Consider the following 56,398-nt stretch of genomic DNA (forward strand, 5'->3'; position numbering starts at 1 on the left):
GCTACGACCAGCTGGAGGGGTGGCGCTTCCGTCACACCGTGCAGTTCGAGCGGTGGCGGCCCGACCGCGACCCGCGCTCGTGCACGTTCGAGCAGCTCGAGGCGGTCTCCGCCTACGACCTCGCCGATGTGCTCGAGGAGCCGCCCGCCGGCAGCTAGCTCCGCGCGCTCACCGCGCAACCCTGCGCCGCGTCCCCTGCGGTGCGGCTACGGTCGACACATGGGTCTGTTCAACCGATCACCGCGCACCGTCCACCTCGACGCGCCCCTGCGGCTCGACGGCGAATCGTCGGTGCATCTGGCGGCCGGGCAGGCGCCGTGGAGTCTGTGGGCCGACGGTTTGGGAAAGCTCGCCATCCGCGCACTGCAGCTGATCCTCGTCGTCGTGGTCGCCGCGGCCATCGTCCTCGGCATCCAGCAGGTCACGGTCGTGACGATCCCGCTCGTGCTCGCCCTCATCCTCGCGTCGGCGTTCGCGCCGGTGATGCGCTGGATGCGCCACCGCGGTGTGCCGGCGGTGCTGGCGACCATCATCACGCTCCTGGCGATCGTCGTGATCCTCGGCGCGCTCGGCTGGCTCATCGTGTGGGCGGTCCGCGATCAGTGGGACGAGCTGTACTCGCAGGCCGAGGCCGGCTTCCAGGACGTGATGGCCTGGGTCTCGACCCTCAACCTCGACATCGACCAGGCCCAGATCGACGAGTGGATCGGCAGCGTCACCGACTTCGTCACGAGCGCCCAGTTCGGCTCGGGAGCCCTCGCCGGCGTCGGCGCGGTCGCCAACTTCCTCACCGGGTTCGTGCTGCTGGTGACCATGCTGTTCTTCTTCCTCAAGGACGGCCCGCAGATGTGGGCGTTCCTGCTGCGTCCCTTCCGCGGCGAGAACTACGAGCGCGCGGTGCGCATCGGCGACAAGACGGTCTCGACGCTGGGTTCCTACATCCGCGGCACCGCCGCCGTCGCTGCGGTGGATGCCATCGGCATCCTGATCGGGCTGCTCATCCTGCAGGTGCCGTTGGCGTTCCCACTGGCGGTGCTGGTGTTCGTGCTCGCGTTCATCCCGATCGTGGGCGCCACCGTCGCCGGCATCCTCGCGGCGCTCGTCGCCCTCGTCGCCAACGGCTGGGTCGTGGCGCTCATCGTGGTCGGTGTCGTGGTGCTCGTGAACCAGCTGGAGGGCAACTTCCTGCAGCCGGTGCTCATGGGCCGGTCGATGAAGCTGCACGCGTTCGTCGTGCTGATCGCGTTGACGGTGGGCACCGTGCTCAGCGGCATCGTCGGCGCCATTCTCGCCGTGCCGATCACGGCGGTGGCCTGGGGCGCAGTGCAGGTGTGGGACGGCCCGCACACCGCGGCGCGCTGGGCGCGCCCCAAGCACGCCGAGGACGTCGCAGCACCCGCGGCGCGCGCGGTCACCCGCCCCGTCGCGTAGCGGCGGCGGCGGGCGTCGTCAGGCGTCGTCAGGCGCCGTCAGGCGGCGTCAGTCGTCAGTCGCTGTCGGGCTGACGCGCGCGGCTCGGCTGCACGCGGGGCGGCTCCCCCGGCATCTTGGGGAAGTCCGGCGGGAACGGCAGCTCGCCGAGCCCCTCGGCCAGGTCCCGCTCCCACCATCCCAGCAGCGTGTCGATGCGCCCCGGCTCCGCCTGGAGGTCCGCCCACGGGTCTCCCACGTCGGCGAGCCGGGCGGGCACCGTGCGGATCGTGAACGCCGCGGGGTCGACCCCCGCCGCCAGCTCCTCCCACGTGATGGGGGTCGCCACGGTCGCCCCGGGCAGCGCCCGCGGACTGTAGGCGCCTGCCATCGTGCGATCGCGGTTGGCCTGGTTGAAGTCGATGAAGATGCGCTCTCCGCGCTCTTCCTTCCACCAGTTCATCGTCACCTTGTCCGGCATCCGCCGCTCGAGTTCGCGGCCCGCCGCGATGACCGCGTGCCGGACGTCGAGGAACTCGTGGGTGGGTTGGATGGGGCAGAAGACGTGGATGCCGCGGTTTCCGCTGGTCTTGAGGAACGCCGTCAGCCCCGCTTCGGCGAGCACGTCCCGTAGCGCCGGGGCGACCGCGGCCGCATCAGCGAAGTCGGTGCCCGGTTGCGGGTCGAGGTCGATGCGCAGCTCGACGGGGTCGTCGGTGTCGCCGGCGAGCGAGGCCCACGGGTGGAAGACGACGGTGTTCATCTGCACGGCCCACACGATCGCGGCGGCCTCGCGCAGCACGACCTGCGGATGCCGTCGCCCGCTGTTGTAGGTGCACATCACCTCGTCGACGTAGTCGGGGGCGCCGCGCGGGGGGTTCTTGGAGAAGAAACGCTCGCCGTCGACGCCGTCGGGAAAGCGCTCCAGCGACACGGGCCGGTCGCCGTTGGCGGCGAGGAACGGGCCCGCAACGGCGACCATGTACTCCGCCAGCTCGCGCTTGGTGATGCCGAGCTCGGGCCACAGCACCCGGTTGGGGCTGGAAAGCCCCACCTCCCGTTCGGCGCCGTCAGGACCGGGGACGGTGAGGGTGATGCGCTCCGAGGCCATGCCTCGACCCTAGGGCGAGGCACCGGGCCGGTCGAGGGCGGGCGTCCGATGCCCGACGCGGTGCCCGGGAGTTGTGCCCTAGACGGACAGCGCGAGGACGGGGGCGAGCTGGGCGCGGTCGAGCTGGATCCACGGTCCCGCGGGGTCGACCACGACGCCGGTGAGTCCCTCATCGGCCGCAAGGGCCTTGGCAAGCTGCTCGGGTGTGAGCGGCACCGCGCGGTCGCTGCGACCCAGCACCGCGACTTCGAGGGGGTGCGTGAACACCTCGAGGTAACGCGAGCCGTCGGCGGCGCGCACTTCGGACACGCCCAGGCGCTTCTCGTCGCCGGCGACCTTGCCCGCCGCGACCCAGACCCGGGTCGTGACCAGGGCAGCGGCGATCTTGGCGGCGATCTGATCGGTGCGCGGCTGCACGAGGAGGTTCTTGATGGTGGCCGCCGGGTCGGCATCGGTCAGCGTCTTCTCGATGAGCGCCTTCGGCAGGATGGCGCGGCGGCCGGGGCTGGCGTGGTCGATGATGACGCCCGCGTACGGTCCCGCCACGACGTTGCGCAGGATCGCGAGGGCGGGCTGGCCCATCGCGGAGGTCTGGGTGTCGCCGTCGGAGCTGACGCTGGCCTGCAGGGCGTCGCCGCCGGTGAACGCGAGCAGGTAGCGGTCCTCCCCCATGGCCGAGACGGCCATCGTGAGGTCCTTGCCCTCGGCCAGGAGGGCCCGGGCATCGCCGCGTACGCGCACGAACAGGTGGCCCTGCAGCAACTGCCGCATGAGTGCGACCACGTCGGCCGGCTCGAGCTGCTCGGGGAGGGCGGCGAGCGCCTCACGCACGACCACGTTGTCGGGAAGGCCCGGCACGCTCTCGGTCTGCTCCGGAGCCTCGGCCGGTCCCCGCGCGGTGCGGCGCGTTCCCGGGGGCGTGGCCGGGGCGGGTGCCGGCGCGGCTTTGCCGAAGGTCGACACCGAGATGTTCACCTGCGGCACGATCTCCTCAGCAGGGGCGGCATCCGAGCCCGCTTCGGGAGCCGGCACGGTGCTGTCGGCGTCGACCGTCGGTTCCGCCGCGCGCACGGCGTCGTCGGCCTCGTTCCGGTCGGGGGTCGAGGGATTCTTGTCGCGCCGCGAGAACAGAGCCATCATCCGAGCCTAACGCCCGCCCCACGCCGGCGCAGTCGCCGGCCCGTCTCGCCCGCGCCGCCGCCTCGCGGCTGCCGCCGCCGTTCAGTCGTCACGTACGTCCCCTCGTTCCCGCGCGAACGGGGCGAATGCGACGACCGAACCCCGCGCCCGCGCCCGCTCCTCCTCGGAATCCCGCGTTCCGTCGTCACGAAACACCCAGTACCCCGCGCCAGCAGTCCGAATGCGACCACCGAACCCGGCCCTGCCCGCGGCATCCCGCGTGGGTCGTCACGAACGCGCCCGGAACCCGCGCCAGCGGGACGAATGCGCCCACCCAACCCGGCCTCCCCGCGGCATCCACCCTTCAGTCGTCACGAACGCGCCCAAACCCCGCGCCGGCGGCACGGATGCGACGACCGAGCGAGCCGGCCGCGCGCGGGTCACAGCTTGGTGATCGGCGCGACCTTGATGAGCAGCTTCTTGGCGCCGGCGGTGTCGAACCGCACGTGGGCGATGCGCTTCGCGCCCTCGCCGGTCACGGTGTCCACGCGCCCCTCGCCGAAGTCATCGTGGCGGATGCGGTCGCCCGCGGCGAGCTCGAGGTCACCGTTGTCGCGCATCTTGGCCGTGACCCGGTTGGGGAAGCGGCTGGGGTCGGTCACGCGCTGCGACCGGCCGAGGGGGACGAGGTCGTCGCCGTAGCGGTTGCCGCCGCCGAAGCCACCCGAACCACCCGATCCACCCGATCCGCCGCCGGGACGCCGGGCGTTGAGCGCCCGCGACTGCGTGCCGCCGCGTCCGTTGACGTCTCCCGGCGACTGCCGCCAGTGCACGAGGTCGGCGGGGATCTCCTGCAGGAACCGGCTGGGCATGGCCGCCGAGACCTCGCCGAACTGGGCGCGGGTCATCGCCAGCGACAGGTACAGCCGCTGACGAGCACGGGTGATACCGACGTAGAACAGCCGTCGCTCCTCCTGCGGGCCGCCCGGCTCCCCCGCCGAGATGCGGTGCGGGATGAGGTCTTCTTCGACACCGGTGATGAACACGGCGTCGAACTCGAGACCCTTCGCCGTGTGCAGGGTCATGAGCGAGACCGACCCGGTTCCGTCGTCGAGGTCGTCGGCGTCGGAGACGAGGGCGACGTCGGTGAGGAAGTCGAGGATCGTCCCGTCGGGGTTGTTGCGGGCGAATTCACGCGCCACCGCGACGAACTCGTCGAGGTTCTCCACGCGCGCCTCGTCCTGCGGGTCCTTGCTGCGTCGCAGCGAGTCGAGGTAGCCGCTCTTGTTGAGCAGGAGCGTGAGGCCCTCCGGCACGGAGCTGGCCGGGGCGACCTCGCCGGAAGCCGGGAGCATGAGTTCGGATGCCTCGGCCAGCACGGCATCCAACTGCGCGATCGCCGTCTGGATCTTCGGCCCGACCCCGAGCGCGGAGGCGTTGGCCAGAGCGTCGCGGAAGGTGATCTGCTGCTCGTCGGCGTAGCGGGCGATGGCAGTCTCGGTGACATCGCCGATGCCGCGCCGCGGGCGGTTGAGGATGCGGCGCACAGCCATCTCGTCGGCGGGGTTCGCCACCGCGGTGAGGTAGGCGAGGGCGTCCTTGATCTCGGCGCGCTCGTAGAACTTCGTGCCGCCCATGATCTTGTACGGCACCGCCGAGCGGATGAAGATCTCTTCTAGCGCACGGGATTGCGAGTTGGTGCGGTAGAACACTGCGATGTCGGAATAGCCGACGCCGTCGCGGCGCAGCCGGTCGATCTCGTCGGCGACGAACTGGGCCTCGTCGTGCTGCGAGTAGCCGGTGAACCCGACGATCTGCTCGCCCGCACCGACGTCGGTCCACAGCTTCTTGTCCTTGCGGTCGAAGTTGTTGCCGATGACGGCGTTGGCCGCGGAGAGGATGTTCTGGGTCGACCGGTAGTTCTGCTCGAGCAGCACCACCTCGGCGCCCGGGAAGTCGCGCTCGAACTCGCTGATGTTGCGGATATCGGCGCCGCGGAAGGCGTAGATCGACTGGTCGGAGTCACCGACCACGGTGAGCGATGCCCCCTCGAGCTCCGGGCCGCTCGCCGACGGCTCGGGCTCGAAGATCATCATGCCGCCGGAGGAATACGGCTCGGCCGCGCTCGCGCCCGACACCGGCCGGGTGAGTTCGCGGATGAGCGAGTACTGCGCGTGGTTGGTGTCCTGGTACTCGTCGACGAGGATGTGCCGGAAACGCCTGCGGTAGACGTCGGCGACGTGCGGGAACGCGCGGAAGAGGTACACCGTCTGGGCGATGAGGTCGTCGAAGTCGAACGCGTTCGACTTGCGCAGCGCCCGCTCGTAGGCGCCGAACAGCTCGACGAAGATGCGCTCGGCGGGGTCGTTCATGTTCGCCTGGCGCGCGTACGACTCGGCATCGGCCAGCTCGTTCTTCAGCTTGGAGATGCGGCTCTGCACCGCCGCCGGGGTGAGCCCGAACGCGTCGGCCTCGTGCTCCTTCACGAGCCGCTTGATGAGTGCGCGGGAGTCGCCGGAGTCGTAGATCGTGAACGAGTTCTTGAACCCGAACTGCTCCGCCTCGCGGCGGAGGATGCGCACGCACGCGGAGTGGAACGTGGAGATCCACATGCCGCGCGCCGATTCGCCGACCAGCTGCGCCACGCGCTCGCGCATCTCGCCCGCGGCCTTGTTCGTGAACGTGATCGCGAGGATCTGGCTGGGCCAGGCCTCGCGCTTGCGCAGCAGCAGGGCGATGCGGTGCGTCAGCACGCGCGTCTTGCCGGAGCCGGCGCCTGCCACGATGAGCAGCGCGGGGCCGCGGTAGGTCACGGCCCGTCGCTGCGGCTCGTTGAGGCCGCGCAGCAGGTCGTCATCCTCGTCGCGCGGTCCGGCGTCGCCGACGACGATCACAGGTACGGATGCCGCATCTCGCGCGGTCGGAGCAGGGTCGGTCATGTCCCATCAAGTCTAGGCGCGACGGCCGACACCCTCCTGGGCGAGTCCCCAGCGATGGGGTGGCACAATCGAGGCGTGCGCACCCTGTTGAACATCATCTGGCTGGTCCTGGCCGGATTCTGGCTGTTCCTCGGCTATCTGGCCGCCGGCGTCGTGCTGTGCGTGCTCATCGTGACGATCCCGTGGGGCATCGCCTCGTTCCGGATCGGACTGTATGCGCTGTGGCCGTTCGGCCGCACCGTCGTCGCCAAGCCCACCGCCGGCACGTGGTCGTTCCTCGGCAACGTCATCTGGGTGATCGTCGCGGGCATCTGGCTCGCTCTCGGCCACATCCTGTCGGGCATCGCGCTGTGCATCACGATCGTCGGCATTCCGCTGGGCATCGCCGACTTCAAGATGGTGCCGGTCTCCCTCGCCCCGTTGGGCAAGGAGATCGTGCCGACCACCCAGGGCGCCTTCGACCGCGCCGCCGCGCGCTGACGCGACGCCCGGGTCAGACGCCGTAGTACTGGTTGCCGAGCGCCTTGCTCTTGAGGGCGTCGAACTCGCCCTGCGTGATGGTGCCGGCCTCGAGCAGCGCCTTCGCACCAGCGATGTCGTCGGCGGCGCTGGTGGATGGCGCGGGACGGTAGTCGTCCGCCTCAGGGATGACCCGGTCGCGGGCGGACTGCGCCCGCTCGGCCATGCCCTTGCCACGCGCGATGAGGTAGATGAGCCCCGTGAGGAACGGGACGAACACCAAGCCGATGATCCACGCCGCCCGCGTCCACCCGTTGAGCGCGTCATCGCGGAACAGGTCGGTGATGATCAGGATCACCACGTACAGGTAGGCGACGAACCAGAAGCTCCACATCAGGAACCAGAGCAGGTCGGTGAACGGCATCGTGCGTCCCTTCGTCGGGTCGGTGCGCTCACGCTAGACCCGCGTCCGCGAGCGCCCCTCACCCGCCAGGGGTGAACCGCGTGCCGCTTCAGGCCGCCGCGCGGTCCCCCATCGCCACGGTCGCGTCGAGCAGGTCCACCAGCTGCCGGTGCGCGACCGCCGGGTGCTCGGGATGCCACTGCACCCCCACGAGCGGCGCGGCGCGGTGCACGACGGCCTCCACCGTGCCGTCGGCCGCGCGCGCGACGACCTGCAGACCGTCACCGAGCGAACGCACCGCCTGATGGTGGGTGCAGCGCGCCGCTCCCCCGACGTCGAAGGCCGCAGCCACCCCGGGCTCGACGTGCAGCTGCGTGGCGACGAAGGCGTCCTCGCCCGTCGCGCGATGTCCGTGCATGTGCTCGACGAGGGTGCCGCCGAGCGCCACGTTGAGCAGCTGATGCCCGCGGCATACGCCGAGCAGCGGCGTCTGGCGCCGCAGCGACTGGTGGACGACGGCGATCATCGCCCTGTCGGCGGCCGTCTCGTGCTTGCCGCTGCCCGGATACACGCTCGCGCCGCCGTACAGCCGCGGGTCGACGTCTTCGCCGCCCATGAGCACGACGGCATCCGCAGTGCGCGCGCGGGCGAGCACGTCCGCCTGCCGTGTCTCGGCGGTCGCTACCAGCTCCGGATGCCACCCGGCGGTGGAGAACGCGGTCATCGCCGCGGTATTCAGTTCGTCGAGCAGCGCTTGATAGCGCGGCGCGTGCGGCCTTTCGCGCCGAATGTGCAGCACCAGCAGATCGCGCCCGGTCATCATGCAGGACAGGTTTCCACAGCAGGACGGCGGCGCGGTGTCCCCCATGTTTCGTCGCTGTTTCCCACCCCCGCGGCCGCGACCGCCGGTCCGGGCGTCACGCGCCGTCACACGTCGCCACCGACCGCAACAGGGGTCGCCGCTGTCCGCGCGCACGGTTAGCGTGAGGTCATCGCGGCGATCCGGGTGGTCCCGGGCACCGGTTCATACCCGGGTGCGTTGCGGGTTCGACTCCCGCCGTCGCGTCCACGTCTCGGGCACGTGCGTCAGCGCGCGAACTCCGCCATCCACGGGAAGCGGGGCTCGGCCACCGCGCCGATGCTCGACGCCGCGGGTGCCGACACCGTCTCGATCCCCCGCGGCAGCACGGGCGGGATGAACGCCTCGATCACACCGGGCTGCGCATGACGCGGCCCGACCAGCTCCCACTGCTCGTTGAGCCGCGCGACGGCGAGCGGATGCCCCTCGGAGATCGCGATCCCCGCCTCCACCTGAAGCGAGGCCAGCAGCGCGGCGAGCGTGACCTGCACCTCCGCCTCCGATGCCTCACGGGAGCGGAGCACGGCATGCGGCGAGCGCAGTTCGTTGCGACTGGACTCCCGCAGGAGCGCACGCAGGTTCGTCCGCAGCGCCACGATCGCAGCCTCCGGGTCGGCGTGGTGCTCCGCCAAGGCGATCGCCACCGGCGCGAGACGCGGATCTGCGGCGATGAACGGCCCGACGCTCTCACGCAGTCGCTTGCGCTCACCCTGGAACAGGCGACGCACGCCCCGCGCATGGCGCAGTGCCGGATGAGCAGCGGCCAGGTCCTCGACGAGCGCGACGGCTTCCTCGATGGGACTGCGGGCGGCTGGGGTCTCCGCGGTGATCTCGATGTCCACGACGAGGTTGTCGTAGCCGAAGTCGCCGTCTCGCGTGTAGAGGAAGACGTCGGCCGCGACACGTCCCGACGACCGCGGCGGGACCACGAGGTCGATGGTGCCGGCCGCCGGCCGGGTGGTGGTGATCGCACGGCTGCTGCCGGTGTTGCTCACGGCGGTCACGCGGGCCTGGGCGCTGGAGGTGCGGTAGGGCACGGAGGGCACGGCGAGGTCGACCGGGGGGCCCAGGCGCAGGTCGGCGCGGGCGCCGACGAGGTCCGCGAACGTCTCCGCGCTCAGGTCGACGCCCCTCGGCCGGGCGTTGATCGCGTCGGGCGAGGAGAACCCGGCCGCGCGGGCGCGACGCCAGAGGTCGTGCATCGCGGTGCGGTGACGGTGCGGTTCCAGCATCCGTTCGAGCATCCACAGCAGCCGTCCAGTACCGCGCTCGGGGTGCGGGGACAGGTGCCACCACGTCAGCCTGCGCGCCAGGTCGCCGGCGACAGCGGGAGCCCAGGTCGAGGCATCCGCATACCCGAGCGCCGCGACCCACGCGAGGTAGCGCGGCATGTCCTCCGCCGCGCGGCGGAACTCCGCCATCGACACCCCCGGCGGAGGATTCTCCCGCATTCGGGCCGGCGCGCGCAGCGCGAGTTGCGCCGCCGCCATGCACACCTGCGCGCCGAACCGATCGGCCGCACGGGCGGTCACCCGCGGCGACCATCCCGCGAGCAGCCCACCGACGTAATCGGAGTAGGTGCGCTCGTTGACGGGGCGGTCGCGCAGCGAGGCGGCCGCGGTGGCGACCGTCTGCACGACGAGCTCTTCGGCTTCGTCCGCGTTCGCGGGAACCGGGAGTTCGGCGAGCATCCGGCGCATCGCACACGCCGAGTCGACGTCGATCATGAGGCGGGAGGTGAGCAGGCCGACCTCCGTCGGGGCGAGGCGTCCGTCGACCTCCGACGCGAAGCCGCGCTTCAGGAGGTTGTCGATGGCGCCGTCCAGGTCGACCGTCGCGCGGTTCTGCGCGGACGCGAGCGTCTGCTCGAACCAGGCACGCGCACTCGTGCGGTCGACGACGGATCCGAGGAGAAGCTCCGCGAGGATGGCGTCGCCGAGCTGCCCCGTGAGGCGACTGGTCGCCGCGTAGCCGTCGCTGAATCGCCCCTTCCAGTCGGATTCCTCGGCTCGCGGGACCAGCATGAAACCGAATCCCTCGGACTCCTGCCCCGCTCTGCCGGCACGCCCGAACATCTGCTGCGCCTGGCTGACCTCCAGCGGGGTCATGCCGAGTTCGAGGTCACGGATGACGACGAACTTGGCGGGCGTGTTCACCCCCGTCGACAGCCCCGACGTCGCCACCAGCACGCGCAGGTCGCGCGCGCGGAAGGCGTCCAGCGCGCGGCTGGCCCGCGGCGCATCGCGGAAATGGATGCCGACGCCTCGCCGGAAGCACGACTCGACCACCGTCTCGAGGTCGACGCCCCGATAGGGCACCCCCGCGGCGCGGGCGGCGGTGCGCACGACACCCGCCTTGCTCCCGCAGAACACCACGGCGCTGGACGACTCCGCCGCGGCTGCGCGTGGAGAAGCGCTGCCCAGGTCCTCGCCGACGAGGCTTCGCAGCAGCGGCAGGACCACGTCGTCCTTCGCGGCCTCGTAGTCCTCCCGCTTGCCCTGCGTCGGGACGTCGTACGGGATGAGCCGGCTGGTGAGCTGCGTGGGACGCCACGCGGAGCGCACGAGGTCCGCGTGGAACCAGGCCGCCAGCTCGCTCGCGTTCGAGACCGTCGCCGACAGGGCGACGATGCGCGTGCGCCCCTCTGCGACGCGCAGCCGGGCGATGAGCGACTCGAGCGTCGCGCCGCGGGCAGGGTCACCCACCAGGTGGACTTCATCGATGATGAGGCATCCGATGCCGCCGATGACGTCCTTCAGCGACGCGCGCCGGTACAGCGCCTCGAACTTCTCGGTGGTGGCCACCCAGAGCTGCGCTCGGCGCACGGCATCGCTGGACATGTTCGTCTCACCGGTCAGCTCGACGGTGCGGATGCCGTGCGCACTCCATCGCCGCGCGATCTGGGCCACTTCCGCCGCCAGGGCGCGAGCGGGAAGGAGCCACACGGCGGGCTTGCCGTCCGACACGATCGAGCGCAGCGCGGCGGCCTCGCCGATGAGGGTCTTGCCCGAGCTGGTTGGCGCGACGACCATCACGTGCCCGGTCGTGGACAGCACGACGGGCAGAGCCTTCGACTGCAGCGGGTTGAGGCGGTCGAAGGAGTCGAGGTACTTCCGCAGCTCCGGAGGTATGAGCTCCGAGGCCGGAGTCCACGATGCTTCGCCCTCCGTCGCCGGGTCGTTCGACACCCGTCGAGGTTCCCCAGCCAGACTCACGGACGCCCCTTACCCCCGAACGAGCGTACAAGCCACGGCGGACACCGCCGAACGCGGGCGCTGCAGCTACCCCGCCCGGCCGGCCGGACCGCGCCGCCGGGCGACCGCACGCCACGACGGGACCGCGATCCACGCGAGGAGCGCCGCGACGCTCACGGCGAACAGCGGCATCGCCAGCGGCGAGGCATCCGCCCCACTGATCATGTAGGTGTCGGCGAGCGCCATGCCGGCACCGAAGCTCGCGAAGAAGTACGCGGCCGGGCCGAGCACCAGCAGCGCGAGGATGCCGTGCGCGATCGGCCACGGGTCGGGTGGCCAACCGAACACCGCAGCGGCGAGCAGCCCCAGCGCGACGACGGGGCCGACGGCCATGATCCCCACCGCCGCGGCAACGTTGAGCGACTCCCCCGCGGCGGCGAGGTCGGCCATGATCTGCGGGTAGGTGCGACCGGATGCCGCCGCCAGCGGATTCCACCACAGGATCTGCGCGACGGCCCACACCGCGTAAAGGAGCACCGCGACGAACCCGCCGGCCGCGACGGACAAGGCGGCGGAGCGCGAGGCCGAATTCACAGGGGTCACCGTCGAAGCATCACACGCTCACGCCGGCCACCGGTAGTGTCGTGACCCACTCCCGCGCCGCAGGCGGGATCATCGCGACCACTGCCCGGTACAGCCCCCAGGCGAGCAGACCGGTCACCGCCTCGAGCAGCAGCGCGACGACGAAGGCGGCCCAGCGCCGCCCGATGCCGGCCGCGATCGCCGTGACGGCGAGCACGACGGCGACGGCGACGAGCCCCCAGAAGATCGACACCTGTTCGCCGATGTCGTCCGTCGCGTTCAGCGCCCGCCCGAGACCGACCGCGAACAGACTGGCGCCGAGCATCGCGACCGCGACCGTGCAGCCGATGATCGCGAGCCAGCACAGGGGGCCCACGATCGCCCGCGCGCGCGCTCCGGGCGCAGGCGCACCGCCGTCGAAGGCGTCATCACCGGATGCCGGAACACGCGTCGTCATCATCGTCGGAGTCTAGAGAGGTCCCCGCCCGGCGACGGGCTGCGCCACGGCGACGAAGCCGCAGGTGCGCGCGACATTCGTGCGGCGATAAGGTGTTCTTCCGCCTTCCGACGCCCGCGCCCGTCACCGCGCTGCGACGTCGTCATCACCGGCGAACCTCCCTAGGAAACGACATGGTCTCGCTCGGCGAACTGATCGCGCCTCGGCGCCTGGGCCGCGACTTCCGCTGGCTGCTGGCGTCGTCGTGGACGAGCAACATCGGCGACGGCATCGCCCTGTCGGCGGCGCCGCTGCTGCTGGCATCCCTGACGTCGTCGCCGCTGCTCGTGGCATCCGGCGCGATGATGCAGTACCTGCCGTGGCTGCTGTTCGGGCTGCTGGCCGGCTCCATCGCCGACCACCACGACCGGCGACGGCTCGTGATGCTCGCCAACGGCTCCCGCGCCGTGATCGTGCTGGGCCTGGTGATCTTCCTCGCGACCGGACAGGTGACCGTCTGGATCGTGCTCGCCGCGGCATTCCTCTACGGCACCGCGGAGGTGTTCGCCGACACCGCAGGCAGCACCCTCATGCCCATGCTGGTGCGCCCCGGCGACCTCGGCATCGGCAACGCGCGCCTGCAGGCCGGCTACCTCGTCGGCAACCAGCTGGCAGGGCCTCCGCTGGGCGCCTTCCTGTTCGCGGTCGGCTCGTTCTGGCCGTTCCTCGCGCAGATCGTGTGCGTGAGCCTGGCGGTCGTGCTCATCTCGCGCATCGCGCAGACCCCGGTGCCACCGAAGGACGATCCGTCGCCGGGCGGGGTGAAGGTGCATCCGATCCGCGAGGGGCTGCAGTGGCTGCGCGACCACCCGCCGGTGCGCACGCTCGTGGTCATCATCCTGGTGTTCAACGTGACGTGGGCGGCCCCCTGGAGCATCCTCGTCCTGTACGCCACCGAGCACCTCGACATGGGCGCGGTGGGCTTCGGTGCGCTGACGACCGCCTCTGCCATCGGCGGCCTGGTGGGTACGGCGTGCTTCGGCTGGCTCGAACGCCACGTCTCCTTCGCGACGCTCATGCGGGTGTGCCTCTCACTCGAAGTGCTCATGCACCTCGCGTTCGCCCTCACGACGATCCCCGCCGTCGCCTTCGTGATCATGTTCGGCTTCGGCGCCTACGCCTTCATCTGGGGCACCATCTCCACCACCGTGCGTCAACGTCTCGTGCCGCTGCACCTGCAGGGACGCATCGCCTCGGTGAACATGGTGGGCGTCTTCGGCGGGCTCGTGATCGGCCAGCTGCTCGGCGGCCTCATCGCGCAGGCGTGGGGTCTGACGGCGCCCTGGTGGTTCGCGTTCGGGGGGTCGGCCATCACGCTCCTGCTGGTGTGGCGATCGATCTCGCACATCGCGGCCGCACCCCCCGCGCTCCCGGCCCCGTCCGCCGACGCCCCCCTCAAGCCGTGAGACCACAGCTGGCGGCCGAGACCATGGGAAGTGACCGTTGTCTCGGCCGCCGGCTGTAGTTTCAGCGATCGAGGGCGGCGTGGGCGGGCAACTCACCTTGTGCGGGTGATGCGGGGGGTGGCGGGACCGGTTTAGTGTGCGCCAGGATCACGAGAGGACGACCGACATGGGCGTATGGGATTTCTTGATGTGGGCGTTCATGTTCTACATCTGGCTCGCCTGCATCTGGGTTGTCGTCACCGTGCTCGTCGATGTGTTCCGCGATCACGAGCTGAGCGGCGGCGCGAAGGCGCTGTGGGTCATCTTCGTCGTGTTCCTGCCGCTCCTGGGCGCGCTGGTCTACATCATCGCGCGCCCGCACCGCCTCGGCGAGCGCCGCAGCGGCGTGCAGGCGCAGGAGAGCAGAACGGATGCCGACGCGTACATCCGCGATACCACGGGCCGCTCCCCCGCCGCCGACATCGCGGCGGCGAAGAAGCTGCTGGATTCCGGGGCGATCTCGCAGGCCGAGTTCGACGCGCTGAAGAGCCGCGCACTCACCGTCGCCTGACCACGTCATGAGCGCCCTCGCCTCCGTGGGACCCGGCGCCGGGTTCGCCACCCGACGTGAGGCGGGGCGCGCCGCCCGCGCCCAGACGCCGCGTCGCAGCCACGCCCGATGGGAGACCCCGCCTGCCCGGACCGATCCACTGGAGCTGCTGGAGGAACAGGCGCGCTCGCGGGTGCCCGAGCTCGTCCCCGTGAGGTACGAGCGCATGCGGACCTCGCCCTTCGCCTTCTACCGGGGCGGGGCACTGCTGATGGCGTCGGATCTGGCCGGCACGCCGCAGAGCGGCCTCATCGTGCAGCTGTGCGGTGACGCGCACCTGTCGAACTTCGGTCTGTTCGGCTCGGCCGAGCGCCGGTTGGTGTTCGACATCAACGACTTCGACGAGACCCTGCCCGGCCCGTTCGAGTGGGACGTGAAGCGCCTCGCCACGAGCTTCGAGATCGCCGGGCGCCACCGCGGGTTCAGCGATGCCGAACGACGGGAGGTGGTCTCCGCTGCGGCGGCGGGCTACCGGGAGCGCATGTCGGCGGCAGCGCGCGCCTCGGTGCTGGATGCCTGGTACGACACGCTCGACGCCGAGAGCGTGCAGACGTGGCTGCGGCACGAACGCGACGAGGAACGGGCGACCAAGCGCCAGATGAAGACGTTCGACTCGGTGGTGGCGAAGGCGCGAACGAAAGACCGCATGCGCGCGTTCGCCAAGCTCGTCTCCACCCGGGACGGGCGCCTGCGCATCGCCGCCGACCCGCCGTTGATCGTGCCCGTCGAGGACATCGTCGGCGAGCGCGAGGATGCCGCGGGCACCGAGGCCCGCATGAAGGCCGTGCTGACCTCGTACCGCGCGACGCTCGGCACCCAGCGGCATCCGCTGTCGGAGTACACCTACGTGCACATGGCGCGCAAGGTCGTCGGGGTGGGAAGCGTCGGCACACGGGCGTGGGTGCTGCTGCTGGTGGGGCGCGACGATGCCGACCCGCTCTTCCTGCAGGCGAAGGAGGCGGAGGCATCCGTGCTCGAGCGGTTCCTCGGCCCCTCGGATGCCGCCAGTCACGGTGAGCGCGTCGTGCGGGGCCAGCGGATGATGCAGGCCTCGAGCGACATCTTCCTCGGCTGGCAGCCGGGGTTCGCCGGCGACGGCAGCGGACTGGAGCGCGACTACTACATCCGCCAGCTGCACGATTGGAAGGGCGCCCTCGACGCCGAGCAGATGGTGCCGCAGGGCGCCGTGCTCTACGCCCGCATCTGCGGGGAGACCCTCGCACGCGCCCACGCGCGATCCGGCGACCGGGTGCAGATCGCGACGTACCTCGGCGAATCGCGCACGTTCGACGAGGCCATGACCGACTTCGCCGCCGCGTACGCCGACCAGAACGAGACCGACTACCGCGCGTTCGTGGCCGCCCTCGATGCGGGTCGCCTGGGCGCCGCGCCAGCGGGTTCCGGTGGGTCATGAGCGCACCGGCCCCGGTCACGGGCACCTTCAACGGCAAGCTCGCCTTGCTGCTGGCCATGGCGATGTTCGTGCTCGTCGTGGACACATCGATCATGAACGTGTCCATCTCGGCGGTCGTGGCCGACATCGACACGACCGTCAGCGGCGTGCAGTCGGCCATCGCCCTGGAGGCGCTCGTCTCGGCGGCGTTCATCCTCATCGGCAGCAAGACGGGTGACCTCATCGGGCGTAAACGCGCCTACGTGATCGGGCTGCTCTGCTACGCCACGGGGGCGGTGGCGATGACCCTCGCGCAGACGCTCGTGCCGATCATCCTGTTCTGGGCGGTGCTCGGCGGCCTCGGCGCCTCGCTCCTGCTCCCCGCCATGCAGTCGCTCATCCACGGCAACTTCGAGGGCGCCGCACAGAAGCGCGTGTACGCCCTCGTCGGCGGGTCGGCGGCAATCGCCGCGGCGGTCGGCCCGCTGCTGGGAGGCTTCATCACCACCTTCCTGTCGTGGCGCGTCGCCTTCCTGCTCGAAGCCGTGGTCATCGGCGTCGTGCTGCTCGGCATCCGCCTCGTCCGGGACGTCCCCTACACCGGCTCACGCCGGATCGACGTCGTGGGCTCGATCCTCTCGGTGTTCGGCATGGGTGGCGTGGTGATCGGAATCCTGGTGTGGCAGGAGGGCGAGGGCCCGGTGATCGCCATCATCTCCAGCGGCCTGCTGTGCCTGGTCGGCCTGGGGTTCTGGCTCGTGCGCCGCCGGAAGCATGAGCGGGCGGCGCTGCTGGACCCCGACCTGTTCCGCTCGAAGCCCTTCCGCATCGGCGTCACCCAGCAGATGCTGCAGCAGATCGCGCTCGGCGGCTCCATGATCGTGCTGCCCCTCTACCTGCAGATGGTGCTCGGGTACAACGCGCTCCAGGCCGGCCTCTCGCTCGCGCCGCTGTCGCTGAGCATGTTCGCCGTCGCGATGATCGCCGGCAGGATGCGGCGGCCGATCCGCCCGGCGAACCTCGTGCTGACCGGCTTCCTGCTGCTGCTCGTGGGGCTCCTGGCCCTCATCCTCGTCGTGCCGCGCGCGACGAGCGGCTGGCTGCTGCTCGCGCCGCTGCTGGTCTGCGGGTGCGGCCTGGGACTGCTGGTGTCGCAGCTGAACAACTACACCCTCTCGCCGATCTCAGACGAGCGGGTCAGCGAGGCCGCCGGCGTCAACTCCGCGGCGGGCTCGTTCGGGCTGTCGTTCGGGCTCGCCTTCGCCGGCGCCATCATGCTCGCCGCCCTCGCCTTCGCCTTCACGGCGATGTCGGACGCGAGCACCGTCCTCCCCGACGACGAGAAGCCCCGCGTCGCGCAGGTGCTCGAGGAGGATGCCCAGTTCCTGTCGGATGCCGCCCTCGCCGAGCTCCTGGTCGCCCAGCCGCCGCCCGTGGCGGAGGAGATCCTCCGCATCAACAGCGAGGCGCGCCCGATCGCGCTGCAGGTGGCGCTGCTCATCCCGGCCCTCACGGCCGTCGCGGGCATCGTCAACGCGTTCCGGATGCGACGCCTCCCCGACCCGGTGGCGTCCGGCTCCGGCGGCCACACCCTCCTGGACTGACCCGCGCCCGTTGACACCGCGCAGCCCCGCGCCGAGACTGACGGCGAGCGAAGGGGATGCCATGCACACGCGCACACTCGGCCGAGGGCTCCGCGTCTCGGCGATCGGCCTCGGCTGCATGGGCATGTCCCAGAGCTACGGCCCGAACCCGGGCACACGGGAGGAGATGGTGCGGGTCCTGCGCTCGGCCGTCGACCTCGGCGTCGACTTCTTCGACACCGCCGAGGTGTACGGACCATACGTCAACGAGGAGCTCGTCGGCGAGGCCCTCGCGCCTGTCCGGGACCGCGTCGTGATCGCGACGAAGTTCGGCTGGAAGATCCGCGACGGCGCCAGCGTCGGCCTCGACAGCAGGCCCGAGCAGATCCGCGCGGTGGCCGATGCCTCGCTCCGCCGGCTGCGCACGGACGTGATCGACCTGTTCTACCAGCACCGGGTCGACCCGGAGGTGCCGATCGAAGACGTCGCCGGCACGGTCGGCGAACTCGTGGCGGCGGGCAAGGTGCGCCACTTCGGGCTCTCCGAGCCCGCGGCATCCACCATTCGCCGTGCGCACGCCGTGTTCCCGGTGACGGCGGTGCAGAGCGAGTACTCGCTGTGGACCCGCGATCCCGAGGCCGAGGTGCTGCCCACGCTCGCCGAGCTCGGCATCGGCTTCGTCCCGTTCAGCCCGCTCGGCAAGGGATTCCTCACCGGCACCGTCGACACCTCGACCACGTTCGCCGACGATGACATCCGCCGCCGGGTGCCGCGGTTCGAGGCCGACAACCTCGCGGCGAACGCCGCCCTCGTCGACCACGTCCGCATGCTCGCCACCGGCAAGGGCGTCACCCCGGGCCAGATCGCCCTGGCGTGGCTCCTCGCCCAGCATCCGTGGGTCGTTCCCATCCCCGGGACCCGGCGCACCCCGCGCATCCGCGAGAACGCCGATGCGACGACCGTCCCCCTGTCCGCCGACGAGCGCGCCGACCTCGACGCACTCGCGCAGCGCATCGGGGTGCACGGCGACCGCTACAACGCGCAGCACATGGGCTACGTCAACCGGTAGCGCCGATGCCCGTGCTCAGGCGGCCCGGTACGACCCGACGAAGTCGCGCAGCGCGTGCTCATCGGGCAGTTCCACCCACAGCCGGCTGCTGCCGGCGGTCGAGCCGAGCCCGTTGACCACGGCGGCACCGCCCAGGTCGTCCAGCAAAGGCGCGATGCCGAGCGCATGCGCGTCGGAGACGTACCCGACGCCGCGACCGCGTGCGTAGACGGCGATGGACGAGGCGTCACGGCTGTTGCGGGGCTCGCGGCGGAGCACGTACATGCGGTCGCCGTTATGTGAACGCTCGTGGTCGTCCGCGAGGAAGTGGGTGCGCTCCACCCGGGCACGCCGGGATTCGAGCCCGCGCAGGTCCGGGAGCGTGGCGTGCTCGTGGGCGCGCAGAGAAAGCAGAGAGCGGACGTGTTCCCACCAGACAGACATTCCCACCAGGTTATCTAGTTGCCCCTGGGAAACCGCCGGTGTGGCCGACGCCGCGGTCTACTCCTGCGCGTCGGGGGCGGCGGGCGACGTCGTGAAACCGATCAGCTTGTGCGTGCCGTCGCACCACGGCTTGATCGCCGACACCCCGCACCGGCACAGCGCCGCCGTGCGCCGGGGCTGGCGGATCTCCTCCCCCGCCTCATTCCGGAAGACGACGTCGCCGCGCACGATCAGCGGCCCGTCGGGGTAGGGGGTGATGGTGGTCTCGGTACTCATGCTCTCCTCCTCAGAAGGTGCAACGGGGTCGCCGCACGCCGAATGCGGGTGTCGCGGTAGCGCACGCCGCCGCGCAGTCGCAGGGCGACCGCGATCCAGACGGTCACTGCGCGCTCCAGCATCCAGGGCAGTGCCCACAGACAGTCGGTGGGCCGGAACTGCGCGCGCCCGCCCGCCCTCGCCCGGCCCACCGCGGCGAGCGCGACGACGCCGACCGCGACGGCGGCCAGGCTCGCCCCGCGCCGGGCGCCCACGAGCACGCCGATCATCGGCAGCAGCGCCAACTCCCGCGCGAGCCGCAACGGCTGGGCGAAATCGTCGTAGGCCTGCCGCACCCGCTGCTCGGCGAACCGTCGCACCTCGGGTGGGCGGCGAACGACATAGACATCGGATGCCACGTCGACACGGCCCCCGCGAGCGCGCACCGTGCGCTCCAGCTCGAGATTCTCGAACAGGACGTCGGTGTCGTAGCCCGCCTCCCCCAGTGCCGCCGCGCGCAGCGCGACGGTACCCGAGAAGTCGCCGCCCAGCGCCCGGTTCACCAGCGTCCGACCCGTGTCCCAGCGGGCATGCCACGGAGTGGGTACGAAGACGTTCTGCGGTCGCACGAGCGCTGCCCGGTCGAGCCGGTCGAGCACATCGGCCAGCTGCCGCCGCTCGTAGCGCACGTCGTCGTCGGCGATGACGACCTTGTCATGGCGCGCCAGCCGGATGCCGGTCATCGCGCCACGCGCCTTGCCGTTGCGCCCGGTGACGGCCGGCGGCACGTGACGCACGAACGGCCAAGCGGCCCGGTGGGCGGCGAACCGTTCGGCCGGCGAGCCGTCGACGACCGTCACATCGATCCACCCCGACAGTCGCGCGAGGTAGTGGGCGAGCTCCGGCAGTCCCGCATCGTCGTCCCAACGCAGCGGCAGCACGTACTCGCCGGCCAGGCGCGGAGCGGGGTCAGGAGGCGCCACCGTGCGCCGCCCCGCCCGAGCGGAGGGCGCTGCGACCCTCCTGCCAGGCGTGCAGGATGTGATCGCCCGCCCACCCGTCCACGGTGAGGCAGGCCGCGGCGCCGAAGAGGATGTCGGGGAGCAGGTCGGGCTCGTCCTCGGCGAGCGCCCCGGCGAGATCGCGCCCCGCGATCTGCTCGTGCACGGCATCCGCCTCGACGTGCTCGTCGAAGTACCAGGTGACGTCCGAGTCGAAGCCGACCCGGCGGAATCCGTCACCGTACTGTTTGTTGGGGATCGAGGAGGTCATCTCGAAGGCCGCGAGGTGGCCGACGATCGCGCCGCGCAGCCGCCGGTTGAGGCCGAACATCGACATCATGTTCAGCGACGCGAGCGTGACCGCCGGCACGACATCGAGGTACGCGCCGTACGTGTCGTCGAGCCCCGCGCCGCGCATCGTCTGCGCGAAGATCCCGGCGTGCGCTCGGCCCGCGTCGCCGCTGCCGTACTCATCGAACTGGATTTCCACGAGCGCCGCCTTCGGCCGACCGGTGAGACGGGGGATCGCCCACGAGTGCGGGTCGGCCTCGCGGAGCGTGTAGATGCTGCGATGCATGAGGAACTCGCGCAGCTGCTCCACGGATGCCGTCTTGGCGACGTAGCGGGCAAGGCTCGGTCCCGGCGACGGCGCCGTCATGGAGAAGAGCAGGCGGGCGACCGCGTCGGCGGTCGGCTCGGGAGCGTCGGGAATCTCGATCTCGGCGCGCAGCTGCGCCTCGAAGGCCGATTCCAGTACGTGGCGCGCGCCGAGCAGATCGAGGTCCCACTCGCGCGCGACCGGCAAGTCGGCGAGCGATCCGTAGTGCAGTGCGTACAGAAGGAACAGGCTCACCTGCACGTCGTCGTCCCGTGCGATGTCCTCAGCACGGTCGACGACGTCGGCGGCCCGGTCGGCGAGACCGGCGGCATCCTGCGTGTCATCCGCCAGCAGCTCGAGGATCTCGGCGCTGAGCGGCCCGCGCGGCGCCGGTCGGGTGCGCGTGTCGGGCTTCGCGGGGGCGTGGATGGTCATGGTGCGTCCTGTCTGTGTGCGGTGCCCCCTCAGACTCGCAAGAAGCCTGATCTGCGCGCAGGGACTTGACGACGCCGACGCCCGTCGCTACCGCGGAGTACTCCCGCGGCGGTCGCGCGTCAATCCCTTCACGCTCGGCGCGCGAGGTCGTTACCGTCGAGCCGAACACGCTCGAGCAGGAGGACAGCCATGGACACCGACAACGGTCACCCCAGCCAGGCCGAGGGAGAGGACCCGGACCGTCCCACGGAAGGCTCGGACGACGGCGCGACCGGCCACCCCTCGCAGGCCGAGGGCGAGGACGCCGCCGACACCGACGACGCCGGGTGAACGGAGGGGCCGGGCAATCCCCCGGCCCTTCCTCCCCCGCTCACTGCGGGGGACGACACAGCTGCACGAGCCGACCCAGGTAGCCGGCCACGGCGAGTTCGGGCGAGAACGCGGGGGCGTTCTGCGCGCCGGCGGCGACCAGCTGCGCATAGCGCGTGACGGCGGCGGATGCCTCGTCGAGCCGTGCGGCGGCCTCCGGCTCCGACTCGGGTGTCGACATCAGCACCCCGCAGGCGCGCATCGCCTCGGTCAAGGCCGCCGTCGAGCGACCCGAGGAGTGCAGGGCGAGGTCGGGATGCTGGAGCAGCACTTCCATGAGTTCGCGCACCAGCAGGACCGACCGTTCCAGCGCCGACCACGCCCGCCGGTTCTGCTCCTGCTCCGCCGCGCGATGTCGTCCGCGCGGATTACCGCGGGCGCTGCGCCCCGCCTCGTGCACCCCGTCTGCCACGCTCGCCGACAACGCCGCGAGGTCGTCGGCGCCACGGCTGAGGCGATCGGCATCCACGTCGCCCTCGTCGATGAGGTCGGCGGTCTGCTGCAGACTCTGGGCGATGCGATCGCGCAGCATCGCCAACTGCGCTCCCGCTTCGCGCAGATACAGCGGCGGCAGCAGCAGGTAGTTCGCCGCAACGCCGACGAGCACCCCGAACGCCATCGTGACGATGTACGAGGTCGAGAACTCGTCCGCGTCGCCCCCGCCCAGCACCAGCACGAACAGCCCCGCCAGCGCGATCCAGTCGCGCCCCGCTCCGAGCCCGCGGATGCCACCGAGCGCAACCCCCACCCCGATGACGAGGGCGATCGCCACGATCCCCGGCGCGCCCGCCATCACGGCGGCGAGTCCGCCGAGTCCGAGGAGGATGCCGAGCCCCAGGCCGACGATCGCCTGGAAGCCGGCGCGGGCGGAGTCCGCGACCGTCGGATACATGCTCACGAGCACCCCCATGGGGGCGTAGTAGGAGTACTCGGCGCTGGCGAACGGCACGTACGGCGCGAGATACCAGGCCACCGCGGCGGCGACCGCGGTCTTCGCCGCGAGCACGAGCCGGGAGAGCGCGACGACCTCGCTCCCGGCCGAGCGGAGCGTGGCGACCATCGCGGGCGGGCGGAGCCCGGCGCGAGGCGATGGACTCACCGCGCCGCCACGCGACGGGGACGTCCTGCCGCCACGGATGCGCTCACTCGTCGTCCTGATCGGTGCCGGGTCCCCCGATCACGTTTCCTTCGTCGTCCAGGGGTACCGGGCGCTCCTCATCGGGCACCGGCTCCTGAGGCAGCCCCGTGTCCGGATCGATCGGGCGCTCCTCATCGGGCACATTCATGCTCATCGCGTGCTCCTTTCGTGGCTTCCTCAGCATCGATCCCCCCGGCACGGACCGCATCCGGTTGACGATGACCGGAGAGGGGGCTACGCGCGCGCTCGGAGGCTCTGTCCAGGTTCACCGTGACAAGATCGTTACTCCAAAGCGTTGCGGGTCGCACCCGGATCTGCAACACCGAACACCCGCCGCCGACCCGACGGCGCCGATCCGAGGGGCCAGTCGAGCCCAGAGGAACCGTTTGACCGAGCAGAATTCCGCCATGCCCGCCGCCACGCGCCGCGCCGCCCGCGCCGCCGCCGCGCGAGCCGTGGCCCCCCGCGTCACCGCGCGCAGCGCCCTCGCGATCGCCGTCGTGGTGGGTCTGGCCGGCACCGCCGCGGTGCCCGCCGTCGCGTACACCGGCCCCGAGACCGAGGGCACGACCACGGCGGCGCAGCCCGTCGTGCCTGGCACCGCAACGGAGGCCGCAGCAGCAGCCCCCACGGCCGAGACCCGTGAGACGCAGTCGCTCGTCGTGGCATCCGAGACCGACGGCGTGACCTTCGACCGCCTGTCCTACATGGCCACGACCCCCGAAGAGATCGCCCGCATCGAGCAGGCCCAGGCCGAGCTCGAGCGCGCACGCCTGGCCGCGGCCATCACCAACGGCCAGCTCTCGTCGATCTCCTCGGCGCTGCCCGTCGTCGGCGCCGGCGGCGTGCGACGCCCCCTCCCCTACTTCAACAACTTCGGCACCCCCTACGCGGGGCACAAGGGCGTGGACTACATGGTCGGCGCCGGCACCCCCATCTCCGCCATCGCCGACGGCGTCGTGATCGAGTCGTCCGAGAGCGGTCCGGGCTGGGGCGTGTACGTCAAGATCGCCCACAACATCAACGGCACGAGCGTGACGACCCTCTACGCCCACATGACCTACGGCACCCGCACCGTGCAGGTCGGCGACCGCGTCACCGCCGGGCAGGTCATCGGTCAGGTCGGTGCGACCGGTCGCGCCTTTGGCACGCACCTGCACCTGGAGGTCCAGGTCAACAACAGCTATGTCAACGGCGAGAGCTGGCTGGTCTCCAACGGACTCTGAGCGCGTGCCGCTGCCGGCGGCATCTGCGCCGCCGGCAGCAGGTCCGATCAGCTCGATCGGCGCATCGCCCGCACCCCCACCAGCAGCCCGACGGCGGCGACGGCGAGGGCGGCGACCCACCCCCACAGCACCGCGGTCGCGGCGAAGTCGCCCGACAGCAGCGCGCGCTCGGCCTGCACGACCCAGTTGACGGGGTTCACCGCGGCGACCGCCCGCATCCACGCGGGGCCGTCGTCCAAGGGCAGCAGCATGCCCGAGAGGATCAGGAGCGGAAAGATCAGCGACTGCTGCACACCCCAGAACAGCCATTCCCGGTCCTTCGTCGCCAACGCCAGCGAGTACGACAGCGCCCCGAGACCCACCCCGAACACGGCCAGCAGCACGAGCCCCACCACGAGCCCGCCGATGTCGACGCGGAATCCGAACGGCCAGGCGATCAGCACGATGACGATCGACTGCACCACGATGGGTGCGACTTCCTTCAGCGCCCTGCCCACCAGCAGCGCCGACCGTGACAGCGGTGCGACGAGCGTGCGCTCGTGGGAGCCCGTCATCATCTCGTACTGCAGGTTCGATCCGGTCGCACCGGTGCCGAACAGCACGATCATGACGAGCACGCCCGGCACGAACCAGCGCAGCGTCCCGGCGACGTCCCCGCCGGCGGCTCCCGCCAGCAGTGGCGCGAACAGCCCCAGGAACACCAGCGGCTGCAGCAGGCTGAAGATGAGGGAGAACGGGTCGCGCACCACGGGACGCAGCTCCCGCGTGAGGACGTTCCAGGTGTCGCGCGCCGGGTTGGCGCGCACGAACTCGCGTGTCGTGGTCATCGGACTGCTCCCGTCTGCTGTGCCGTCGCTGCGGCATCCATCTCCGCCTCGGACTCCCCGTCCGCCTTGTCCCCCTCGCCCGCTTCCCGCAGGGTGCGCCCCGTGAGCGCGAGGAAGACGTCGTCGAGGGTGGGCGGCACGCCCGTGGCCTGCCGCACGATGACGCCCGCGGCATCCAGCGCGCGCACCGCCCCCGGCAGCAGCCGTTCGCCGTCGGGAGCGGTGAGGGCGAGGGATGCCGCACCCTCGCGGCGCACCGGGCGATCGGTCAGCGCCTGCACGACATCGACGGCGCGGTCGGCATCGGCCGGCTCCGCGAATCCGAGCGTGATGACGTCGCCGGCCAGCGTCGCCTTCAGCGCGGTCGCGGTGTCGTCGGCGATGACCCGGCCGCGGTCCATGACCATGACCCGCTCGGCGTAGCGGTCGGCTTCTTCGAGGTAGTGGGTCGTCAGGAACACCGTCGTGCCGTGCTGGGCGCGCAGATCCAGGATGTGCTGCCACAGGTTGGCGCGGCTCTGCGGATCCAGGCCCGTCGAGGGTTCGTCGAGGAACAGCAGCGGCGGCGCGTGCATCAACCCGAGGGCGATGTCCAGCCGGCGTTTCTGTCCGCCGCTGAGCTGCTGCACCGAGCGCGTCGCGAACGAGGCGAGATCGAGCGACTCGATCAGCTCCGCCGCGCGGGCGCGGGCGGCCGCGCGCGACATCCCGTAGAACGCGCCCTGGCTGATCAGCTCGTCACGCACCCGCTGCGCGAAGCTGCCACTGGTGAGCTGCCCGACGTAGCCGATGCGGGCGCGCACCGCGCCCGGGCTGCGAGCGATGTCGTGCCCGACGACGCGGGCTGCCCCCGCCGTCGGCGGCAACAGGGTGGTGAGCATGCGCAGGCTCGTCGACTTGCCCGCGCCGTTGGGACCGAGGAACGCCACCAGCTCCCCCTCGGTCACCCGGAAGGTGAGGTCGGTGACCGCCGCGACGGTCTTCTTCTTGACGGTGAATCTCTTGGTGAGCCCCACGGCGTCGATGATCGGTTCGTCCATGCCGGAACGGTAGGGCGCGATGCGGACACATGCTGTCCGCGATGCGCGCGAGAATCGGGGTATGTCCGACACCACCACCCGCGCACTGTCGCTGCTCAATCTGCTGCAGACCCACCGCCACTGGCCGGGGACCGAGCTGGCCAGCCGCCTGGGCGTCACCGAGCGCACGGTGCGCCGCGACGTCGACCGGCTGCGGGAGCTGGGGTACCGCATCGAGTCGTCGCCGGGGGCGGCGGGCGGGTACCGGCTGGAGGCGGGGTCGGCCGTGCCTCCGCTGCTCCTCAACGACGACGAGGCCGTGGCCATGGCGGTGGGGTTGCGGGTCGCCGCCGAACAGCGACTCGTGGGCGGCCCGGAGACGACGCTCACCGCGCTCGCCAAGCTCGAGCAGGTGCTGCCGGCGGAGTTGCGCCGCCGGGTGGGAGCGCTGGCGGCCGCCGTGCAGGCGGGCGCGGTGCGCTCGGGCGCGGCGGTGTCGACCGAGGTGCTGAGCGAGCTGGCGCTGGCCTGCCGCGACCACGAGCGACTGCGGTTCGACTACACCTCGGTGTCGGGCGCACAGGGCGAGCGCCGCGTGGAGCCGCACCTGCTGGCACCGGCCAACCGCAACTGGTACCTGCTGGGGTGGGACCTCGACCGCGATGACTGGCGCACCTTCCGCATCGACCGCATCGAGCGCGTGCAGCACACCCGGGTGCTGTTCACGCCCCGTGAGCTGGGCGACGACGAGGCGGCCGAGATGGTCTTCGTCGCGACGTCGTGGTCGCCGCAGAAAGTGGAGGCCCAGGTGGTCATGGATCTGCCGCTCGAGCGGATGCGGGAGCTGTTCGGCGCGTGGTCGCAGGGCGCCACCGCCGAGGACGGCGATCGCACCCGCTGGGGCATCGGCGGTCCCGACTGGCGCGACGCGCTCTACGGCTTGCTGTGGATCCCCGCCGGCGTCGAGTACCGCACCGACTTCCCCGAGCCCGAGCGCTCCCACCTGCGCGAGGCGCTCGAGCGGGCGCTGCGCGCCCTCTCCTCCCCACCGCCCGCCGCTCCCGCCGCTCCCGCCGCGAACCCCCACCCCCGCTGAGACGACAGCCGGCGGCCGAGACCGTGGGAAATGACCATTGTCTCGGCCGCCAACTGTGGCCTCACTGCCACGGGCGGGCGGCGCGGGCGGCGCGGGGGCGCGGGGGCGCGGGGCGGGTCAGGCGATGCGCGTGCCGGGCGGGAGGGTGCGGGCGGGGGTGCGCGTGCGGACGTAGGCCCACCACATCAGGCCGGCGGCGAGCGCGATCTGCACGCCGAGCCCGACGAACCAGCTGGGCGTGGTCGAGGCGACGACCTCCTCCGCGGTCTGCGACTGGGGCACCTGCGGGGCGCACTCGTCGTAGACCTCCTCCGCTGCGGGGGCGATTTGCGTCGAGCGCACGCCGAGCTTGATCTGGCCGAACAGATCCACGGGCCAGCCCCCCTGCCCGAACTGCGTCGGCGTGGCATCCGCCAGGATCACGAAGGGGTTGCTGGCGAGCACCCACCAGACGGTGTCGAAACGGGGCTGCTCCCGCGTGGACGTCTCCCACTCGTCGGTGCACACGACCGTGTCGCCGGAGTAGTCCGCGACCCGGTAGGACGACGTGACCTCGGTGCGGATGCTCGATCCCACGAGCAGGAAGACGATGAGGGTCCCGATCGTGAGGGCCGAGACGACGAGGTAGGTCGTGGCCACCGAGAACAGCGGACGGGCCAGGATGCCGCTGAGCGCGACACCGATGGCGGAGATGACCCCGATCTCGACGATCAGCACGACGAGCGAGACGACCACGGTCCACGGACTCACCCCGCCGCCGAGGGTGGCGATCGCCAGGAACGGCAGGGCGACGACGGCGAAGGCGAGTCCCGTCGCCCAGGCGGCGAGGAACTTGCCCACGAGGATCTCGCCCGTGGAGGCGAGGGTCACCTGCACCGGCGCCAGAGTCGCGGCATCCCTGTCGCCGTTGATCGAGTTGCCGCTGAAGGTCGGCGAGACGAGCACCGCCAGCAGCAGCGTGATGAACACGACCGTGGAGTAGACGCCCGCGCCGAAGCTCTGCGCCGCTGCGAACACGGTGAACGCCAGCGCGGTGACGCCCAGCAGCAGCACGGCGAAGATGCCGAGCAGCACGTACCAGGCGACCGACCGCACCCGCTGGAGGAGTTCGAGCCGCACGATCGTGCCGAGCCGCTGCAGGTTCATGCGGTGCCTCCCCTGGCGGGTCCCTCGCGCAGATCGAGGAAGGTGTGCTCGAGCATGCTGGTGGCCGCGGAGAACTCCGCCACCGGGAGCCCCGCGCCGATGAGCGCCGCGAGCGCCTGCGCGGCGTCGGCATCGGAGGCGAACCCCACGAGCACGTCGCGGCGGTCGGTCGGCAGCACGCCGGCATCCAGCCCCAGGGTGCGCGCCACCGGCAGCACGGCCGCCGTCGCGTCGCGATCGGCCAGGCGGATGCGCCAGGTGCGCACGCGGGATGCCGCCGCGGCGACCCGATCGGAGCTGACCGTCTCGCCCGCCACGAGGAAGACGGCGTCGTCGATGACCTCCTCGAGCTCGGACAGCACGTGGCTGGAGATGAGCACCGTGCGCCCCTCGGCGGCGAACCGGCGCAGCAGCACGCGCAGGTCGATGCGCGCCTGCGGGTCCAGACCCGACGCCGGTTCGTCCAGCAGCAGCACGCGCGGGTTGTGCACGAGCGCGCGGGCGAGACCCAGCTTCTGCTTCTGCCCGCGCGAGAGCACCCGCGCCGGGGAGTCGGCGAGCGACTCGAGCCCGAGCTCGGCGAGCAGCTGCGCGGCGCGCCCACGCGCCCGCTCGCGGCTCATGCCGTACAGCTCTCCGGTGACGGTGATCGTCTCTCGCGCGGTCAGGGCGGGCCAGGCGCCGAGCGCATCCGGCATCCAGCCGAGGATGCCCCGCGCGAGCGCGGGCTCCGCGATGGGGTCGACGCCACCGATGCGCAGGTCACCGGCATCGGGGGCCAGGAGCGAGGCCAGCATCAGCATGAGCGTCGTCTTGCCCGAGCCGTTGGGGCCGACCAGCCCTGTGACCGCCCCCTCCCGCGCTTCGAGGGTCACATTGCGCACCGCGTGCACGTCGCCGAACGACCTGCGAACGCCGTGGGCCACTATTCCGGGTGTGGTCACGAGCGCCACCATAGCGGATTCACAGGATTATGCGGCCCGATCAGCAGAATCGGCGTCAGCGGTCGCGGAAGACCTCGACGCCCAGATCGGGGTGGTCGACGAAGACCCCGTCGACCCCGGCATCCAGCAGCATCTGCCACTCGGCCTCGTAGTCCCCGAACGCGGCCTTGCCGCCGGGACCACGGAACTGGCGCACGAGGAACGCGTTCTCGGGACGCGCCGTCCAGGTGAACACGCGCAGGCCGCGCGCGTGGGCGTCGGCGGTGACCGGCGACGGCCCGTGCGCGTGGCCGAGCTTGTCCGGCGCGAGGATGAGTCGCTTGTCCACGCTGATCCCGTCGACGGCGCCCACGAGCGCGTCCAGGCCCGCAGGGCTCGCCGTCTGCCGGTACGTCGGCGCGGCGGCGCCGTGGGCGGCGAGGAGGTCGAAGGGCCTGCCCGCAGCCTCGAGCAGGTAGATGTAGGAGCCCCGGATGCCGCGACGGCGGAGGTCCGCCAACACGGTCGACTCGAACGACTCCACGATGAGCGGCAAGCGTCCGTCGGCCCATCCGGCGGCGCGCAGCTCGGCGTCGATGATCGCGGCCATGTCCCAGCCGAGCGAGGCGAAGTAGGTGGGGTGCTTGATCTCCAGCACCACCGCGATCTCGCGGCCCTGCGCGAGGGACGCGTCCCCCACGAGGTCGAGCACATCACGCAGGCGCAGCACCGGCTGCTGGTCGTCGAACCCCGCGCTGGCGGGGCGGAGCCGCGGCAGGCGCTCCCGGCACCGCAGTCCGGAGAGCTCCTCCCAGGTGAAGTCCTCGGTGAACCAGCCGGTCAGCTCCACACCGTCGATCGTCTTGGTCGTGCGCCGGTCGGCGTACTCCGGGCGGTCGGCGACATCGGTGGTGGTGGAGATCTCGTTCTCGTGCCGCACCACCAGCACCCCGTCGGCGGAGAGCACGACGTCGGGTTCCACCCCGTCCACCCCGAGCGCGAGCGCGAGCTCGTACGACGACCGGCTGTGCTCCGGGCGGTACCCGGGCGCACCGCGGTGGCCGATGACGAGCGGGCGGGGACGGGGCACTGATCCAGGCTACGCGGCGGGCCCGCCGGGGCGCGGCATCGGGATTTCATTGCTCGCTCTCAGCGATATAGCTCTCCTCACCGCATTTCGGTCGGATACTGTGGAGTGCACACAGCATGGCGCTGTGTCACCAACCCCGACTTTGGAGTGTGAGAGCACGTGGCCCTCAACAATCCCGCATTCGCCAACCCGGCGTTCCAGGAGCAGCGTCCCGGTCTGACGCCGCCCAGCGCGCCGGCTGCGCAGACCTCGTACGCGACCGCCCAGCACCAGGGCGTCGACGTCGCCGCCCAGGCCAACCTGGAAGGCATGTACGCCGCACCGCCCGCCGGCGCGATCGAGACCGACCGCATGACCGTCGAGGACACCGTCCTCAAGACCATCGGCCTGTTCGCGATCCTCCTGGTCACGGCCGTCGTCGGCTGGATCTGGACGCTGTCGACCGTCACGGTCGCCAACCCCACGCCCACTATGATGCCGTGGATCATCGGTGGCCTCGGTGGCTTCGCGCTGTCGATGGCCATCATCTTCGGCTCGCGCAAGAAGATCCGCCCGGGCCTCATCTTCGCCTACGCGGCCTTCGAGGGCCTGTTCGTCGGTGGCATCTCGGCGTTCTTCGAGTTCATCTTCCCCGGCATCGTCATGCAGGCGACGCTGGCGACGCTCGCCGTGGTCGGTGTGACCCTCGCCCTCTTCGCCAGCGGCAAGGTGCGCGCGTCGAAGAAGGCCACCAAGATCTTCATGATCGCGATGGTCGGCTACCTCGTCTTCTCGCTGCTGAACGTCGTGCTGATGCTCGTGGGCGTCATCCCCGGCGACATGATGTTCGGCCTGCACAGCGCCAAGATCGCCGGCATCCCGCTCGGCGTCATCATCGGTCTGCTCGTGGTCGTCATGGCCGCCTACTCGCTGGTGCTGGACTTCGACCAGGTGCAGCAGGGCGTGCGCAACGGCGCTCCCCGCAAGTTCGGCTGGATGGGTGCCTTCGGCATCATGGTCACGGTCGTCTGGCTGTACGTCGAGATCCTGCGCATCCTCGCGATCCTGCGCGGCAGCGAGTAACACCGCGCATTCGTCGGAAAGGGCCGCCCCTCGGGGCGGCCCTTTCCCGTTCCCGCCCCGTCCCCGCCGCGCCGCCGCCGCCGGGCGATGAGACTACAGCGGACGGCCGAGACAATGGGAACTTCCCGATGTCTCGGCCGTCACCTGTGGTCTCACGGGGTGGTGGGGGCGGCGCGACCGGGGCGGGGGGAGGGAGAGGCGAGCGCGGCGGTGACGGCCGCGGCGAGGGAGCGCATCGAGGCGGCGGGGGTCATCGCGGCGGCGGCGGCGCGGGCGGCATCCGACAGCCACGCGCGCACCCCCGGACCGGTCAGCACCGCCGTGAGCGCCCCGGCGAGGGCCTCGACGTCGCCGTCGGGTACGAGCATGCCGCCGCCACGGGCGAGGGTGTCGCGCGGCCCGTAGGGCATGTCGTACGACACCACCGGCACACCGTGGCCGAGGGCCTCGAGCACGACGAGCGGCTGCCCTTCGTTGGTGCTCGTGAGCGCGAACAGGTCCGCCGTCGACCACGCCGCCTCGGGGTCGGAGGTGTGCCCGTGGAGCACCACCGCGTCCCCGATGCCGAGCGATGCCGCCAGCGCCTCCAGCGCGGCGCGTTCTGGCCCGTCGCCGTAGACGTGCAGCTCGGCATGCGGCACCGACGCCCGTACGCGCGCCAGCGCCCGCACGGCGTCGTCCACGCGCTTACGCGTGCTCAGCGTGTTGAGCATGACGATGCGACCGGGCACCGGCTCGTTCGCCAGTCCCGACGGCGCCGGATGCGGCACGACGAACGAGCGGATGCCGCCCCCCACGCGGCGCTGCACGTCAGCCTGCTGGCTGGCGGTGAGCCACAGCACGCCGTCGAACCGATCGGCGACGTCGAGCCACCGCGACCACGCGGCATCCATCGGGGCATCCCACGTATACGGCGCTTGCACGTGGCAGGCGTGAGTGGTGTGCAGCAGTCGGATGTCGGCGTCCAGCGGCGGCGGCGCGTCGGCCACCAGCACCTCACCCACCTGCCGGGCTTCGCAGACCACGACGACGGGCCCCTCGGATGCCGCGGCGAGGGCGTTCAGCCATGCACGGTAGAGCCCGCCGAACCCGGGCAGCCAGCCCGCAGGCGCGGTGCCGTCCGCGCTCCAGACCACCACCGGGGCCTCGCTCAGGTGCCACGCGGGGTCGCCGGCGATCACGGGGAGCTCCAGCACGGTGCGCCCTTCCGCGTCGCGGATGGCGCGGGTGCCGCCTTCGAACGGCGGCGCGGGGAGCGGCAGCGCGGCCGCGCGCAGCCAGGCGGCGTCTGACCGCGCATCGTCGAAGAGGTTGCGGAGGTCGCCGGGGGCCGCCAGCAGCCCCCGGCGCACCCACTCCGCGCGATGCGCGTCGTGGTCGGCCTGGTCGCCGGGATCGACCGTCAGCAGCCGTACCCGCGCGCCCGCGGCACGCATGTCCTGCGCGCGGCGCAGCACCGAAATGGTGAAGCCGCCGTCGCGGTCGGGGATCAGCCGGCTCGCCAGAACCAGGTGCTCGGCGTCGGGAAGGGCGCGATCGGTCATCACTCCATCCTCCCCCACGCCGCCGGGTGTCCCCCGATACCCCGTCGGAATTCAGGCTCACGCGCGCCCGACACCCGGCCCGCGCCTCGCCCGCCCCCGACAGCCTGAATTCCGACAGCCCGAGCCCGCGACCCGCCGGCTGGGTCGCGCGCCCGGGCGGGGCGGCGCCCCGGAAGCGGGGCGGCGCCCACCGAGCGGCGGCGGCCCGGCGCGGAGCGGCGCCCACCCCGACGCCGGGCCCCGTCGGAATTCAGGCTCACCGGCGTCGAAACCCCGCTGTCGCGGCCCGGCGCCGCCCACAGCCTGAATTCCGACAGCGCCGCCCCCGCAAACGACGGATGCCGCGACCCTCAGGCCGCGGCATCCGTCACCGGTTCACTCCCACTCGATGGTCCCCGGGGGCTTGGACGTGACATCCAGCACCACCCGGTTGACCTCGCGCACCTCGTTGGTGATGCGGTTGGAGATCTTCGACAGCACGTCGTACGGCAGGCGCGTCCAGTCCGCCGTCATGGCGTCTTCGCTCGAGACGGGGCGCAGCACGATCGGGTGCCCGTAGGTACGCCCGTCGCCCTGCACGCCCACCGAGCGCACGTCGGCCAGCAGCACGACGGGGCACTGCCAGATCTCGTCGTCCAGGCCCGCCTTGGTCAGCTCTTCGCGGGCGATGGCGTCGGCGTCACGCAGAATCTCGAGACGGTCAGCGGTGACCTCACCGACGATGCGGATGCCGAGACCGGGCCCCGGAAACGGCTGGCGGCCGACGATGACCTCGGGAAGCCCCAGCTCCCGCCCGATCGCGCGCACCTCGTCCTTGAAGAGGGTGCGCAGCGGCTCGACGAGCTCGAACTGCAGATCCTCGGGGAGTCCGCCCACGTTGTGGTGGCTCTTGATGTTGGCGGTGCCGGTGCCGCCACCGGACTCCACCACGTCGGGGTAGAGCGTGCCCTGCACGAGGAAGCGGATCGGCTCGCCGTCGGCCTCGGCCTCGGCGACCAGCGCCGCCTCGGCCTGCTCGAACGAGCGGATGAACTCGCGTCCGATGATCTTGCGCTTCTGCTCGGGGTCGCTGACGCCGGCGAGAGCCGTGAGGAACTGCTCCCGCGCGTCGACGGTGACCAGGCGCACCCCGGTGGAGGCGACGTAATCCTGCTCGACCTGCTCCCGCTCGCCCTTACGCAGCAGACCGTGGTCGACGAAGATGCAGACGAGCTGGTCGCCCACCGCCTCGTGCACGATGGCCGCAGCGACCGCCGAGTCGACGCCGCCGGAGAGCCCGCAGATGACGCGGGAGTCGCCCACCTGGGCGCGGATCTTCGCGACCTGCTCGGCGATGACGTTGCCGCTGTTCCAGTCGGCGGGCAGTCCCGCGGCCTTGTGCAGGAAGTTCTCCAGCACGTCCTGGCCGTGGTCGGAGTGCTTGACCTCGGGATGCCACTGCACGCCGTACATGCGGCGCTCGTCGCTGCCGAACGCGGCCACCGGGGTGGCGGCGGTGGAGGCGAGCACGTCGAAGCCGGCCGGGGCGGCGGCGACCTGGTCGCCGTGGCTCATCCACACGTTCTGCGCCGCGGGCTGGCCGCCCAGCAGCACACCGCCATCGCCCGCGAGCGTGGCATCCGTCGCGCCGTACTCGCGCAGCCCGGTGTTGGCGACCTCGCCGCCGAGGGCCTGCGCCATCACCTGGAATCCGTAGCAGATGCCGAGGGTCGGCACGCCGAGGTCGAAGACCGCGGGGTCCAGCGACGGGGCGCCCGGCTCGTACACCGACGAGGGGCCGCCGGAGAGGATGATCCCCACCGGCTCCTTCTCGGCGATCTCCGCCGCCGTGGCGGTGTGCGGGACGATCTCGCTGTAGACGCCGGCTTCGCGGACGCGGCGGGCGATCAGCTGCGCGTACTGCGCGCCGAAGTCGACGACCAGGACGGGGCGCTGGGACGAGTCGGTCTGCGTGGTCAACGGGTGCCTTCCGTGGCGGGGATGGAATCGGATGCCGTGGCGTCACGCTCGCGCTGGGCGAGGTAGGCCTTCACGTCGCGGGCGACGCGGGTCTCCATGAAGAACGACAGCAGCGGGACGATGCCGCCGCACGCCAGCAGCAGGAATCGCCAGAACGGCCACCGCATGAGGCTCCAGATGCGGAAGCAGGCGAACAGGTACACGACGTAGAACCAGCCGTGGACGATGAGGATCCCCAGCGACAGGTTGAGGCCGTCGCCGGTGGACAGCAGCTCCCCTTCGGGGCCGGGGACGACGGGGGCGAGCCACAGCAGACCGCCGGATCCGCCCGCGAACACCTCGACCGCCAGCGGCGTGTACTTGAGGATCATCTCGGCGCACAGCAGCAGCAGACCCACACCGGTGATGACGGAAGCGATCTGGTAGAAACGCAGGGCCCCGCGGATCGCCGGAAACGAGGCGAGTTTGGGCTGAGGCATGGCCTCTATCCTACCGTCGCCGTACCTGTGCCATCCCCGCGCTCCGGGGTGCCCGCGGCTTCCTCCTCGAGGGCCTCGACCTCCTTCTCCCAGGCGTCGCGACCGAGGCGGTACCACATGTAGAACGCGAAGCCCGCGAACACCGCCCACTCCGCGGCGTAGAAGATGTTCAGCCAGTTGACCGTCGATCCCTCGTCGGGGGCGGGCGAGTGGATCTTCTCCAGCCCGCCGAGCGGCTCGGCGGAGGTGAGGTAGGCCCGGTACACGTCGAGGCCGTCGGTGTCATGCCACTGCCCGAGCAGTGCCGCGGGGGACATGCGGGTCATCGTCTGCGGGTCGGCACCGGCGGGCGGCAGGCCCGGGCCCTCGTCGGAGATGAGCCGGCCGGTGAGGGCGACCGTGGCATCCGGATCGGCGGCGACCGCGGCTTCGAGCTCGTCGACGGCGGCGACGGCTGCGGTGCGCGTCGGGGTCCAGCCCACCGCGACCGCGAGGGACGCCGGCTGGTCGGTGCCGGTGGTGGCGGTGTCCAGCCGCAGCTGGCCGGTCACCCAGTAGCCCTCGTCGCCGTCGTTGAACCGGGATGCCACGATGAGGAAGTCACCGGGGATCCAGCGCCCCGACGCCTGGACCATCTGACCGACGAGCGGCTCGGCGAGGTAGTCGCCGGGCGAGGTGACCTCGGCGAGCGGACGCACCTGCTCGTTCATGCCGGGCGGCGGTGGGTCGGTGTCGATGGCGCTTCCCAGCTGCCACTGCCCCAACCAGGCGAACACGCCCGCGATCACGAGGGCGAGGCCCAGCATGCCGAGCCACCACGGACGCAGCAGGACTTCGCGCAGCGTCGGCGGGAACACCTCGGTCGGCGCGGCGGCCACGGTCACGCCGGCGCCGGAGGGGCTGTGCTCGTTCATCCGCCGGAGTAGGGCGCGACGACGACCTCGACGCGCTGGAACTCCTTGAGGTCCGAGTAGCCGGTGGTCGCCATGGACTTCTTCAGCGCGCCGATGAGGTTCGCGGAGCCGTCGGCGACGGGCGCCGGGCCGTAGAGGACGGACTCGAGGTTGACCTTCTGCTCGACGTGGATGCGGCTCCCGCGCGGGAGCTTGGCGTGGTGCGCCTCGGGACCCCAGTGATAGCCGCGGCCGGGGGCGTCGGTCGCGCGCGCCAGTGCGACGCCGAGCATGACGGCATCCGCCCCCATCGCGAGCGCCTTGACGATGTCGCCGGAGGTGCCGACGCCGCCGTCGGCGATGACGTGCACGTACCGCCCGCCCGACTCGTCGAGGTAGTCGCGGCGTGCGCCGGCGACGTCCGCGACGGCGGTGGCCATGGGTGCGTGGATGCCGAGGGTGGCGCGGGTGGTGGATGCCGCTCCCCCGCCGAACCCGACGAGCACGCCGGCGGCGCCCGTGCGCATGAGGTGCAGGGCCGCGGTGTAGGTGGACGCGCCGCCGACGATGACGGGCACGTCGAGGTCGTAGATGAACTTCTTGAGGTTCAGGGGGGCCTCGACGCTGGACACGTGCTCGGCTGAGACGGTGGTGCCGCGGATGACGAAGAGGTCGACGCCGGCGGCGACGACGGTCTCGTACAGCTGCTGCGTGCGCTGCGGGGTGAGGGCGCCGGCGACGGTGACTCCGGCGGCGCGGATCTCGGCGAGCCGGTCGCGGACGAGTTCGGGCTTGATCGGCTCGGAGTACAGCTCCTGCATGCGCGCCGTGGCTTCGGCGGAGGGCAGCGTCGCGATCTCGGCCAGCAGCGGGTCCGGGTCGTCGTAGCGGGTCCACAGACCCTCGAGGTCGAGCACGCCGAGGCCGCCGAGCTGCCCCAGCATGATGGCCGTCTGCGGGCTCACGACCGAGTCCATCGGAGCGCCGAGCACCGGGATGTCGAACTGGAACGCGTCGATCGTCCAGGCGGTGGACACGTCCTCGGGGTTACGGGTGCGCCGCGACGGCACGACCGCGATGTCGTCGAACGCGTAGGCGCGGCGAGCGCGCTTGGCGCGGCCGATCTCGATCTCCATGCTCACGCCCCCAGCCTACCCGCCCCTCGTTTCCCCGCCGCCGAGTGAGCATTCAGGCCGCCGAGTGAGTATTCGTCGCGCCGAGTGAGCAATCACGCCGTAGGCGCGGCATCCGCTTCTCTCAGCTTCCGCCTCCGGAGGACAAGCGTGAACGGACCGTCGAGGACGAACAGCACAAACGCCCACGAGCCGACCCACGGCGCGAGGACGACGACGACCGCGCTGATCAGCAGCGCGCTGAGCGAGCCGCCACCGAATGCCGCGGCTTGCGCCGGGGAGAGGCTGGGCAGCATCACCTCCGCGCGCCGTGCCATCCACTGCCACTGGATCCAGCTGCACAGGATCGCGAAGAAGAAGCACAGGGGCATGGCCAGCCGGCCCGCGACGAAGTCCGAGTACTCGGTGGTGAGGCTCGTCGCGAACGGCACGAGAACGACGAACAGCAGGCGGCCGTTGTTGAGCCAGATCGCGACGGTGTCCACTCGCTCGATGTACTCGAACTGGCGCACGTGCACGAGCCAGAGCACGCACAGCAGCACGAAGCTGAGGGCGAAGTTCAGGAACAGCGGCGCCATGTCCGACAGCGCCGCCCACATCTGCGCATCGGACCCCATGCCGCCCAGCGAGTGATCGGTGAGGTCGAGCACGAGGAGGGTGGCCGCGATGGCGAACACCCCGTCGGTGAACGCCTCCAGCCGGCGGGTGGACAGCGTCGAGAAAGGTCGGCTACGCCTCACGGGGCCAGGCTAGTGACGCCGTCGCCGGGCTGTAAGAGCCGCCACGCCCGCCGGCATCCGCAAAGCCTGGCGCGTTCAGTGCGCGCTGAGGCTCAGCACCTCGGGCGCCGCGACGCCGTCACCGAGCGCGGTGCGCTGGTAGTACACCTCGCGCCCGCGACGGAAGGAGCGCAGCAGCCCCGCACCGGTGAGCACCCGCAGGTGCTCGCTCGCGGTCGCGGGCGCCACCGTCAACTGCGCCGCCAGATGCGTCGTGGTCATCGGCACGTCGAGCTGGCGCAGCACGTTCGCGCGCGTCGCGCCCATCAGCTGGGACAGCGCCGATTCCTCGCTGTCGTCCCGGCGCTCCCACAGCGCGCCGACACCCCGCGGCGCGTAGGTGAGCGTCGGCATGAACGGCGGCCGGTTGAGGACGAGGGTCCCCGGCCAGGCGAAGACGCACGGCACCAGGATGAGTCCCTGACCCCGCAGCCCGTTCCCGAGCTCGCAGCATTTGCCTGCGATGTCCAGCCCCTCGTCGGTGCGCGTCACCTGCGGGTGCAGCGTGCGCAGCATCTCGTCGAGTCCGCCATGGGAGATGAGCCGTGTGCGGTGCTCGATGTCGGCGATCTGCAGTGCGTGGATCCGACCCCACGCGGGTTGCACCGCGGCGGTCCAGAACCACTCGAGGGCGTCGAGGATGCGTCGTACGCCCGCGGCGGGATCGGCTTCGAACGCGTCGAGCACCGCGATGGATGCCGGGCGTTCGGCGCGTTCGCGCAGCATCACGAGGTCGTCGGTCCACAGTGCGAGGTCCTGCTCCGCGACCCGCGCGCGGGCCACCGCGATCGTCTCGTCCGTCTCGGCCGCCGGGGTGAGAGTGTCGGCGATGAGGCCCGATCGCAGGATGAACGCGCGCAACTGGTCCCATTGGGCGGGGGCTGCGGCATCCTCTCTCATCGCGCGCAGCGTGCGCCGCGCCCACGACCGGTGCAGGGGCGTCTCCCGGATGATCGCACCGACCGCCGCCACCGTCTCCCACCACGGGGACACCACGAAGCGGACCCTCGAGAGGTCAGCCGGCGTGAGCGGAAGCAGCATGCGGCCAGCGTAGACAGGGGATGCGACATCCCCCACGATTCGGCCCACGACGAACCATGGCGCCGCCGACACAGCGCGGGGCGAGATCGAGCCCGATTCGGAGACGGCCGAATCGAGGCGCGGACAGGGCGGCCGGATCACGCTGGTGCCATGTTCCACACACCCCGCCCTCCCCGCTCGGCGACCCCGCCGCGAGACGTCACCGCCGAAGAACCTCGCGGTCATGTGCTGCGCGAGGATCCGATGGCGCGAATGCGCCGTGAACGCGATGAGTTCGCGGCGCGACACAGCCTGGGACCGTTCGGCTGACCGCCGACGCTGGACCTGGCACTCGCGGCACCCCGAGTACTCGCTCGGCGCGACGAATACTCACTCGGCGTGACGGATACTCACTCGCGGGCACGAATACTCACTCGCGGGCACGAATGCTCACTCGGCGGCGGGCAAGGCGCGGGGGAGGCGGCTACTTGCGGTAGTTGGGGGCCTCCACGACGATCTGCACGTCGTGGGGGTGCGACTCCTTAAGCCCGGCGGGGGTGATGCGCACGAACTTGCCGCGCGCTTTGAGTTCCTCGATCGTGCGCGCGCCGACGTAGAACATCGCCTGACGCAGTCCGCCGACCAGCTGGTAGGCCACCGCCGACACCGGACCGCGGTAGGCGACCTGACCCTCGATGCCCTCGGGGATGAGCTTGTCGTCGCTGGGCACGTCGGCCTGGAAGTAGCGGTCCTTCGAGTACGACGTCTTCTTGCCGCGCGTCTGCAGCGCACCGAGCGACCCCATGCCGCGGTACTGCTTGAACTGCTTGCCGCCGACGAAGACGATCTCGCCCGGCGACTCGTCGGTGCCGGCGAACAGCGACCCGATCATGACGCTGTCGGCCCCGGCGACGAGCGCCTTGGCGATGTCACCGGAGTACTGCAGCCCGCCGTCGGCGATCACCGGCACACCGGCCTCGCGGGCGGCGAGGGATGCCTCGTACACCGCGGTCACCTGCGGCACGCCGACGCCGGCCACGACGCGGGTGGTGCAGATCGAGCCCGGTCCGACGCCGACCTTGACGGCATCCACGCCCGCGTCCACGAGCGCCTGGGCACCCTCGCGGGTCGCGACGTTGCCGCCGATGACGTCGATGTGAGCGAACGACGGGTCGGCCTTGATGCGGCGCACCATGTCGATGACGCCCGCGGACTGGCCGTTGGCGGTGTCGACGACGACGACGTCCACGCCCGCGTCCCGCAGCGCCTCGGCGCGCTCCCACGCGTCGCCGAAGAAGCCGATGGCCGCCCCGACGCGCAGGCGCCCCTGGTCGTCCTTGGTCGCGAGCGGGTACTTCTCGCTCTTGTCGAAGTCCTTGATCGTGATGAGACCGGCGAGCTTGCCCTCGTCGTCGATGAGCGGCAGCTTCTCGACGCGGTGGTGGGCGAACAGCGCAATGACGTCCGCGGCGCCGATGCCCACCTTGCCGGTGATGAGCCCCTCACTCGTCATGACGTCGCGCACCTTGGTGGTCAGCCGGTCGCTGCCGGTGACGAAGCGCATGTCGCGGTTGGTGATGATGCCCACCAGGCGCCCGTCGGCGTCGACGACGGGAAGCCCCGAGATGCGGTACTGCGCGCACATCGCGTCGACTTCCTCGATCGTGGCATCCGGAGTCGTCGTGATCGGATCGGTGATCATCCCCGACTCGCTGCGCTTGACGCGATCGACCATCGCGGCCTGATCGGCGATGGAGAGGTTGCGGTGGATGATGCCGAGGCCGCCTTCGCGGGCGATGGCGATCGCCATGCGCGCTTCGGTGACGGTGTCCATCGCCGCGGCGATCAGCGGCGTCGCGACCGTGATGCGGCGCGTCACGCGCGAGGACGTGTCGGCCTCACTGGGGATGACGTCGGTGTGCCCGGGCAGCAGCAGGACGTCGTCATAGGTCAGTCCGACGAAGCCGAAGGGGTCGTTGTGCTCCATAGATGTGTCTCCTGCGCGCGCGGCGCGTACTCGAGTGACGACGACGGCCGGCGCAGTGCGGCGCCTCTTGACGATTCTAAGCGCCCGCGCGCGCCGTTCATTCCCGCGCGCGTACCGCATGCGCCGACGCGCCGGGTTCCGCCGCGCCGCGAAGAAGGGGACGCAAACGTACGGTAGGCGAAACAGAACCGACACATTACGCTCATACCGTCGTACATCGAGGCTGATGTCGAACCCGCGCTTTGGCCTCTCGTACTCGAAGCGGAGGTTCCGTGAGTCCCACGACCACGACGCAGCGGCGCAGCACCGGATGGGTGGGCGTTCTCGTCGGTCTCTTCCTTGCTGCCGCCATGGTCCTGCTGGTCGCGCCCACCGGCGCACATGCAGCATCGACTGCCCCGGACACCCCGGGTGCCGATCAAGAGGAGACCGACTACTACTTCGGCGGCGTCATCACCTTCGATGACGAAGCGGTACCCGATGTGACCATCGGAATCGAGGGCGGCGGCTTCGAAGCCGAGACCATCACCGGTGCCGACGGCCGCTGGCGCCTGTACGTCCCTGAGAAGGACACGTACACGCTGGTGATCGACGAGTCCACCCTCCCCGAGGGCGTCATCGTCGATCCCGAGCTGCTGCCGGACGGCATGGTCCCCGTCAGCGGCGCGACGGCGTCCTTCGAGGTCGAGTTCGGCCTCACCGGGTCGAAGATCGTCAACCTCTTCCTCGGCGAAGGCGTACGCCAGACGACGTCCTTCATCGACCAGCTCGCCTCGCGACTGGTGAACGGCCTGAACTTCGGCCTGCTGCTGGCCCTGGCCGCGATGGGCGCCGCGCTCATCTTCGGCACGACGGGGCTGTCGAACTTCGCGCACGGCGAGATGGTCACGTGGGGCGCACTGGTGGCGATGGTCGTCAGCACCATGTGGCAGCTGCCGCTGTGGGTCGGACTGATCTCCGCGGTCCTCGCCGGCGCCGCACTCGGACTCGCCTCGGATGCCGCACTGTGGCGACCATTGCGAAGAAGGGGCCTCGGCGTCGTCCAGCTCATGATCGTGAGCATCGGACTGTCGTTGGCGCTGCGCTACACCTTCCAGTACCTCATCGGCGGGTCCACACGGCAGCTGCCGGGCGCGAGCCCCACGCCGATCCAGTTCGGTCCGATCACGCTGAGCTACATCGACCTCATCAGCATGGGGGTCAGCATCGTCGTGATCATCGCCGTGGCGTACTTCCTGCTGGGCACCCGCATCGGCAAGGCGACCCGCGCGATCTCCGACAACCCGCAGCTCGCTGCGGCGTCGGGCATCAACGTCGACCGGGTCGTGCGCATCGTGTGGATCCTGGCGGGCACCCTCGCCGCCCTCTCGGGCGTGCTGTGGGCGTACTTCCGCCCCGGCGTGCGCTGGGACATGGGAACGCAGATGCTGCTGCTCATCTTCGCCGCGATCACCCTCGGCGGCCTCGGCACGGCGTTCGGCGCCCTGCTGGGTGCACTGATCGTGGGAATCGTGGTGGAGACCTCCACCCTCTGGATCCCGTCGGACCTCAAGTACGCGGGCGCTCTGGTCGTGCTCATCCTCATCCTGCTGGTGAGGCCACAGGGCCTCCTCGGTCGCAAAGAAAGATTGGGGTAACCCGATATGGATTGGGGTGCCATCCTCGGAAACACGCTCAGCTACCTGCTGAGCCCTGTCACGATCGCGTATGCGCTGGCGGCGACGGGCCTGGCCGTGCACTTCGGCTTCGCGGGCCTGCTCAACTTCGGCATGGCGGGGTTCATGGCCCTGGGCGGCTACGGCTACGCCATCTCGGTGCTGAGCTTCAACCTCCCCTGGTGGATGGGCATGATCGTCGGCCTGCTGCTGGCGGCGCTGTTCGCGGTGCTGCTGGGTGTGCCGACCCTGCGCCTGCGCGCCGACTACCTCGCGATCGTCACGATCGCGGCGGCCGAGATCATCCGCCTGCTGTTCACCACGCAGGTGTTCGACGAGTGGACCAACTCCGCCGACGGCCTGGGGAACTATCACGGCGGATTCCGCGACGCGAACCCGTTCCCCGACGGCGAGTACGGCTTCGGCCCGTGGACGTTCAACCAGGACGGCCTGTGGGTGCGGGTGTTCGGCCTGTTCCTGCTGGCACTGGCGATCTTCGTGGTGTGGTCCCTCATGCGCAGCCCGTGGGGCCGCGTGCTCAAGGGCATCCGCGAGGACGAGGATGCCGTGCGGGCACTGGGCAAGAACGTCTTCGCCTACAAGATGCAGGCCCTCGTCGTCGGCGGCATGATCGGCGCCATGGGCGGCATCGTGTACGTCCTCCCCTCGGCGGTGGTCCCCTCCAGCTACACGACCTCGCTCACGTTCTTCCTGTGGACGATCCTGCTCCTCGGTGGCGCGTCGACCATCTTCGGCCCGTCGCTGGGCGCCGTGCTGTTCTGGATGGTGATGGCGCTGCTGGGCAACCTCCTGCCGCAGCTCGCGGCCGAAGGCATCCTTCCCATGTCCGACATCCAGGCGGGCACGCTGCGCTACATCCTCGTGGGTGTCTCGCTCATGCTGCTCGTGATCTTCCGTCCGCAGGGCATCCTCGGCGACAAGAGGGAGATGACCTTTGTCAAGTGACCAGACCAATACGCCCGAGGAGCCGCAGGCTCCGCAGGTGCCACCGGTGACCGGCAGCGTGCCGCGTCCGAAGACCTCGGGCCTGGCCAAGGGCGAGGCCGTTCCCGGCGTCGCCAAGGTCGACCCGATCATGGTGATCGACGGCGTCACGCGTCGCTTCGGCGGTCTCACCGCCGTGGATGTCGAGCACCTCGAGATCCCGCGCAACGCCATCACGGCGCTCATCGGTCCCAACGGCGCCGGCAAGACGACGCTGTTCAACCTGCTGTGCGGTTTCGACAAGCCCAACAGCGGCTCGTGGTCGTACGACGGCAAGAACCTCGCCGGCATCCCCGCGTTCAAGGTGGCGCGTATGGGGCAGGTGCGCACGTTCCAGCTGACCAAGGCACTGTCGCTGCTGACGGTGCTGGAGAACATGAAGCTCGGCGCCCCCGCGCAGCGCGGGGAGAAGTTCTGGCAGGCCTTCGTCCCGGCGGTCTGGCGCAGCCAGGAGACGGCGAACGAGGAGAAGGCCCGCGACCTGCTGAAGAGGTTCAAGCTCGACGCGAAGGAGCAGGATTTCGCCGCGTCGCTCTCGGGCGGTCAGCGCAAGCTCCTCGAGATGGCGCGCGCGCTCATGAGCGATCCGAACCTGGTCATGCTCGACGAGCCGATGGCCGGGGTCAACCCCGCCCTCACCGAGTCGCTGCTCGATCACATCCTGGACCTCAAGGAGCTGGGTATGACCGTGCTGTTCGTCGAGCACGACATGCACATGGTGCGCCACATCGCCGACTGGGTCGTGGTGATGGCCGAGGGCAAGGTCGTCGCCGAAGGCCCACCGGATGCCGTGATGCAGAACAAGGCGGTCATCGACGCCTACCTCGGCAGTCACCAGGATGTGGACCTCGGTGTCGTGACCGGGCGCATCGCCGGCGAGCTGGACACCTCAGCGGTCGAACTGCTCGAAGAGATCAAAGAAGAGGAAGAGGCGTCGATCGCCGAGGCCGAGAAGGAGAAGAAGTGAGTGCTCCCGCTCCCGCCGCGGCCGCGGCCGCGACGGACGGCGACATCGTCGTCAACGTCGTGGATCTGGTCGCCGGCTATCTGCCAGGCATCGACATCATCAACAGCGCCAACCTCGTCGCCCGCAAGGGCGAGCTGATCGGCATCATCGGGCCCAACGGCGCCGGCAAGTCGACCCTGCTGAAAGCCATCTTCGGCATGGTCAAGGTGCGCAGCGGCGACATCACCGTCAACGGCGAGAGCATCGTGGGCCTCAAGGCCGACAAGCTGGTGCGCCGCGGCGTCGCGTTCGTCCCGCAGACGAACAACGTGTTCCCGTCGCTGTCGATCGAGGACAACCTGCAGATGGGGCTCTTCCAGAACCCCAAGATCTACGCCGAGCGTCTGGAATTCGTCACCGGCATCTTCGCCGAGCTCGGCAAGCGCCTCAAGCAGCGCGCGGGATCGCTGTCGGGCGGCGAACGGCAGATGGTCGCGATGAGTCGCGCGCTCATGATGGATCCGTCCGTGCTGCTGCTGGACGAGCCGAGCGCGGGCCTGTCCCCCGTCCGGCAGGACGACGCCTTCATCCGCGTCTCCGACATCAACAAGGCCGGCGTGACGACCATCATGGTCGAGCAGAACGCCCGCCGCTGCCTGCAGATCTGCGACCGCGGCTACGTGCTCGACCAGGGCCGTGACGCCTACGAGGGCACCGGCCGGGAGCTGCTCAACGACCCGAAGGTGATCGGGCTGTACCTGGGCAGCCTGGGCGCCGACGGGGTCTGACCCGCTCGCGGACTCCCCGTCGCACGAAGAGGGCCCCGGATCCACGGATCCGGGGCCCTCACTCACTCACTGGGTGTCAGCGGGTGTCGATGCGCTCGTGCATGTTGTCGGCGCCGTACTGGAAGATGCCGATCGACGCCTCGGTCGGGTCGCCGTTCTCATCGAACGTCACCGGGCCCGAGTAGCCGTCGTAGTCCGCGGTGCCACCCTCGAGGATGATGTCCGCGCACTCGGCGAACGAGGTGCAGGTCGTGCCCTCGCCCGAACCGCCCGAGACCTCCTGCAGCTTGCCGGAGATCGCAGCGGCGTCGGTGGCGTTGGCCGCCAGAGACGCCAGGGCGAGCAGGATGACCGCGTCGTAGGACTCGGCGGCGTAGGAGTAGTCCGACAGCTCGGTGTTGCCGTCTGCGGTCCACGCGTCGTTCAGACGAGCCTGGAAGTCGTCCTCCAGCACCGGTCCGGGCGTGGTGCCCTTGGCACCCTCGAGCGGGACCGCCACGTCGGCGCCCCACTGCTTGAGGTTGCCGTCGACCAGGTAGAAGCTCTCCGCGGACTGACCGGCGTTCACCAGCAGCGGCGCGATGGTCGCGAACTGGTCGAACGTGATCAGCACGACCGCGTCGGGGTTCTCCGCCGTGACGGTGGCCACCTGCGCGTCGAACGAGCTGTCGCCGTCGTTGTACGACGCCTCGGCGACCACGGTGCCACCGGAGGCTTCGAACACCTCCTTGACGACCCCGAACAGGCCGGTGCCGTACGCGTCGTTCTGGTAGATGATGCCGATGTTCTCGTGGCCGTCCTCGGCGATCAGGTTGGCGAGGACCTCGCCCTGCAGCAGGTCGCTGGGGGCGGTGCGCCAGTAGAGGCCGTCGTCGTCCCAGGTCGTGAAGTCCGGCGACGTGTTCGCCGGCGAGAAGGTGATGATGCCCTCCGAGACGTTGCTGTCGAGGAAGAGCTTGGTCACGCCCGACGCCGCAGCGCCGATCATGGCCGCGACCCCTTCGCTCTGCAGCTTCGGGACGGTGGTCTCGAATGCCTTGTTGTCGGCGTCGCCGGAGTCACCAGGGGTCAGGTCGATCGTGAGGCCCTTGGCGGCATCGTTGACCTCGTTGACCGCGAGCAGCACACCCGCCTCCTCGGGCGGGCCGAGGAACGCGAGGCTGCCGGACTGCGGCAGCACGGTTCCGATGCTGAGGGTGAGGTCCTCGCGGTCCTCGGCGGGGGCCGCCGAGGAATCTGACGGCTCTGACGAGCCGGCGCAGCCGGCGAGGATGATCGCGCTGACCCCGGCCACGGCGACGGCGCCGAGGACCTTGGCGCCACGCGAACGTGTGAAGACGCTCATAGTGCTCCCTAGTTGATTCGTGAGCGGCACGGCTTCGTCGGGCGCCGCGCCAGTGGGTCCCAACCTAATCGTGGGTCTGCGTCGCCAGTGTTGCGATGTGTTAACGGTCTGAAACAGTCGAGTCTCGGAAAGATAACGGCGTTGCGGATGCCGGACCGGGACCGGGCTCGGTCAGGTGATCGGGCCGAGGTCGCTGACGCCGCGGCCGCGGCGGGCGTGGCGCAGCGAATCCGCCGTCAGCAGGATGAGCGCCACCCAGACCAGCGCGAAACCGGCCCAGCGCTCGGGCGGCATGTCCTCGCCGAGCCAGACCCCGATGGCGAACTGCAGGATGGGCGCCACGAACTGCAGGAGCCCCATGACCGACAGGGGCGCCCGACGGGCACCCGCGGCGAAGAAGAGCAGCGGCACGGCCGTCACGACGCCCGCGAGCCCGAGCAGCACCGCGTGACCGGCGCCGGCCGTTCCCATCGTGATGCCCGTGGTGACCCCCACGACCGCCAGCTGCACCCCGGCGACCGGCAGCAGCCAGAACGACTCCAGCGTCAGTCCGCTGACGGCATCCACCTCGGGCCCCAGTTGCTTCTTCACGAGGCCGTACAGACCGAACGAGCCCGCGAGGGTCAGCGCGATCCAGGGGAAGGCGCCGTAGCCGACGACGATGACCGCGACCGCCGCGGCGGCGATACCCAGGGCGACCCACTGCGTCACGCGCAGGCGCTCGTGGAGCACGAGGACCCCCAGCAGCACCGTGACGATCGGGTTGATGAAGTACCCCAGGCTCGACTCCAGCACGTGGCCGGTGAGCGTGGCGATGAGGAAGACCTGCCAGTTGACGTAGATCAGGGCACCGGCGACCGCCGTCCACAGCAGCAGCCGGGGCTTTCGGACGATCGCGAGGATGCGCGGCCACGAGCGGGTGACCGTCAGCAGCAGCAGACAGAACACGAACGACAGCAGCACCCGCCACGACACGACCTCCCACGGGCCCGTGGGGGCGAGGACGAGGAAGTAGAGGGGCATGAAGCCCCACAGGAAGTACGCCGAGAAGGCGTAGACGCCGCCGAGCAGTCGTTCGCGTGCGGGATCGGCGGCGGGGGCGGTCATCACCGGCCCAGCCTAGGGCCGCCGCCGCAACGACGAAGGACCCGGATGCCGAGTGGCATCCGGGTCCTTGTCGTTGTGCGTTCGCTCAGCGGACGACGACCGCCAGCACGTCGCGGGCCGAGAGCACCAGCAGCTCGTCGCCACCGAACTTGACCTCGGTCCCGCCGTACTTGCTGTAGATCACGCGATCGCCGACGGCGACGTCGAGCGGGATGCGGTTGCCGTTGTCGTCGATGCGACCGGGGCCCACTGCGACGACCTCGCCCTCCTGGGGCTTCTCCTTCGCGGTGTCAGGAATGACCAGCCCACTGGCGGTGGTCTGCTCGGCCTCGACCTGCTTGATGACGATGCGGTCCTCGAGCGGCTTGATGGAAACCGACACGGTCTACCTCTTTCTTGAAACTGAAGACTCGTTAGCACACACCCAGTGAGAGTGCTAACGCCAGTGTACGGGGACGCTGGCACTCACGCAACGCGAGTGCCAGCCCGTGACGCCGCGTGACGGATGCCTTCATACGCATGTATCAGCGCCCCTGGTATGCCCTCTACACAGGTGATATACATAGCCCGACCGCAAGGCCGTTGTCCGAATTCCGGGGGGAAAGGACACGTAGTGGGGTACGTCATCGCCGTCGATGTCGGAACCAGCCGGACAGCTGCAGCCGTTGCGCGTGTGAGATCGGATGGGGAGATCTCGACAACCCCGTTCGCACTCGGACGTCACGCTGACAGTGTTCCGAGTTCCGTCTTCGCCCTTTCCGGGGAGCTGCTGTGGGGGGATGCCGCGGAGCGCCGCGGCATCACCCAGCCCGAGCGTCTCATCCGGGAATTCACCCGCCGCGTGGGCGACGACGTGCCGATCATCGCGGGGGATCAGAGCTTCACCGCGGAGCAGCTGTTCGCCCGCATGGTGACGTGGGTGGTGGACACGGTCCGCGAACGCGAGGGGCACTCCCCCGACGCGGTCGCCGTGACGGTGCCGGTCACGTGGGGCGGCTATCGCACCGCGTTGATCGAGGGGGCGTTGGCGCGCGCCGGCCTCGGGGACGTCGTGATCGTCAGCGAACCGGAGGCCGCCGCCCGACGCTACGAGACGCTCAACCCGCTGGCGCCGGCGCACGCGCTGGCGGTCTACGACTTCGGCGGCGGCACCTTCGACGCTGTGATCCTGCGCAAGGACGCCGACGGCACCGTGCAGCCCGCGGGCGATCCGCACGGCATCCGCGACCTCGGCGGTGTCGACTTCGACGATGCCGTGCTGCGCCACGCGATTGCGGTCGCCGGATTCTCGGCGGTGACCCTCGCCGCCGATCGCGGTGCCCGCATGGGGCTCGCTGCCCTGCGGCGCGAATGCGTCGAAGCCAAGGAAGCGCTGTCCTTCGACAGCGAGGTGTCGATCCCGGTGCTGCTGGGCGACCGGGAGACGACCGTCCGCCTCACACGCGACGAGTTCGAGGCGATGATCGAGGATGCCATCGGGCGCACCGCCGAGACACTGGCCGACGCGCTCGAATCGGCCGATGTGACATCCGATCGCATCGACGCGATCCTGCTCACCGGCGGGTCCTCCCGCATCCCGCGGGTGGCCCAGCACCTGTCCGCGCGGTTCGATCTGCCCATCGCCACCGACGTCGACCCGAAGGCGATCATCGCCCTCGGAGCCGCCGGCGCTGTCGCCGCCGAGCGCGCCGGCATCGCCGCGGCGCGCCTCGCGGCCCGCAGCGATGGGCCAGGGACGGATGCCGATGCAGAGCCGACCGACGAGGGCGCCCTCGACACGGCGTCCGCCGCCGCGGTGGTCGCGGCAGCGCCGCGGCCGGTCCGGACCTCGCGCTCCTGGTTCCACCGCATGGGGGCGGGCACCCTCTCGGGTACCGGGGTGGTGGCGCTTGCAGCGACGATGATCACCCTCAGCGCTTCCGCCCTCGGCGGCGCGCCGATCGACCATGCCCTCGGCGGCGTCGCCGGCGCCGAACGGGCGGGACTGACACTGCCGTGGGCGTGGGAGAGCGCGCAGGCGCAGGCGCTGCCGACCTCCGACCCGGCGGCCGCCGCGCCGCTGGCACCGGTGCCTCCGTCTGCAGAGCAGACGCCGTCGGCGCGTCGGGCCCCGGGCCGAGCCCTGCCGAGTCGGCCGGTGCCTCCCGCCTCGCCCGCCGCGCGCACGGCGTCGCGCGCCGACTCCCCCGCTGCCGCTGTCTCTCCCGCGCGCCCCGCACCCACGCCGCACCCGCCCGCCGTCGTCGCTCCCGGCACCGCGACGCCCGTCGACCCGCAGCCGACGACCGCTCCCGCACCGACGACGGATCCCGCTCCCGCGCCCGATCCGCAGCCCGCACCCGCTGACCCAGAGCCGACCACCGACCCGGAGCCGCAACCCGCGCCGACCGCGGATCCGCAGCCCGCACCGGCGGACCCCGCTCCCGAGCAATCCGCCCCGCACGACGGCTCCCACGATCACGACCACGGTGACGGCCGCCGCGATGGCGGCGGTCGAGGCGGTGGCGGTGGCCACGGTGGCGACCGCGGCGAGCGGTCCGACCAGAACCGGTCCGAAAGCCAGACCTGACGCGCCCCGACCCGCGGCGCTGCAGCAGCAGCTCAGGAGAACAATGTCGTCCTTGGCCTCGATCCCGTCTTCGCCCGTCCCCGTCGCGCCACCACCCGCCCGTGCCGATCACCGCCCGGCCCTGTGGCCGCGCCTCGCGCAGAACCACATCGCCGCGCTGACGAGCGAGGGCACGCTCGTCCGGGCGGTGGTCAGCGGGGCCGCCGGCTCCGGCAAGTCCGACGCCCTCCGCCACATCCGTCGGGCGCTGCACGCGCAGGGCCGGCGGACCACGCGTCTCGCAGACGACACGGTCCCGGGCGACGTGATCGTCGTGGACGACGCGCACGACCTCGACGCCGACACGGTGCAGCGACTGGTCGACCGCCTCGACGACCCGACGTGCGAACTCGTCGTCGCCTGCCGACCCTGGCCGCAGTCCGCGCAGCTGCAGGTGCTGGCGCGGCGACTGCAGCAAGAGCGGCCGGCGATCGTGCTGGACCGGGTCTCGGCGCACGACGTCGCCGCGTGGCTCCACTGCGAGGGCCGTGAACTGCCGTCCGCGCGACTGGAGGCGCTTCTGGCCCTGTGCGGCGGGACGCCCTGGCTGATGCTCGAGGCGCTGCACCTCGGCGAAGAGGTGACCCTCGCCGACGAGTCCGAGAGCCTGCATGCCGTCTCCGACGCGCTGTCGGCGATCATCGCGCACCGGCTGCGCACGGTCGACCCCGACGTGCGCGATGCGGTGGAGCTCATCTGCTTGGCCGAAGGGGCCACCGTCGGGACGGTCGACGCCGCCGATGCGACGGTGGCAGCCGCGCACGCGGAGGGTCTGCTGCTGCTGGACGGCACGGCGGCACCCGTGGTGCGCGAAGCGGTGCAGGCCACGGTGTCACCCGACCGTCTGCGCCATCTCCTCTCGCAGAACCCCGACCACACCGTCGCCGACACGATCGCCGCACGCGTGCAGGAGCCGCGCTTGGCCGATCGGCTGCTGCGCCGGGCCGACGCCCTCGTGGACGCACAGCCGGAGCGCGCGCTGATGCTGTTCGCCCTGGCCGCCGACGCGGGGGCGGATGCCGCGGCGGCGCACCTCGGCGCCGCACGCGCGGCGTGGGCATTGGGCGACCTCGACGCCGCGGGTGTCGAGCTCGATCGCGCCGCGCGGGCGGGCGGCGTGGTCGTCGGGTCCCCGGCGGCAACCGGACTCGCCGCCGCGTTGTGGGCTGCCCGCGGCCTCATCGAACGCAGCCACGCCATCTACCGCGCCCACGCGCCCAGCGCTCCCGAGGCAGCCGCCGCGGCGGTCGCGGTGGCGCTCGCGGTGGGCGACGACGCCGCGGCGCGCGGCGTCGCCCTGCCCGCACAGGGCGGGGTGCCCTCGACGCTCGAGGTGGCATCCGACCTGCTCATCGCAGGACTGCGGGCAAGCCTCGTCGGCGACGGCTCGAGCGGCCTGGGCGACCTGGTGCGGGCCGCCGAGATGCACACCGCCTCCGGATCCGCCGATGCCGTGCCGGAACTGCCCGCCGTGATCGCGGCGACGGCGGCGCTGCAGCTCGGGGAGACCGACGTCGCCACCACCGTGCTCGCCGACGCGCTGCGCGACGGCCACGGCGGGGCGTGGGCGCACGACCGGCTGCAGCTGTGGAGCGCCTGGGTCGCGATGCAGCGAGAGCACCCGCACGAGGCCGAGTCCGCGCTGCGTCGGGTGCGATCCTCGGTGCGCGACCTGTCCACGCGCGACCGCGTGCTCTGGGATGCCGTCACGGTGGGACTGGCACGCCGGTTCGGCGATGCCACCGACCTCACCACCGCCTGGCGCGGCGCCCGCGAGACCCTGTTGCGCACGCGGTTCGACCTGTTCACGCTGCTGCCGCTGGCAGAGCTCACCGTCACCGCGGCGCGCGTGGGCGACGGCGAGCGCATCGCCGGGCACTTCGCCCGGGCGGTGGACCTCACCGAGCAGCTGGGGTCACCGGCGCTGTGGAGCACCGCCGTGCACTGGGCAGGGGTGCAGCGCGGCATCCTCTCCGACGACCCCGAGTCGCTCAAGCCGCACGCCCGCCGACTGCTCGCCGCGGCGGCGCACAGCCGTACCGCGGCGACGATGGCACACGCGGGGCGGGTGTGGACGGACGTGCTGGCAGGGCGGGTCGACGCGGATGCGGTGGAGACCGCTGCGGCGCAGCTGGCAGCGATCGGGCTCGCGTGGGACGGCGCTCGCCTGGCCGGTCACGGCGCGGCCCGCACCGACGACCGCCGCGTGTCGGCGCGGCTGCTCGCCTGCGCACGCCAGCTCCACCCCCGCGAAGGTGCGGTCACCGAGCCCACCGCCGCCGACGCCGCCACCCCCGTCGCCCCCATGCTGAGCGCGCGCGAGCACGACGTGGCGCTGCTCGTGCTGCAGGGGAAGACCTACGCCGAGATCGGTGCGGCGATCTTCATCTCGCCGCGCACCGCCGAGCATCACATCGCGCGCATCCGGCAGCGGCTCGGCGCGACCTCGCGCTCCGACCTGCTCGACAAGCTCCGCACCGCCCTCACCGGCCAGGACGCGCCGGTGTCCCCCCTCCACACGGGGGCGGCCCCCTAGTGGGCGTCGGGCGATGGGGGGCCGAGCCCCGACGCGGCCCGGGCGACCACGCCATAGCGTGGGATACGGATCCACCTTGCTGGTTAAGGAGTGCACCATGAGCATCACCGTCGCCACTGTCGCCGACGCGCTGATCGAATTCATCCTCAGTCTGCTGCGCGATCCGGATGCCGCCGAGGAGTTCGACGTGGATCCGGCCACGGCGCTGGGCAGCCGCGGACTCTCACAGGTGCGCGCGGAGGACGTGTGCGCCGTGGCGCCGGTGATCGCCGAGCGACCCACCGTCGTCGTCGCCTCCGGTCGCGACCTCGACCCGTCCAGCGCGTCGCCGAGCCCGTCGGTGAACCCTGCCGTGCGCGAGATCCAGAACATCATCAACAACTTCCGCATCGACGACCGCGACACGATCGTGGACCAGTCGGTCAACCAGAACATCTGGGCGGGCGGTGACGTGACGCAGACGTTCGACAACGAAGCCATCGTCGGCTCCGGTGACGGCTCGATCGCGGCCGGCGACGACATCGACATCGACCAGACCGAGGACAACTCCACGAACATCGACGCCGGCGGCGACGCGAACCTCGGCAACGACACCACGACGTCCGTGGTCGAGGGATCGAACAACCAGCAGACCGACACCACCACGACGACCGATTCGTCGACCACGACCACCACGACGGGGTCGGGCAACGACTCGTCGACGCAGGCTTCGGCGGATGCCTCGTACAACGAGTCCGCCACGACCTACCAGGAGACCGCGGTCGATGCAGAGTCGACGACCGTGTACGAATCCACCGACACCACGGTCGATGAAACCGGAGGCGACGATTTCTGACCTGGAGGCCGCCCGCCCGCAGCCGCCGGTGGCCGCAGCGGACCGCGGCGGGGCGGGCGCACCACCGCAGGCGCCGGCACGCCCGACGCTCGCCGGCAAGGCCGCGGCGCCGGTACTGGTCAAGCTCGCCCCGCCGGTGAGCGTGCGCCTGGCGCAGCTGGGCTGGGTGCTGAGCCTGGTGACCGGTGCGGTGGCGGTGGTGTACCTGTTCATCATCCGCGAGACGCAGCTGCCGGAGATGACCGAGGCGATCAAGGCGGTCGATGGCACGCGTGCCGAGGAGACCTACTCGACGGCGGCGGAGATCCTGTACTGGACGGCGTTCGGCATCCTCGCGGTGGTCCTGCTCGTGCAGGTGACCTGCCTGGTGTCGTTCAACAACCGCCGTCCGCGGGCGCGATGGTGGCAGTTCGGCTCGGTGATGCTGCTGGGGATCGCGCTCATCGGCATCCGGGAGCTCGTCGCGGTCGGCGAACGCGGGCTGCCGCTGACCCGCCTCCTGGCGTTGCAGGTGGGGCTCGCCCTCCTCGCCCTCGCGTTCAGCGTGCTGCCTCCGGCGCTGAAGTGGTCAGCGCGACGGCATGACGTCCGGGCTGTGTCCCCCGGGGTGGGCGGAGCCGACCTCTGAGGCGATGGCCTCGAGGCTGCGCACCACGACGCGGCAGGTCTGCGTCGTGGCGCGATCGTTCAGCGGCGACTGCTCCAGCATCCGCCAGTAGGCCAGGCGCTCCGCGGCCGCCTCCCTCACCTGCACGCGCAGTGCCGGCTCCGCGAGGCCCAGACGTGCGGATGCCGCGTCGCCCTCCCCGCCGATGATGCGTTCGGCTTCCGCCTCGTCGGGGGCGGCCAGCGCCGAGACGGACGTGCGGAGATCCGCGAGCAGGGCAAGCTCCCGCAGGTCGTGCGCGGTCACGCTCACCCGTTCGATCGCGATGCGCACCCCGGTGGCTCCGGCACGCGGCTTCTCCCGCAGCAGCTCCGCCACCGCGTCGAGCACGGTGCGGGCCTTGAGAGCTGCGACCCGCGAGCGGAACTGGTCCGCCACGAAGCGCTGCACGTCGATCAGGCCGCTCTGCGCGATCATCCGCTCCGCCAGGTCCGAGGACGTCCGTGCGCCGCCCCGCACGAGCGCGGCGCCGAGTCGCACGCCGAACAGGCCGAACCGCGCCAGCAGGCGCTGGCGCACCGAGACGCTCAGATCCGTGTCGGGTGAGACGCGCACGAAGCGGTCGACCGACACGAACAGCCGCTCGCGCTGCTCCCGGCTGAGCGCGGCGAGCGAGCGGAACGCGATGAACTCGCTCTCCCGCAGCGTCCGGGCCCCCTCGGCCAGCAGCCCCGCCACCGGGATGACGCCGAGGGTGAGGGCGCGCAGCTCCCCGTCGCGCCGGTAGCGCTCTGCGATGCGGGAGGCGGAGATGAGCGAGTCGATCCGGCCGGAGCCGATCTCGTCGGCCCGCGAGAGCAGCCCTACTGCGTTGACGGTGTGCGAGGAGCCGGCCACCGTGTCGCGGAACGCCTCGAGGAACGCGACGTCGGAGGCGTGGATGTGGCGCAGCAGATAGATGATGGCATCGGCGTCGGAGGGCGAATGCTCCGGGGTGAGAAACCGGGTCGTCCGCAGCGACGTCGTCGCCGACAGCGAGGCGATGCCGGGGGTGTCGATGAGCACCGTGGTGCGCAGGTGCTCCGACGGCCACGCGACGTCGATCCAGCCGACCTCGTCGGCGGAGTAGGAGCCGAGGTCGAGCTCGAGCGCGCCGTCGCTGCGGCGCACCGGGAGACGCGCGGTGGTGCCGTCCGCCAGATGCAGTGTCACCGTCGGGGTGAGCGCGTAGCGGTACCAGACGACGAGTTTGGTGCACTCGCCGGCATCCGTCGGTGCCACCTGCTCTCCGATGAGGGCGTTGAGCAGCGTCGATTTGCCTGCCTTCACCACGCCGGCGACCGCCAGCCGCAGCGGCTCGTTCAGGCGACGGTCGTACGCGTCGAGGCGCTCCAGCGCCGCAGGGTCGTCGGCGTACAGCTCCCGCGCTTCTGCGACGACGCCGGCGATCTCACCGATGCCGACCCGCCTCATGCGCGGACCGGTTCGGGGTCTTCGGGCACCGGTATCTCGCGGATCTCCGCCCGTAGCGACTCGATGCGCGACAGGCGCAGCCGCAGCTGGGCGATGCGCTCGTCGCGACCGGCGGTGTAGCTCGCCGCGGCCTGCTTGGCCACCAGCACCGACTCCGACAGCGACCGGTGCAGTTCGTCGGCGATGGTGCCGAAATGGTCGCGCGACACCCGCTGCACGAGACGCAGGCGGTCCTTCAGCTGCTTGCCGACCTGGAACACGACCTCGTCGATGTGCTTGCGCACGAGGCTCTTCGCCTCCATCTGGCGCCGGGTGAGGCGGGAGGTCATGTCCTCACGGAAGGCGCGACGGCCGACGAGGACGCCTGCCAGCAGCGAGAGCGGGTTGATGAGCGACAGCCCGATGAGACTCGTCGCGAGGCCGACCATGAGAACGCCGCCGTACGATCCGCGCACGCCGATGTAGATCTTCTCGGCCGC

At 71.1% G+C, this 56,398-nt stretch carries 52 protein-coding genes and 1 tRNA gene (2 of these 53 cut by a window edge); 21 read left to right on the forward strand and 32 right to left on the reverse strand.

The window, feature by feature from the left end:
• Both ACFVR6_RS09975 and ACFVR6_RS09980 read left to right on the forward strand, forming a co-directional pair.
• Window positions 1-158 carry the final stretch of an ATP-dependent DNA ligase gene (locus ACFVR6_RS09975; protein WP_386962097.1) on the forward strand. The gene continues 889 nt to the left of window position 1, outside the view, so 158 of the gene's 1,047 nt are visible here — the last part of the coding sequence; its start codon lies off the left edge, out of view; the stop codon is at window positions 156-158.
• A 61-nt stretch (window positions 159-219) separates the two neighbouring features.
• Window positions 220-1,431 (forward strand): AI-2E family transporter, encoded by a 1,212-nt coding sequence (locus tag ACFVR6_RS09980; protein ID WP_386962100.1) that lies wholly within the window; start codon window positions 220-222, stop codon window positions 1,429-1,431.
• 55 nt (window positions 1,432-1,486) lie between these two features.
• Here ACFVR6_RS09980 and ligD read toward each other — a convergent pair whose 3' ends face one another.
• The 3 genes from ligD to ACFVR6_RS09995 form a co-directional block, all read right to left on the reverse strand.
• Window positions 1,487-2,521, reverse strand: coding sequence for a non-homologous end-joining DNA ligase (gene ligD, locus ACFVR6_RS09985; RefSeq protein WP_386962103.1), 1,035 nt, complete (start codon window positions 2,519-2,521; stop codon window positions 1,487-1,489).
• A 78-nt stretch (window positions 2,522-2,599) separates the two neighbouring features.
• Window positions 2,600-3,658, reverse strand: coding sequence for an SseB family protein (locus ACFVR6_RS09990; protein WP_386962106.1), 1,059 nt, complete (start codon window positions 3,656-3,658; stop codon window positions 2,600-2,602).
• 422 nt (window positions 3,659-4,080) lie between these two features.
• Complete coding sequence (locus tag ACFVR6_RS09995) at window positions 4,081-6,579, reverse strand: ATP-dependent helicase (RefSeq protein WP_386962109.1); 2,499 nt, start codon at window positions 6,577-6,579, stop codon at window positions 4,081-4,083.
• 75 nt (window positions 6,580-6,654) lie between these two features.
• Between ACFVR6_RS09995 and ACFVR6_RS10000 the strand changes: the two genes are divergently transcribed.
• Complete coding sequence (locus tag ACFVR6_RS10000; RefSeq protein ID WP_386962112.1) at window positions 6,655-7,059, forward strand: YccF domain-containing protein; 405 nt, start codon at window positions 6,655-6,657, stop codon at window positions 7,057-7,059.
• Window positions 7,060-7,072: 13 nt separating this feature from the next.
• On the opposite strand, the gene ACFVR6_RS10005 is transcribed toward ACFVR6_RS10000, so the two are convergent.
• The gene (locus ACFVR6_RS10005; RefSeq protein ID WP_386962115.1) at window positions 7,073-7,462 is read right to left on the reverse strand and encodes a PLDc N-terminal domain-containing protein; all 390 of its coding nucleotides are present in this window, start codon (window positions 7,460-7,462) and stop codon (window positions 7,073-7,075) included.
• Window positions 7,463-7,550: 88 nt separating this feature from the next.
• A complete protein-coding gene (locus ACFVR6_RS10010; RefSeq protein WP_386962118.1) occupies window positions 7,551-8,264 on the reverse strand; it encodes a gamma-glutamyl-gamma-aminobutyrate hydrolase family protein in 714 nt (237 codons plus the stop codon).
• Window positions 8,265-8,434: 170 nt separating this feature from the next.
• Here ACFVR6_RS10010 and ACFVR6_RS10015 point away from each other — a divergent pair.
• A tRNA-Met gene (locus ACFVR6_RS10015) sits at window positions 8,435-8,510 on the forward strand.
• A gap of 17 nt (window positions 8,511-8,527) precedes the next feature.
• Here ACFVR6_RS10015 and ACFVR6_RS10020 read toward each other — a convergent pair.
• The 3 genes from ACFVR6_RS10020 to ACFVR6_RS10030 all read right to left on the reverse strand — a co-directional run bounded on the left by ACFVR6_RS10020 (window position 8,528) and on the right by ACFVR6_RS10030 (window position 12,536).
• The gene (locus ACFVR6_RS10020) at window positions 8,528-11,488 is read right to left on the reverse strand and encodes a DEAD/DEAH box helicase (RefSeq protein ID WP_386962120.1); all 2,961 of its coding nucleotides are present in this window, start codon (window positions 11,486-11,488) and stop codon (window positions 8,528-8,530) included.
• Window positions 11,489-11,581: 93 nt separating this feature from the next.
• Window positions 11,582-12,097 carry a hypothetical protein gene (locus ACFVR6_RS10025; RefSeq protein ID WP_386962122.1) on the reverse strand — a complete coding sequence of 172 codons (516 nt, stop codon included), beginning with the start codon at window positions 12,095-12,097 and terminating at the stop codon, window positions 11,582-11,584.
• Between the two features lie 10 nt (window positions 12,098-12,107).
• The gene (locus tag ACFVR6_RS10030) at window positions 12,108-12,536 is read right to left on the reverse strand and encodes a hypothetical protein (protein ID WP_386962124.1); all 429 of its coding nucleotides are present in this window, start codon (window positions 12,534-12,536) and stop codon (window positions 12,108-12,110) included.
• Window positions 12,537-12,706: 170 nt separating this feature from the next.
• Between ACFVR6_RS10030 and ACFVR6_RS10035 the strand changes: the two genes are divergently transcribed.
• The 5 genes from ACFVR6_RS10035 (at window position 12,707) to ACFVR6_RS10055 (ending at window position 18,612) form a co-directional block, all read left to right on the forward strand.
• On the forward strand, window positions 12,707-13,978 hold the full coding sequence (locus ACFVR6_RS10035; RefSeq protein WP_386962127.1) for an MFS transporter: 1,272 nt from the start codon (window positions 12,707-12,709) through the stop codon (window positions 13,976-13,978).
• Window positions 13,979-14,144: 166 nt separating this feature from the next.
• Window positions 14,145-14,528 carry an SHOCT domain-containing protein gene (locus ACFVR6_RS10040; protein WP_386962130.1) on the forward strand — a complete coding sequence of 128 codons (384 nt, stop codon included), beginning with the start codon at window positions 14,145-14,147 and terminating at the stop codon, window positions 14,526-14,528.
• 7 nt (window positions 14,529-14,535) lie between these two features.
• On the forward strand, window positions 14,536-15,981 hold the full coding sequence (locus ACFVR6_RS10045; protein ID WP_386962133.1) for a DUF2252 domain-containing protein: 1,446 nt from the start codon (window positions 14,536-14,538) through the stop codon (window positions 15,979-15,981).
• A complete protein-coding gene (locus ACFVR6_RS10050; RefSeq protein WP_386962136.1) occupies window positions 15,978-17,564 on the forward strand; it encodes an MFS transporter in 1,587 nt (528 codons plus the stop codon). Before ACFVR6_RS10045 ends, ACFVR6_RS10050 begins: the two co-directional genes overlap by 4 nt.
• Window positions 17,565-17,625: 61 nt before the next feature.
• Entirely contained in the window at window positions 17,626-18,612 is a 987-nt protein-coding gene (locus tag ACFVR6_RS10055; RefSeq protein WP_386962139.1) for an aldo/keto reductase, read from the forward strand.
• A 15-nt stretch (window positions 18,613-18,627) separates the two neighbouring features.
• On the opposite strand, the gene ACFVR6_RS10060 is transcribed toward ACFVR6_RS10055, so the two are convergent.
• From ACFVR6_RS10060 to ACFVR6_RS10075, 4 genes are read right to left on the reverse strand one after another with little or no spacing between them, the layout of a single operon-like run.
• Window positions 18,628-19,035 carry an HIRAN domain-containing protein gene (locus tag ACFVR6_RS10060; RefSeq protein ID WP_386962142.1) on the reverse strand — a complete coding sequence of 136 codons (408 nt, stop codon included), beginning with the start codon at window positions 19,033-19,035 and terminating at the stop codon, window positions 18,628-18,630.
• Between the two features lie 57 nt (window positions 19,036-19,092).
• The gene (locus ACFVR6_RS10065) at window positions 19,093-19,311 is read right to left on the reverse strand and encodes a CDGSH iron-sulfur domain-containing protein (protein ID WP_386962145.1); all 219 of its coding nucleotides are present in this window, start codon (window positions 19,309-19,311) and stop codon (window positions 19,093-19,095) included.
• Window positions 19,308-20,273 (reverse strand): glycosyltransferase, encoded by a 966-nt coding sequence (locus tag ACFVR6_RS10070; protein WP_386962148.1) that lies wholly within the window; start codon window positions 20,271-20,273, stop codon window positions 19,308-19,310. Before ACFVR6_RS10070 ends, ACFVR6_RS10065 begins: the two co-directional genes overlap by 4 nt.
• On the reverse strand, window positions 20,260-21,324 hold the full coding sequence (locus ACFVR6_RS10075) for an iron-containing redox enzyme family protein (protein ID WP_386962151.1): 1,065 nt from the start codon (window positions 21,322-21,324) through the stop codon (window positions 20,260-20,262). Before ACFVR6_RS10075 ends, ACFVR6_RS10070 begins: the two co-directional genes overlap by 14 nt.
• A gap of 189 nt (window positions 21,325-21,513) precedes the next feature.
• Here ACFVR6_RS10075 and ACFVR6_RS10080 point away from each other — a divergent pair, with 189 nt between their 5' ends.
• Window positions 21,514-21,654 (forward strand): hypothetical protein, encoded by a 141-nt coding sequence (locus ACFVR6_RS10080; protein WP_386962154.1) that lies wholly within the window; start codon window positions 21,514-21,516, stop codon window positions 21,652-21,654.
• A gap of 40 nt (window positions 21,655-21,694) precedes the next feature.
• On the opposite strand, the gene ACFVR6_RS10085 is transcribed toward ACFVR6_RS10080, so the two are convergent.
• Window positions 21,695-22,753, reverse strand: a complete 1,059-nt coding sequence (locus tag ACFVR6_RS10085; RefSeq protein WP_386962157.1) for an FUSC family protein — start codon at window positions 22,751-22,753, stop codon at window positions 21,695-21,697.
• Window positions 22,754-22,835: 82 nt separating this feature from the next.
• Window positions 22,836-22,985 (reverse strand): hypothetical protein, encoded by a 150-nt coding sequence (locus ACFVR6_RS10090; RefSeq protein WP_386962160.1) that lies wholly within the window; start codon window positions 22,983-22,985, stop codon window positions 22,836-22,838.
• A 253-nt stretch (window positions 22,986-23,238) separates the two neighbouring features.
• Between ACFVR6_RS10090 and ACFVR6_RS10095 the strand changes: the two genes are divergently transcribed.
• Complete coding sequence (locus ACFVR6_RS10095) at window positions 23,239-24,057, forward strand: M23 family metallopeptidase (RefSeq protein ID WP_386962163.1); 819 nt, start codon at window positions 23,239-23,241, stop codon at window positions 24,055-24,057.
• 47 nt (window positions 24,058-24,104) lie between these two features.
• Here the strand turns inward: ACFVR6_RS10095 and ACFVR6_RS10100 are convergent, their stop codons facing one another.
• Window positions 24,105-24,884, reverse strand: a complete 780-nt coding sequence (locus tag ACFVR6_RS10100) for an ABC transporter permease (RefSeq protein ID WP_386962166.1) — start codon at window positions 24,882-24,884, stop codon at window positions 24,105-24,107.
• Window positions 24,881-25,924, reverse strand: a complete 1,044-nt coding sequence (locus ACFVR6_RS10105) for an ATP-binding cassette domain-containing protein (protein ID WP_386962169.1) — start codon at window positions 25,922-25,924, stop codon at window positions 24,881-24,883. The genes ACFVR6_RS10100 and ACFVR6_RS10105 overlap by 4 nt, the downstream gene beginning before the upstream one ends.
• 61 nt (window positions 25,925-25,985) lie before the next feature.
• On the opposite strand from ACFVR6_RS10105, the gene ACFVR6_RS10110 reads away from it, so the two are divergent.
• Complete coding sequence (locus tag ACFVR6_RS10110) at window positions 25,986-26,999, forward strand: helix-turn-helix transcriptional regulator (protein WP_386962172.1); 1,014 nt, start codon at window positions 25,986-25,988, stop codon at window positions 26,997-26,999.
• A gap of 117 nt (window positions 27,000-27,116) precedes the next feature.
• Here ACFVR6_RS10110 and ACFVR6_RS10115 read toward each other — a convergent pair whose 3' ends face one another.
• From ACFVR6_RS10115 to ACFVR6_RS10125, 3 genes are read right to left on the reverse strand one after another with little or no spacing between them, the layout of a single operon-like run.
• On the reverse strand, window positions 27,117-28,145 hold the full coding sequence (locus ACFVR6_RS10115; protein ID WP_386962175.1) for an ABC transporter permease: 1,029 nt from the start codon (window positions 28,143-28,145) through the stop codon (window positions 27,117-27,119).
• Window positions 28,142-29,089 (reverse strand): ABC transporter ATP-binding protein, encoded by a 948-nt coding sequence (locus ACFVR6_RS10120; RefSeq protein ID WP_386962178.1) that lies wholly within the window; start codon window positions 29,087-29,089, stop codon window positions 28,142-28,144. The genes ACFVR6_RS10115 and ACFVR6_RS10120 overlap by 4 nt, the downstream gene beginning before the upstream one ends.
• Before the next feature lie 55 nt (window positions 29,090-29,144).
• On the reverse strand, window positions 29,145-30,158 hold the full coding sequence (locus ACFVR6_RS10125) for a glycerophosphodiester phosphodiesterase family protein (RefSeq protein WP_386962181.1): 1,014 nt from the start codon (window positions 30,156-30,158) through the stop codon (window positions 29,145-29,147).
• A gap of 159 nt (window positions 30,159-30,317) precedes the next feature.
• On the opposite strand from ACFVR6_RS10125, the gene ACFVR6_RS10130 reads away from it, so the two are divergent.
• The gene (locus tag ACFVR6_RS10130) at window positions 30,318-31,220 is read left to right on the forward strand and encodes a Bax inhibitor-1/YccA family protein (protein ID WP_386962184.1); all 903 of its coding nucleotides are present in this window, start codon (window positions 30,318-30,320) and stop codon (window positions 31,218-31,220) included.
• A gap of 152 nt (window positions 31,221-31,372) precedes the next feature.
• On the opposite strand, the gene ACFVR6_RS10135 is transcribed toward ACFVR6_RS10130, so the two are convergent.
• The 8 genes from ACFVR6_RS10135 to guaB all read right to left on the reverse strand — a co-directional run bounded on the left by ACFVR6_RS10135 (window position 31,373) and on the right by guaB (window position 41,014).
• On the reverse strand, window positions 31,373-32,764 hold the full coding sequence (locus tag ACFVR6_RS10135) for a glycosyltransferase (protein ID WP_386962187.1): 1,392 nt from the start codon (window positions 32,762-32,764) through the stop codon (window positions 31,373-31,375).
• 375 nt (window positions 32,765-33,139) lie between these two features.
• A complete protein-coding gene (guaA, locus tag ACFVR6_RS10140) occupies window positions 33,140-34,723 on the reverse strand; it encodes a glutamine-hydrolyzing GMP synthase (protein ID WP_386962190.1) in 1,584 nt (527 codons plus the stop codon).
• Complete coding sequence (locus ACFVR6_RS10145; RefSeq protein ID WP_386962192.1) at window positions 34,720-35,202, reverse strand: DUF3817 domain-containing protein; 483 nt, start codon at window positions 35,200-35,202, stop codon at window positions 34,720-34,722. The genes guaA and ACFVR6_RS10145 overlap by 4 nt, the downstream gene beginning before the upstream one ends.
• A 5-nt stretch (window positions 35,203-35,207) precedes the next feature.
• Window positions 35,208-36,116: an SURF1 family protein gene (locus ACFVR6_RS10150; RefSeq protein ID WP_386962195.1), complete on the reverse strand. Its 909-nt coding sequence runs from the start codon at window positions 36,114-36,116 to the stop codon at window positions 35,208-35,210.
• Window positions 36,113-37,231, reverse strand: a complete 1,119-nt coding sequence (locus tag ACFVR6_RS10155; RefSeq protein WP_386962857.1) for a GuaB3 family IMP dehydrogenase-related protein — start codon at window positions 37,229-37,231, stop codon at window positions 36,113-36,115. The genes ACFVR6_RS10150 and ACFVR6_RS10155 overlap by 4 nt, the downstream gene beginning before the upstream one ends.
• A gap of 92 nt (window positions 37,232-37,323) precedes the next feature.
• Window positions 37,324-37,968 (reverse strand): TMEM175 family protein, encoded by a 645-nt coding sequence (locus ACFVR6_RS10160; protein ID WP_386962198.1) that lies wholly within the window; start codon window positions 37,966-37,968, stop codon window positions 37,324-37,326.
• A 75-nt stretch (window positions 37,969-38,043) separates the two neighbouring features.
• Window positions 38,044-39,048 carry an ArsR/SmtB family transcription factor gene (locus ACFVR6_RS10165; protein ID WP_386962200.1) on the reverse strand — a complete coding sequence of 335 codons (1,005 nt, stop codon included), beginning with the start codon at window positions 39,046-39,048 and terminating at the stop codon, window positions 38,044-38,046.
• A gap of 463 nt (window positions 39,049-39,511) precedes the next feature.
• Window positions 39,512-41,014: an IMP dehydrogenase gene (gene guaB, locus ACFVR6_RS10170; RefSeq protein WP_386962203.1), complete on the reverse strand. Its 1,503-nt coding sequence runs from the start codon at window positions 41,012-41,014 to the stop codon at window positions 39,512-39,514.
• Window positions 41,015-41,286: 272 nt separating this feature from the next.
• On the opposite strand from guaB, the gene ACFVR6_RS10175 reads away from it, so the two are divergent.
• The 4 genes from ACFVR6_RS10175 (at window position 41,287) to ACFVR6_RS10190 (ending at window position 45,408) form a co-directional block, all read left to right on the forward strand.
• Complete coding sequence (locus ACFVR6_RS10175) at window positions 41,287-42,651, forward strand: branched-chain amino acid ABC transporter permease (protein ID WP_386962206.1); 1,365 nt, start codon at window positions 41,287-41,289, stop codon at window positions 42,649-42,651.
• 6 nt (window positions 42,652-42,657) lie between these two features.
• Complete coding sequence (locus ACFVR6_RS10180) at window positions 42,658-43,635, forward strand: branched-chain amino acid ABC transporter permease (RefSeq protein ID WP_386962209.1); 978 nt, start codon at window positions 42,658-42,660, stop codon at window positions 43,633-43,635.
• Window positions 43,636-43,765: 130 nt separating this feature from the next.
• Window positions 43,766-44,641, forward strand: coding sequence for an ABC transporter ATP-binding protein (locus tag ACFVR6_RS10185; protein WP_386962860.1), 876 nt, complete (start codon window positions 43,766-43,768; stop codon window positions 44,639-44,641).
• The gene (locus ACFVR6_RS10190) at window positions 44,638-45,408 is read left to right on the forward strand and encodes an ABC transporter ATP-binding protein (protein WP_386962212.1); all 771 of its coding nucleotides are present in this window, start codon (window positions 44,638-44,640) and stop codon (window positions 45,406-45,408) included. Before ACFVR6_RS10185 ends, ACFVR6_RS10190 begins: the two co-directional genes overlap by 4 nt.
• Before the next feature lie 76 nt (window positions 45,409-45,484).
• Here ACFVR6_RS10190 and ACFVR6_RS10195 read toward each other — a convergent pair whose 3' ends face one another.
• From ACFVR6_RS10195 to groES, 3 genes are all read right to left on the reverse strand, one after another.
• Window positions 45,485-46,753 carry an ABC transporter substrate-binding protein gene (locus ACFVR6_RS10195; RefSeq protein ID WP_386962215.1) on the reverse strand — a complete coding sequence of 423 codons (1,269 nt, stop codon included), beginning with the start codon at window positions 46,751-46,753 and terminating at the stop codon, window positions 45,485-45,487.
• A 171-nt stretch (window positions 46,754-46,924) separates the two neighbouring features.
• Entirely contained in the window at window positions 46,925-47,860 is a 936-nt protein-coding gene (gene rarD, locus ACFVR6_RS10200) for an EamA family transporter RarD (RefSeq protein WP_386962863.1), read from the reverse strand.
• 85 nt (window positions 47,861-47,945) lie between these two features.
• Entirely contained in the window at window positions 47,946-48,242 is a 297-nt protein-coding gene (groES, locus tag ACFVR6_RS10205) for a co-chaperone GroES (protein ID WP_191719721.1), read from the reverse strand.
• Between the two features lie 291 nt (window positions 48,243-48,533).
• Here groES and ACFVR6_RS10210 point away from each other — a divergent pair, with 291 nt between their 5' ends.
• From ACFVR6_RS10210 to ACFVR6_RS10225, 4 genes are all read left to right on the forward strand, one after another.
• Window positions 48,534-50,429 carry an Hsp70 family protein gene (locus tag ACFVR6_RS10210; protein WP_386962219.1) on the forward strand — a complete coding sequence of 632 codons (1,896 nt, stop codon included), beginning with the start codon at window positions 48,534-48,536 and terminating at the stop codon, window positions 50,427-50,429.
• A 43-nt stretch (window positions 50,430-50,472) separates the two neighbouring features.
• Window positions 50,473-53,004, forward strand: a complete 2,532-nt coding sequence (locus tag ACFVR6_RS10215; RefSeq protein ID WP_386962222.1) for a LuxR C-terminal-related transcriptional regulator — start codon at window positions 50,473-50,475, stop codon at window positions 53,002-53,004.
• Between the two features lie 97 nt (window positions 53,005-53,101).
• Entirely contained in the window at window positions 53,102-53,839 is a 738-nt protein-coding gene (locus tag ACFVR6_RS10220) for an IniB N-terminal domain-containing protein (protein WP_386962225.1), read from the forward strand.
• Entirely contained in the window at window positions 53,814-54,467 is a 654-nt protein-coding gene (locus ACFVR6_RS10225) for a hypothetical protein (protein ID WP_386962228.1), read from the forward strand. The genes ACFVR6_RS10220 and ACFVR6_RS10225 overlap by 26 nt, the downstream gene beginning before the upstream one ends.
• Here the strand turns inward: ACFVR6_RS10225 and ACFVR6_RS10230 are convergent.
• Entirely contained in the window at window positions 54,408-55,919 is a 1,512-nt protein-coding gene (locus ACFVR6_RS10230; RefSeq protein WP_386962231.1) for a dynamin family protein, read from the reverse strand. The genes ACFVR6_RS10225 and ACFVR6_RS10230 overlap by 60 nt on opposite strands.
• Window positions 55,916-56,398, reverse strand: the end of a protein-coding gene (locus ACFVR6_RS10235) for a dynamin family protein (protein ID WP_386962233.1). The gene runs 1,413 nt beyond the window's last position; 483 of the gene's 1,896 nt are visible here — the last part of the coding sequence; its start codon lies beyond the right edge, outside the window — the gene reads right to left on this strand; the stop codon is at window positions 55,916-55,918. The genes ACFVR6_RS10230 and ACFVR6_RS10235 overlap by 4 nt, the downstream gene beginning before the upstream one ends.

Source organism: Microbacterium sp. NPDC058021, from assembly GCF_042885955.1.
GTDB lineage: Bacteria > Actinomycetota > Actinomycetes > Actinomycetales > Microbacteriaceae > Microbacterium.

Coding starts and splice junctions, on each gene's coding strand:
- ACFVR6_RS10195 (WP_386962215.1), bottom strand. CDS start 46,753: ATGAGCGTCTTCACACGTTCGCGTGGCGCCAAGGTCCTCGGCGCCGTC.
- ACFVR6_RS10035 (WP_386962127.1), top strand. CDS start 12,707: ATGGTCTCGCTCGGCGAACTGATCGCGCCTCGGCGCCTGGGCCGCGAC.
- ACFVR6_RS10080 (WP_386962154.1), top strand. CDS start 21,514: ATGGACACCGACAACGGTCACCCCAGCCAGGCCGAGGGAGAGGACCCG.
- ACFVR6_RS10010 (WP_386962118.1), bottom strand. CDS start 8,264: ATGATGACCGGGCGCGATCTGCTGGTGCTGCACATTCGGCGCGAAAGG.
- ACFVR6_RS10055 (WP_386962139.1), top strand. CDS start 17,626: ATGCACACGCGCACACTCGGCCGAGGGCTCCGCGTCTCGGCGATCGGC.
- ACFVR6_RS10150 (WP_386962195.1), bottom strand. CDS start 36,116: ATGAACGAGCACAGCCCCTCCGGCGCCGGCGTGACCGTGGCCGCCGCG.
- ACFVR6_RS10040 (WP_386962130.1), top strand. CDS start 14,145: ATGGGCGTATGGGATTTCTTGATGTGGGCGTTCATGTTCTACATCTGG.
- ligD (WP_386962103.1), bottom strand. CDS start 2,521: ATGGCCTCGGAGCGCATCACCCTCACCGTCCCCGGTCCTGACGGCGCC.
- ACFVR6_RS09990 (WP_386962106.1), bottom strand. CDS start 3,658: ATGGCTCTGTTCTCGCGGCGCGACAAGAATCCCTCGACCCCCGACCGG.
- ACFVR6_RS10115 (WP_386962175.1), bottom strand. CDS start 28,145: ATGAACCTGCAGCGGCTCGGCACGATCGTGCGGCTCGAACTCCTCCAG.
- guaB (WP_386962203.1), bottom strand. CDS start 41,014: ATGGAGCACAACGACCCCTTCGGCTTCGTCGGACTGACCTATGACGAC.
- ACFVR6_RS10220 (WP_386962225.1), top strand. CDS start 53,102: ATGAGCATCACCGTCGCCACTGTCGCCGACGCGCTGATCGAATTCATC.
- ACFVR6_RS09980 (WP_386962100.1), top strand. CDS start 220: ATGGGTCTGTTCAACCGATCACCGCGCACCGTCCACCTCGACGCGCCC.
- ACFVR6_RS10030 (WP_386962124.1), bottom strand. CDS start 12,536: ATGATGACGACGCGTGTTCCGGCATCCGGTGATGACGCCTTCGACGGC.
- ACFVR6_RS10065 (WP_386962145.1), bottom strand. CDS start 19,311: ATGAGTACCGAGACCACCATCACCCCCTACCCCGACGGGCCGCTGATC.
- ACFVR6_RS10095 (WP_386962163.1), top strand. CDS start 23,239: ATGCCCGCCGCCACGCGCCGCGCCGCCCGCGCCGCCGCCGCGCGAGCC.
- ACFVR6_RS10145 (WP_386962192.1), bottom strand. CDS start 35,202: ATGCCTCAGCCCAAACTCGCCTCGTTTCCGGCGATCCGCGGGGCCCTG.
- rarD (WP_386962863.1), bottom strand. CDS start 47,860: ATGACCGCCCCCGCCGCCGATCCCGCACGCGAACGACTGCTCGGCGGC.
- ACFVR6_RS10060 (WP_386962142.1), bottom strand. CDS start 19,035: ATGTCTGTCTGGTGGGAACACGTCCGCTCTCTGCTTTCTCTGCGCGCC.
- ACFVR6_RS10090 (WP_386962160.1), bottom strand. CDS start 22,985: ATGAGCATGAATGTGCCCGATGAGGAGCGCCCGATCGATCCGGACACG.
- ACFVR6_RS09995 (WP_386962109.1), bottom strand. CDS start 6,579: ATGACCGACCCTGCTCCGACCGCGCGAGATGCGGCATCCGTACCTGTG.
- ACFVR6_RS10215 (WP_386962222.1), top strand. CDS start 50,473: ATGTCGTCCTTGGCCTCGATCCCGTCTTCGCCCGTCCCCGTCGCGCCA.
- ACFVR6_RS10155 (WP_386962857.1), bottom strand. CDS start 37,231: ATGGAGATCGAGATCGGCCGCGCCAAGCGCGCTCGCCGCGCCTACGCG.
- ACFVR6_RS10050 (WP_386962136.1), top strand. CDS start 15,978: ATGAGCGCACCGGCCCCGGTCACGGGCACCTTCAACGGCAAGCTCGCC.
- ACFVR6_RS10225 (WP_386962228.1), top strand. CDS start 53,814: ATGAAACCGGAGGCGACGATTTCTGACCTGGAGGCCGCCCGCCCGCAG.
- ACFVR6_RS10165 (WP_386962200.1), bottom strand. CDS start 39,048: ATGCTGCTTCCGCTCACGCCGGCTGACCTCTCGAGGGTCCGCTTCGTG.
- ACFVR6_RS10135 (WP_386962187.1), bottom strand. CDS start 32,764: ATGACCGATCGCGCCCTTCCCGACGCCGAGCACCTGGTTCTGGCGAGC.
- ACFVR6_RS10110 (WP_386962172.1), top strand. CDS start 25,986: ATGTCCGACACCACCACCCGCGCACTGTCGCTGCTCAATCTGCTGCAG.
- ACFVR6_RS10180 (WP_386962209.1), top strand. CDS start 42,658: ATGGATTGGGGTGCCATCCTCGGAAACACGCTCAGCTACCTGCTGAGC.
- ACFVR6_RS10005 (WP_386962115.1), bottom strand. CDS start 7,462: ATGCCGTTCACCGACCTGCTCTGGTTCCTGATGTGGAGCTTCTGGTTC.
- ACFVR6_RS10105 (WP_386962169.1), bottom strand. CDS start 25,924: ATGGACGAACCGATCATCGACGCCGTGGGGCTCACCAAGAGATTCACC.
- ACFVR6_RS10075 (WP_386962151.1), bottom strand. CDS start 21,324: ATGACCATCCACGCCCCCGCGAAGCCCGACACGCGCACCCGACCGGCG.
- ACFVR6_RS10230 (WP_386962231.1), bottom strand. CDS start 55,919: ATGAGGCGGGTCGGCATCGGTGAGATCGCCGGCGTCGTCGCAGAAGCG.
- ACFVR6_RS10085 (WP_386962157.1), bottom strand. CDS start 22,753: ATGGTCGCCACGCTCCGCTCGGCCGGGAGCGAGGTCGTCGCGCTCTCC.
- ACFVR6_RS10100 (WP_386962166.1), bottom strand. CDS start 24,884: ATGACCACGACACGCGAGTTCGTGCGCGCCAACCCGGCGCGCGACACC.
- ACFVR6_RS10185 (WP_386962860.1), top strand. CDS start 43,766: ATGGTGATCGACGGCGTCACGCGTCGCTTCGGCGGTCTCACCGCCGTG.
- ACFVR6_RS10045 (WP_386962133.1), top strand. CDS start 14,536: ATGAGCGCCCTCGCCTCCGTGGGACCCGGCGCCGGGTTCGCCACCCGA.